The 57,671-nt window shown below is 56.3% G+C and carries 52 protein-coding genes and 1 tRNA gene (2 of these 53 cut by a window edge); 30 read left to right on the plus strand and 23 right to left on the minus strand.

Translation table 11 applies throughout. From position 1 onward, the window contains the following. Positions 1-639 carry the 5' portion of a site-specific integrase gene (locus tag DIT72_RS05400; RefSeq protein ID WP_135954143.1) on the minus strand. 390 nt of this gene lie to the left of the window's left edge, so 639 of the gene's 1,029 nt are visible here — the first part of the coding sequence; it begins with the start codon at positions 637-639; its stop codon lies beyond the left edge, outside the window. Between the two features lie 924 nt (positions 640-1,563). Here DIT72_RS05400 and DIT72_RS05405 point away from each other — a divergent pair. From DIT72_RS05405 to DIT72_RS05435, 7 genes are all read left to right on the plus strand, one after another. Further along, entirely contained in the window at positions 1,564-1,746 is a 183-nt protein-coding gene (locus tag DIT72_RS05405) for a FitA-like ribbon-helix-helix domain-containing protein (RefSeq protein WP_135954144.1), read from the plus strand. Between the two features lie 84 nt (positions 1,747-1,830). After that, positions 1,831-5,103 (plus strand): helicase-related protein, encoded by a 3,273-nt coding sequence (locus DIT72_RS05410; protein WP_135954145.1) that lies wholly within the window; start codon positions 1,831-1,833, stop codon positions 5,101-5,103. Further along, complete coding sequence (locus DIT72_RS05415) at positions 5,100-5,879, plus strand: DUF4391 domain-containing protein (RefSeq protein ID WP_135954146.1); 780 nt, start codon at positions 5,100-5,102, stop codon at positions 5,877-5,879. The genes DIT72_RS05410 and DIT72_RS05415 overlap by 4 nt, the downstream gene beginning before the upstream one ends. A gap of 13 nt (positions 5,880-5,892) precedes the next feature. Then, positions 5,893-7,788, plus strand: coding sequence for a site-specific DNA-methyltransferase (locus DIT72_RS05420; protein ID WP_135954147.1), 1,896 nt, complete (start codon positions 5,893-5,895; stop codon positions 7,786-7,788). 208 nt (positions 7,789-7,996) lie between these two features. After that, a complete protein-coding gene (locus DIT72_RS05425; RefSeq protein WP_135954148.1) occupies positions 7,997-11,104 on the plus strand; it encodes a type III restriction-modification system endonuclease in 3,108 nt (1,035 codons plus the stop codon). Positions 11,105-11,372: 268 nt separating this feature from the next. Then, positions 11,373-12,269 (plus strand): hypothetical protein, encoded by an 897-nt coding sequence (locus DIT72_RS05430; RefSeq protein ID WP_135954149.1) that lies wholly within the window; start codon positions 11,373-11,375, stop codon positions 12,267-12,269. Continuing rightward, complete coding sequence (locus tag DIT72_RS05435; protein WP_135954150.1) at positions 12,266-12,985, plus strand: hypothetical protein; 720 nt, start codon at positions 12,266-12,268, stop codon at positions 12,983-12,985. The genes DIT72_RS05430 and DIT72_RS05435 overlap by 4 nt, the downstream gene beginning before the upstream one ends. 208 nt (positions 12,986-13,193) lie before the next feature. On the opposite strand, the gene DIT72_RS05440 is transcribed toward DIT72_RS05435, so the two are convergent. Next, positions 13,194-13,406 (minus strand): helix-turn-helix transcriptional regulator, encoded by a 213-nt coding sequence (locus tag DIT72_RS05440; protein WP_135954151.1) that lies wholly within the window; start codon positions 13,404-13,406, stop codon positions 13,194-13,196. Between the two features lie 838 nt (positions 13,407-14,244). Continuing rightward, positions 14,245-14,730, minus strand: coding sequence for a DUF4113 domain-containing protein (locus tag DIT72_RS05445; RefSeq protein WP_228260733.1), 486 nt, complete (start codon positions 14,728-14,730; stop codon positions 14,245-14,247). Positions 14,731-15,001: 271 nt separating this feature from the next. Here DIT72_RS05445 and DIT72_RS05450 point away from each other — a divergent pair, with 271 nt between their 5' ends. From DIT72_RS05450 to DIT72_RS05460, 3 genes are all read left to right on the plus strand, one after another. After that, positions 15,002-15,559: a hypothetical protein gene (locus tag DIT72_RS05450; RefSeq protein ID WP_135954152.1), complete on the plus strand. Its 558-nt coding sequence runs from the start codon at positions 15,002-15,004 to the stop codon at positions 15,557-15,559. A 517-nt stretch (positions 15,560-16,076) separates the two neighbouring features. Next, entirely contained in the window at positions 16,077-16,316 is a 240-nt protein-coding gene (locus DIT72_RS05455) for a hypothetical protein (protein WP_135954153.1), read from the plus strand. 114 nt (positions 16,317-16,430) lie between these two features. Next, positions 16,431-17,072, plus strand: coding sequence for a hypothetical protein (locus DIT72_RS05460; protein ID WP_135954154.1), 642 nt, complete (start codon positions 16,431-16,433; stop codon positions 17,070-17,072). Positions 17,073-17,726: 654 nt separating this feature from the next. On the opposite strand, the gene DIT72_RS05465 is transcribed toward DIT72_RS05460, so the two are convergent. Next, positions 17,727-18,239 (minus strand): hypothetical protein, encoded by a 513-nt coding sequence (locus tag DIT72_RS05465; protein ID WP_135954155.1) that lies wholly within the window; start codon positions 18,237-18,239, stop codon positions 17,727-17,729. A 54-nt stretch (positions 18,240-18,293) separates the two neighbouring features. On the opposite strand from DIT72_RS05465, the gene DIT72_RS05470 reads away from it, so the two are divergent. Further along, a protein-coding gene (locus tag DIT72_RS05470; protein WP_135954156.1) for an IS3 family transposase occupies positions 18,294-19,456 on the plus strand; the annotation gives its coding sequence in 2 pieces (ribosomal slippage) (positions 18,294-18,549 and positions 18,549-19,456; 1,164 coding nt in all). A gap of 165 nt (positions 19,457-19,621) precedes the next feature. Here DIT72_RS05470 and DIT72_RS05475 read toward each other — a convergent pair. The 8 genes from DIT72_RS05475 to def form a co-directional block, all read right to left on the minus strand. After that, on the minus strand, positions 19,622-19,957 hold the full coding sequence (locus tag DIT72_RS05475; RefSeq protein WP_135954157.1) for a hypothetical protein: 336 nt from the start codon (positions 19,955-19,957) through the stop codon (positions 19,622-19,624). A 907-nt stretch (positions 19,958-20,864) separates the two neighbouring features. Continuing rightward, a tRNA-Pro gene (locus DIT72_RS05480) sits at positions 20,865-20,941 on the minus strand. A 59-nt stretch (positions 20,942-21,000) separates the two neighbouring features. After that, positions 21,001-23,082: a glycine--tRNA ligase subunit beta gene (gene glyS, locus DIT72_RS05485; protein ID WP_135954158.1), complete on the minus strand. Its 2,082-nt coding sequence runs from the start codon at positions 23,080-23,082 to the stop codon at positions 21,001-21,003. Between the two features lie 2 nt (positions 23,083-23,084). Continuing rightward, positions 23,085-24,104 carry a glycine--tRNA ligase subunit alpha gene (glyQ, locus tag DIT72_RS05490; protein WP_135954159.1) on the minus strand — a complete coding sequence of 340 codons (1,020 nt, stop codon included), beginning with the start codon at positions 24,102-24,104 and terminating at the stop codon, positions 23,085-23,087. 126 nt (positions 24,105-24,230) lie between these two features. Further along, on the minus strand, positions 24,231-25,634 hold the full coding sequence (gene trkA, locus DIT72_RS05495; RefSeq protein WP_135954160.1) for a Trk system potassium transporter TrkA: 1,404 nt from the start codon (positions 25,632-25,634) through the stop codon (positions 24,231-24,233). Then, positions 25,631-26,932 (minus strand): 16S rRNA (cytosine(967)-C(5))-methyltransferase RsmB, encoded by a 1,302-nt coding sequence (rsmB, locus tag DIT72_RS05500; RefSeq protein WP_135954161.1) that lies wholly within the window; start codon positions 26,930-26,932, stop codon positions 25,631-25,633. Before rsmB ends, trkA begins: the two co-directional genes overlap by 4 nt. Beyond that, positions 26,933-27,868 (minus strand): methionyl-tRNA formyltransferase, encoded by a 936-nt coding sequence (fmt, locus tag DIT72_RS05505; protein ID WP_135954162.1) that lies wholly within the window; start codon positions 27,866-27,868, stop codon positions 26,933-26,935. A gap of 78 nt (positions 27,869-27,946) precedes the next feature. Beyond that, a complete protein-coding gene (def, locus tag DIT72_RS05510; RefSeq protein ID WP_135954163.1) occupies positions 27,947-28,450 on the minus strand; it encodes a peptide deformylase in 504 nt (167 codons plus the stop codon). A 372-nt stretch (positions 28,451-28,822) separates the two neighbouring features. On the opposite strand from def, the gene DIT72_RS05515 reads away from it, so the two are divergent. The 8 genes from DIT72_RS05515 (at position 28,823) to DIT72_RS05550 (ending at position 35,648) form a co-directional block, all read left to right on the plus strand. Further along, positions 28,823-29,839 carry a LysM peptidoglycan-binding domain-containing protein gene (locus tag DIT72_RS05515; protein WP_135954164.1) on the plus strand — a complete coding sequence of 339 codons (1,017 nt, stop codon included), beginning with the start codon at positions 28,823-28,825 and terminating at the stop codon, positions 29,837-29,839. A 135-nt stretch (positions 29,840-29,974) separates the two neighbouring features. Continuing rightward, the gene (gene dprA, locus DIT72_RS05520) at positions 29,975-31,153 is read left to right on the plus strand and encodes a DNA-processing protein DprA (protein WP_169449982.1); all 1,179 of its coding nucleotides are present in this window, start codon (positions 29,975-29,977) and stop codon (positions 31,151-31,153) included. Positions 31,154-31,179: 26 nt separating this feature from the next. Continuing rightward, positions 31,180-31,755, plus strand: coding sequence for an L-threonylcarbamoyladenylate synthase (locus DIT72_RS05525; RefSeq protein WP_135954165.1), 576 nt, complete (start codon positions 31,180-31,182; stop codon positions 31,753-31,755). A gap of 8 nt (positions 31,756-31,763) precedes the next feature. Continuing rightward, entirely contained in the window at positions 31,764-32,690 is a 927-nt protein-coding gene (gene hemF / locus DIT72_RS05530; protein ID WP_135954166.1) for an oxygen-dependent coproporphyrinogen oxidase, read from the plus strand. Then, positions 32,683-33,510 (plus strand): shikimate dehydrogenase, encoded by an 828-nt coding sequence (gene aroE / locus DIT72_RS05535; protein WP_135954167.1) that lies wholly within the window; start codon positions 32,683-32,685, stop codon positions 33,508-33,510. The genes hemF and aroE overlap by 8 nt, the downstream gene beginning before the upstream one ends. 85 nt (positions 33,511-33,595) lie before the next feature. Next, complete coding sequence (locus tag DIT72_RS05540; protein ID WP_135954168.1) at positions 33,596-34,369, plus strand: motility protein A; 774 nt, start codon at positions 33,596-33,598, stop codon at positions 34,367-34,369. 3 nt (positions 34,370-34,372) lie between these two features. After that, positions 34,373-35,206 carry a flagellar motor protein MotB gene (locus tag DIT72_RS05545; protein ID WP_211578552.1) on the plus strand — a complete coding sequence of 278 codons (834 nt, stop codon included), beginning with the start codon at positions 34,373-34,375 and terminating at the stop codon, positions 35,204-35,206. Positions 35,207-35,330: 124 nt separating this feature from the next. Then, entirely contained in the window at positions 35,331-35,648 is a 318-nt protein-coding gene (locus DIT72_RS05550) for a PA4642 family protein (RefSeq protein WP_135954170.1), read from the plus strand. Positions 35,649-35,679: 31 nt separating this feature from the next. Here the strand turns inward: DIT72_RS05550 and DIT72_RS05555 are convergent, their stop codons facing one another. The 5 genes from DIT72_RS05555 to DIT72_RS05575 form a co-directional block, all read right to left on the minus strand. Next, the gene (locus DIT72_RS05555) at positions 35,680-36,135 is read right to left on the minus strand and encodes an Hsp20/alpha crystallin family protein (RefSeq protein WP_135954171.1); all 456 of its coding nucleotides are present in this window, start codon (positions 36,133-36,135) and stop codon (positions 35,680-35,682) included. Between the two features lie 132 nt (positions 36,136-36,267). Beyond that, positions 36,268-37,875, minus strand: coding sequence for an alkaline phosphatase family protein (locus DIT72_RS05560; RefSeq protein ID WP_135954172.1), 1,608 nt, complete (start codon positions 37,873-37,875; stop codon positions 36,268-36,270). Beyond that, complete coding sequence (mdoH, locus tag DIT72_RS05565; protein WP_135954173.1) at positions 37,781-39,985, minus strand: glucans biosynthesis glucosyltransferase MdoH; 2,205 nt, start codon at positions 39,983-39,985, stop codon at positions 37,781-37,783. The genes DIT72_RS05560 and mdoH overlap by 95 nt, the downstream gene beginning before the upstream one ends. After that, positions 39,975-40,232, minus strand: coding sequence for a hypothetical protein (locus DIT72_RS05570; RefSeq protein WP_135954174.1), 258 nt, complete (start codon positions 40,230-40,232; stop codon positions 39,975-39,977). Before DIT72_RS05570 ends, mdoH begins: the two co-directional genes overlap by 11 nt. Positions 40,233-40,308: 76 nt before the next feature. Then, positions 40,309-40,845, minus strand: a complete 537-nt coding sequence (locus DIT72_RS05575; protein ID WP_135954175.1) for a gamma carbonic anhydrase family protein — start codon at positions 40,843-40,845, stop codon at positions 40,309-40,311. Between the two features lie 204 nt (positions 40,846-41,049). Here DIT72_RS05575 and prlC point away from each other — a divergent pair, with 204 nt between their 5' ends. After that, a complete protein-coding gene (prlC, locus tag DIT72_RS05580; RefSeq protein ID WP_135954176.1) occupies positions 41,050-43,095 on the plus strand; it encodes an oligopeptidase A in 2,046 nt (681 codons plus the stop codon). A gap of 132 nt (positions 43,096-43,227) precedes the next feature. After that, positions 43,228-43,479 carry a YheV family putative zinc ribbon protein gene (locus DIT72_RS05585; protein WP_135954177.1) on the plus strand — a complete coding sequence of 84 codons (252 nt, stop codon included), beginning with the start codon at positions 43,228-43,230 and terminating at the stop codon, positions 43,477-43,479. A 347-nt stretch (positions 43,480-43,826) separates the two neighbouring features. On the opposite strand, the gene DIT72_RS05590 is transcribed toward DIT72_RS05585, so the two are convergent. The 5 genes from DIT72_RS05590 to DIT72_RS05610 all read right to left on the minus strand — a co-directional run bounded on the left by DIT72_RS05590 (position 43,827) and on the right by DIT72_RS05610 (position 48,207). Then, on the minus strand, positions 43,827-45,149 hold the full coding sequence (locus DIT72_RS05590; protein WP_135954178.1) for a Na+/H+ antiporter family protein: 1,323 nt from the start codon (positions 45,147-45,149) through the stop codon (positions 43,827-43,829). A gap of 112 nt (positions 45,150-45,261) precedes the next feature. After that, positions 45,262-45,492, minus strand: a complete 231-nt coding sequence (locus DIT72_RS05595; RefSeq protein WP_135954179.1) for a DUF1653 domain-containing protein — start codon at positions 45,490-45,492, stop codon at positions 45,262-45,264. Between the two features lie 135 nt (positions 45,493-45,627). After that, the gene (locus tag DIT72_RS05600) at positions 45,628-46,014 is read right to left on the minus strand and encodes a DoxX family protein (RefSeq protein ID WP_135954180.1); all 387 of its coding nucleotides are present in this window, start codon (positions 46,012-46,014) and stop codon (positions 45,628-45,630) included. 71 nt (positions 46,015-46,085) lie between these two features. Further along, complete coding sequence (locus tag DIT72_RS05605; protein ID WP_135954181.1) at positions 46,086-46,733, minus strand: hypothetical protein; 648 nt, start codon at positions 46,731-46,733, stop codon at positions 46,086-46,088. Positions 46,734-46,935: 202 nt separating this feature from the next. Further along, positions 46,936-48,207, minus strand: coding sequence for an MATE family efflux transporter (locus DIT72_RS05610; RefSeq protein ID WP_169449997.1), 1,272 nt, complete (start codon positions 48,205-48,207; stop codon positions 46,936-46,938). A 263-nt stretch (positions 48,208-48,470) separates the two neighbouring features. Here DIT72_RS05610 and coxB point away from each other — a divergent pair, with 263 nt between their 5' ends. The 3 genes from coxB to DIT72_RS05625 all read left to right on the plus strand — a co-directional run bounded on the left by coxB (position 48,471) and on the right by DIT72_RS05625 (position 52,232). Further along, positions 48,471-49,595 carry a cytochrome c oxidase subunit II gene (coxB, locus tag DIT72_RS05615; protein WP_135954183.1) on the plus strand — a complete coding sequence of 375 codons (1,125 nt, stop codon included), beginning with the start codon at positions 48,471-48,473 and terminating at the stop codon, positions 49,593-49,595. A 104-nt stretch (positions 49,596-49,699) separates the two neighbouring features. Continuing rightward, positions 49,700-51,286: a cytochrome c oxidase subunit I gene (gene ctaD / locus DIT72_RS05620; protein ID WP_135954184.1), complete on the plus strand. Its 1,587-nt coding sequence runs from the start codon at positions 49,700-49,702 to the stop codon at positions 51,284-51,286. 58 nt (positions 51,287-51,344) lie between these two features. After that, a complete protein-coding gene (locus tag DIT72_RS05625) occupies positions 51,345-52,232 on the plus strand; it encodes a cytochrome c oxidase subunit 3 (RefSeq protein ID WP_135954185.1) in 888 nt (295 codons plus the stop codon). A 9-nt stretch (positions 52,233-52,241) separates the two neighbouring features. On the opposite strand, the gene DIT72_RS05630 is transcribed toward DIT72_RS05625, so the two are convergent. Beyond that, a complete protein-coding gene (locus tag DIT72_RS05630) occupies positions 52,242-52,445 on the minus strand; it encodes a twin transmembrane helix small protein (protein ID WP_135954186.1) in 204 nt (67 codons plus the stop codon). A gap of 50 nt (positions 52,446-52,495) precedes the next feature. On the opposite strand from DIT72_RS05630, the gene DIT72_RS05635 reads away from it, so the two are divergent. From DIT72_RS05635 to hrpB, 6 genes are all read left to right on the plus strand, one after another. Then, positions 52,496-53,236, plus strand: a complete 741-nt coding sequence (locus DIT72_RS05635; RefSeq protein WP_135954187.1) for an SURF1 family protein — start codon at positions 52,496-52,498, stop codon at positions 53,234-53,236. Further along, the gene (locus DIT72_RS05640) at positions 53,223-53,867 is read left to right on the plus strand and encodes a hypothetical protein (protein ID WP_169449983.1); all 645 of its coding nucleotides are present in this window, start codon (positions 53,223-53,225) and stop codon (positions 53,865-53,867) included. The genes DIT72_RS05635 and DIT72_RS05640 overlap by 14 nt, the downstream gene beginning before the upstream one ends. A gap of 24 nt (positions 53,868-53,891) precedes the next feature. Then, positions 53,892-55,001, plus strand: a complete 1,110-nt coding sequence (locus tag DIT72_RS05645; RefSeq protein WP_135954188.1) for a COX15/CtaA family protein — start codon at positions 53,892-53,894, stop codon at positions 54,999-55,001. Continuing rightward, on the plus strand, positions 54,998-55,921 hold the full coding sequence (gene cyoE, locus DIT72_RS05650; protein ID WP_135954189.1) for a heme o synthase: 924 nt from the start codon (positions 54,998-55,000) through the stop codon (positions 55,919-55,921). The genes DIT72_RS05645 and cyoE overlap by 4 nt, the downstream gene beginning before the upstream one ends. Positions 55,922-55,943: 22 nt before the next feature. Next, a complete protein-coding gene (locus DIT72_RS05655; RefSeq protein WP_135954190.1) occupies positions 55,944-56,612 on the plus strand; it encodes an SCO family protein in 669 nt (222 codons plus the stop codon). A gap of 386 nt (positions 56,613-56,998) precedes the next feature. Then, positions 56,999-57,671, plus strand: partial view of an ATP-dependent helicase HrpB gene (gene hrpB, locus DIT72_RS05660; RefSeq protein ID WP_135954191.1) — the beginning only. 1,814 nt of this gene lie beyond the right edge of the window; only the first 673 of its 2,487 coding nucleotides appear in the window; its start codon is at positions 56,999-57,001; its stop codon lies beyond the right edge, outside the window.

Raw genomic sequence — 57,671 nt, forward strand, 5'->3', positions numbered from 1 at the left:
TTCGAGAATCGCGGCCTCCCCTGTGACCTCGATTTCCCGTTTTATACGGTCAAGATCCTGAAGAATGCACTCCCTTACCCGCATACCCCAGGCACGGGCCAACAGAATTAAAGCAGCGCCACGCCCAAATCCGGCAGCAATTGCCAGATTGGCTGCATACTTGGCGTCCACCACATCCGCCTGGATTTCTTTGGTCCGAACCGACTGCCTGCAAACACCCAGGATTTCTCTAGCCGATACTTTCAAGGCGTTATCACCACGGAATGCCCGCATTATGGTATTAACCGTGCTGATGGCATTGTGCGCGTATGCAACGGAGATTTGCTCATCCACATTCCCATCGGGCCAATCGTAGTCGCCATTCAATCTGGCTTTGATGTAAGCCCCGAATTGAAGGATGAATTCCCGGTCGATTTTCCTGGCATCGTTCATGCCGCGACGATTGCAATAGCGTACGAACACAGCCGAGCGGCGCTTGTGGGTCGCTCGCGTGTTGAAGTGGCTGTCGGTGCCGTAGTCCTGGTCCAACGCCTTATGAATAGCCTCGCTCAGTTTTTTGCCACAGTTGTAGTTTCGCCTGTAACTCGGCTTTTTCCGCTTGGCGGAGCGGCGACCTCGTTTGACAGATTTATTACTCATACCACCCTCCTTTCTGTTGAAAACTCATGAATACAGTGTGCGTGGCAAACCATGCGGAATCTGGGGCTAAGAGCCGGTTCCCACGCTGATGCTCCGCCCCGTAGTCCGCAGTAAGTGTGACTGTGCCAGGGTTCAGAAAGCCCTGACGGTGGGAGCATCCATCGTGCTGCTGTATCAGCACTGTTTCGTCTCAATTGCGAACCGTGAACACGAGATCGAGAATCGACAGCGTGTACGGGGAGCGGCATCTCGTAATCAGCGAGATATCACAATGGAGGTTTTGCCAAACGGCGGAGGGATGACCAGGTAGGTGAGCAGCCAACGATGATGCGCTGGAAACGTTCCCTGTTGCTCAATTGCGGAGTTAACGTAGACCTTTCCGGCAATTTTCGGTCATTGGTCAGGCCTGCAACATACTGATATTAGTATTTTTTCAAGCCTCTTTCCTATTTCCATCTCACTATGTAAACAGCAGCACTGCTGAGTGGTCAGTGGATCGGTTTTTGGTCGGGCGTCAGGTAAAAAACGCACATAGGAAGTAAGGTGGCGTTGCCACCATTTGTAGATAATGGATCGAGAATGATCCGTTGGAAGGGGTGATCACGCGGATCCTTTCTGAGTCCGGCAAAGCCGGGAACAATTGCTGATTGTTTTGAATGCCCAGCTAGCAACCCCCTATCTCAAAAATTATGAGCGGGAGGAATTGAATACAATTGTGACGAAACATCGCGCGCATCTCAACGCGAGAAAACACGAATTTTCCGCGTTAACTCCGGATTGCTGTGAAAATGTATCCAACAGCAAACAACTCTTTCAATCGCACCAAGCGTTCCCGCCTTCCCAATAGAAAGCCACTTGGCGTACTTGCCCACGCAAAAACAGCAACCTACACTGCATGCATTGTATGCATAGGAGGCCAACGCAATGGCGATGCTGACCGTTCGCAATCTACCCGATGAAGTCCATAAGGCTCTGCGTGTGAAAGCAGCCATCAACGGCCGCAGTATGGAAGCAGAAGCCCGAGCGATTCTGAAGAATGCTGTGCTGACTGGTGACCCGAGCCGACCTGCTGAGGCGGTCACCAGCGAAATGGTCAAAGCTCAGTAGCATTATGCTCGTCCGTCCAAAAAGACGGGCCTTCTAAGTAAAAAAACAATAAACCAGGCCGGCATGCCCATAGGAGGGCAGACTTTGGAAATGATCGACAACATCAACCGCCTGCTGGGTGACGATCTGAAAGAAACGATCACACCAGGTGCCCGCCTGAAAATCGCGGCTTCATGTTTCTCTATCTATGCATTCGAGGCACTCAAGGCCGAGCTGGCTGATGTGGAAAGCCTGCAGTTCGTGTTCACCGCGCCCACGTTTGTACCCACCGAAGTGACCGATCGCCTTAAAAAGGAGCGTCGGGAATTCTTTATCCCCAAATCTCAGCGTGAAAGCGGACTTTACGGCACCGAGTTTGAAATCCAGCTGCGAAACAAACTCACTCAGCGGGCGGTGGCGCGGGAGTGCGCTCAGTGGATACGCCAAAAAGCCAGGTTCCGCTCCAATAAAACGAAGGCCCCCATGCAGTCCTTTGTCCATGTGGCCGGGGGTGATAGCCGTGTCGCCTATATGCCGGTCAATGGTTTTACCGCTGTGGATCTGGGTTACCAGCAAGGCAACGCTGTCTCCAACTTCGTTACCCGCATGGACGAGCCGGCCCACGCTCAAATGTATCTGCAATTATTCGACCAAATCTGGAGCGACCCCGATAAGGTTGAAGATGTTACCAGCGCCATTTGCGACCACATTGAATCCGTCTACCAGGAAAATGGCCCGGAGCGCATCTACTTCATCATGCTCTACAACATCTTCCACGACTTCCTGGAGGACGTAGATGAGGACGTGTTGCCCAACGACCTCACGGGATACCGGGAAAGCCTGGTCTGGAACAAGCTGTTCAACTACCAGAAAGATGCCGCAACCGGGATTATCAACAAGCTGGAAACCTACAGCGGCTGCATCCTGGCCGACAGTGTGGGGCTCGGCAAAACCTTTACCGCATTGGCCGTCGTCAAATATTACGAGCTGCGCAACAAATCGGTATTGGTACTGTGCCCAAAGAAGCTCGCGGACAACTGGCGCAACTTCAACAGCAATCTCACAACGAACATCTTTGCCAAAGACCGCTTCAACTACGATGTGCTTTGCCACACCGACCTGTCGCGCACTGGCGGGGAATCCTTTGGCATTCCCCTGAACCGGGTCAACTGGGGCAACTACGACCTGGTCGTCATCGACGAGTCCCACAACTTCCGCAATAACGACGTTTATAAAGACCGGGAAACGCGATACCAGAAGCTGATGAACAAAGTCATCCGCGCCGGTGTAAAAACCAAAGTGCTGATGCTGTCAGCCACTCCGGTCAACAATCGCTTCAACGATCTGCGTAATCAACTGGCTTTGGCCTACGAGGGACAGTCGGAAACTCTCGGCAAACACCTAAAAACGCAAACCAGCGTAGAAGAGATCTTCCGACGGGCTCAAAAGGCCTTTAACGAGTGGTCGGCACTGCCACCAGAAGAGCGTACAGCGGCCTCAATCCTTCGGGCGCTGGATTTCGACTTTTTCGAGCTCCTGGATAGCGTCACTATTGCCCGGTCACGGAAGCACATCCAGACCTTCTACGACACCACGGATATCGGGCCATTTCCAGAACGGCGCAAGCCATTATCGTTCCATTGTCCGATTACTGAGCGCACGGATGTCGCCGACCTCAACCATATTTTCACCGAGCTATCCCTGCTCAAACTGGCCGTGTATGCGCCCATTAGCTACATCCTGCCAAGCCGCATCCGCAAATACGAAGAACTGTACGACACCCATGTTGAGGGTGGCAAAGGCAAGCTGCGTCAGGCTGATCGTGAACACAGCCTGCAGGCATTGATGACAACCAACCTGCTCAAGCGGTTGGAAAGCTCTGTGGCAGCCTTTCGATTAACGCTGGCATCCCTCAGAGCCAATATCACCCGGACCCTGGATGCCATAGAGGGGTTTGAGTCCAGTGGCCAGGCGATTCAAATTGGTGACTACCTGGATAACCCGGGCGGCTTTGATAGTGATGACGAAGATCTGAGCGGGCTGGACGAATTTACTGTCGGCAAAAAAGTGCAGATCAGCCTCGCCGACATGGATCTGCCTTCCTGGCGTCATGACCTGGATGCCGACCTACTCCTGATCGACGGGCTGCTGGAAGCCATGCGCAAAGTGACGCCGGCCGACGATGCCAAGCTCCAGCACCTGCTAAAACTGATCAATGGTAAGCTCGAAAATCCACTCAACCCCGGCAACCGCAAAGTTCTGATCTTCACCGCCTTTGCCGATACCGCCGACTACCTCTATGACAACCTGGCCCCCATGGCCCGGAAGTTGGGGCTTCACGTTGGCAAAGTGACCGGATCGGCCGCACCCAAGTCAACGCTGCACAAGGCTTACGATTTCCAGAGTCTGCTCACCCTGTTCTCGCCACGCTCCAAAGAAAAGGATATTGCGCTCCCGAACGAGCCGAGTGAGCTGGACATTCTGATTGGTACCGACTGCATTTCCGAAGGCCAGAACCTTCAGGACTGCGATTACCTGGTCAACTATGACATTCACTGGAACCCCGTGCGTATTATCCAGCGGTTTGGCCGGATCGACCGTATCGGTTCGCCCAACCAACAGATACAGCTGGTCAATTATTGGCCGGACATCAGCCTGGACGAGTACATCAACCTGAAGGAGCGGGTGGAAAACCGCATGGTGATTGCGGATGTAACCGCCACCGGTGACGACAACGTGCTTACTGCCAAGTCCAGTGAAATTGGTTACCGGAAAGAGCAGCTCAAACGCATGCAGGAGGAAGTGATCGAGCTGGAAGATGTCAAAGCCGGTGTGTCGATTACCGACCTGGGCCTCAATGACTTCCGCATGGACCTACTCAACTACGTGAAAGAGCACGGCGAGCTGGAAAACGTGCCCTTTGGTATGCACGCTCTCGTGCCAGCCCAACCGCAACTGGGCATAGAGCCCGGCGTCATCTTCGCCCTGAAAAACATCCACGACAGTGTCAACGTCAACCAGCAGAATCGCCTGCACCCCTATTACCTGGTGTATATTGCCGACGACGGTGACGTGGTAGCAGACCACACCGAAGTCAAGCGCTTGCTCGACCTGGTCCGAAGCAGCTGCAAAGGCAAAGTAGAACCGATTCCCGACCTGTGCCACAAGTTCAATGCACACACGGATGATGGGCGCAACATGAAGCGCTACTCAGATCTGCTCAGCCAGGCCATCCGCAGCATGATCGACGTTAAAGACGAAAAAGACATCGACAGCCTGTTCGGTGGTGGCCGCACCAGTGCGCTGACCAATACCATTAAAGGACTGGATGACTTCGAATTGATTGCCTTCCTGGTCATCGAAAGGCAAGGTGCATGACGCTAATTGCCTGGCCCAAGACGGCTGCCTTTAACCGGGTGGTGCCCAAGCGCAAGATATACGAACACGGCGCCGTTGGGAGCGCCCTGAAGGAGCGTTTTGTCCAGCAGGTGGAGCAGATTACCTGGGCCTACAAACTGGCCCCGGAGACGGTCAACCTGCCCGCCACTAAGACAGTCACTGAGATTCAGGTGTTTCGTGTCACGCTCAAGGGCGCCGAGCTGGATCGGGGTGTGCTCAAGGCCATTGACCGCGCAATCCCCTTCCCACTGATTTTCGAGTTGATACAAGGCACCCGTATTAAGGTCGCAGCAGCCTACAAGCAAAGCTCGCGTTCTCAGAAAAGCGAAGGCGATAGTAGCCGCTGGCGGATAGGGAACTATTTTGAAACCGACTGGCAGCCAGAACACACAACACGCCAACCCTTGCCAGTAGCATTGGATATGAGCAGCCTCTACGAGCAACTGCTGGGTCCGCTCGTGCAGGACGGGATTACACGCGTTAGAGAGCAGAGCACAGTTCCTGAAGCCAATCAGCCGCCGACCGCTATTTATTCAGTGACCGCGACAAGCGAACAAGCGGACAGAGTGACGCTGGAGCAGCGCATCGAACGGGCCGAAGCCATAGCCGCACAGCAGAAAGAGATACAGCGGATCAAAGCACGGATGGGCCGCGAGAAACAATTCAACAAGCGCGTAGCCATCAACGCCGAGCTGCGCGATGCCAAACAGAAGCTGGAGCGGCTGACGCAACGGCAAGGCGCTTCCCAAAGTTAGTGAGAGAGATGTAATGGACAAATTGAAAATGCACAGCCCCGACCTGGGTCAGGACAACATTGCCAAGATTCAGGAGCTGTTTCCTGGATGTGTGACCGAGGCACGGGATGAGGTAACTGGTAAGCCACGATTGGCAGTGAATTTTGATCAACTTAAGCAAGAACTAAGTGACCTTTTAATAGAAGATGGTGGACAAGAGCGCTACCTACTGAACTGGCCAGGAAAAAGAGAAGCTTTAATTGTCTCAAACGCTCCAATCGGCAAAACACTTCGGCCTGCTGAGGAGGAGAGTATAAATTTTGAAGCTACCCAAAATTTGTTTATAGAAAGCGATAATCTCGACGCATTGAAACTTCTCCTAGAGCCTTACCTTGGCAGAGTGAAACTGATTTATATTGACCCTCCATACAACACAGGAAATGACTTCGTATATGATGATCGGTTCGTCCAAGGGTCTCACCAATACTTGGAAGAGTCGCTCCAACGTGACTCGATTGGGAATCGGCTCTTAGCAAATACGTTGGCTAATGGCAGATTTCACTCTGATTGGTTATCAATGATTTATCCACGACTTCGTGTAGCAAAGAATCTGTTGTCAGAAGACGGTGTAATCGCAATAAGCATTGACGATGAAGAGGTGAATAATCTGAGACACCTCTGCGATGAAGTTTTTGGTCGTGAAAACTTTGTTGCCCAATTTGTTTGGAAATCCCGCATTAGCGAAGACACTAGAGCGATTACCGGAGTTTCTAGTGACCACGAATATATTGTCTGTTATGCCCGTAGTGATTCAGCAAGATTCAGAGGTTCTGAGAAAGATTTTGATAAATTTTCCAACGCTGACAATGATCCCCGTGGCCCATGGCGGTCGGCGGACTTGACTGGCCTTGCTACTAAAGACGCAAGACCAAATCTTCATTACGACCTTATCGATCCGAACTCCGGTATCAATTATGGCTGTCCGCCCAAAGGATGGCGCTATGAGCCCGCAACTATGGCCAAAAAAATTGAGGAAGGGCGTATTCTTTTTCCATCCAGCATTGGTGGTAGGCCTCGACACAAGCTATTCCTCAACGAAATGAAAAGTCTCTTTAAGAATATTTCATCTGTGCTGGGCGGCTTCAGCACTGCAGACGGCACCAGAGAATTGAACGCTCTGATGGGAGGGGTCGCTTTCACTTTTCCAAAACCATCCGCATTAATACAGCTGTTTATCGAGCAGTTAACAGAAAAAGACGACATCATTTTGGACTTTTTTGCAGGGTCTGGAACGACAGCGCAGTCTGTCTTCAAGCAGTGTGCAGCGGACGGAATGTCAAGAAAATTTATTTTAGCACAGGTCCCAGAAGAACTTGACCGCCCTAATTCTGTGCAGGGTGCTGCCGCTGAACTTTGCGATAAGCTCGGAGTGGCGCGAAATATTGCCGAGCTGTCAAAAGAGCGCATCCGCCGCGCTGGCCAGAAAATCCTTGAAGGTGACTGCCACCATGATTGGAATCGAGATGTTGGCTTCCGCGTCCTTAAGGTCGATACCTCGAACATGAAGGACATCTACTACCGTCCCGATGAGCTATCTCAAGGCGATCTGCTAGAAGCGGTGGATAACGTCAAATCCGACCGCACCCCAGAGGATCTTTTGTTCCAGGTACTGGTGGACTGGGGTGTAGACCTAACTCTGCCGATTCGTTGCGAAACCCTGCAAGAAAAGACCGTATTTTTCATCGATGACAATGCGCTGGTCGCTTGTTTCGACAGCGGTGTTACAGAGGATCTGGTCAAAGAGCTGGCCAAGCATGAGCCCTTGCGCGTGGTTTTCCGCGACAATGGGTTCGTCTCTGATGCGGTAAAGATCAACGTCGAGCAAATCTTCCGCCAGCTGTCACCCAGCACCGAAGTCAGAAGCCTCTAAGGACTCACGGAATGAAACAACCGACTGACTAAGTTAGGGCGACAAGGGCGCATTCTTGTTACCGGCTCACGAGGCAAGCCAGAGTGGACGCTTGCAGCAAGAGTGCGCACCGCTAAATTAAAAAGAACTCGTATAATCAAATACCTAATCCTTTCTGCAGCAATGACGAATTAACCCGTATGCAGAAAGAATGCAGAAAGAGAATGCCATGAAGCTGAAGTTCAAAACGCAGGCTTACCAAACTAATGCTGTTGAATCCGTGGTGGACTGCTTTGCTGGTCAACCCATGCGTGACGGCCTGGCCTACCGCATCGACCCCGGCCAGCAGGCCCAGGTTGGCGCATTCGACGCAGAGGGTTTCAAGAATGCTGACCTGGTGCTAAGCGAAGCCCAGATACTTGACAACATTCAGGCCGTTCAGCGTCGGCAGAATCTCCCGACGTCATCGTTACTGACGGACTTCACCACCTACGACTCCAAAAACAACCATGTACCGGCTAAGGCCGCCTACAAAAAAGATGCTCTGGCCGCTACACGCATCCACCTGGACGTGGAGATGGAGACCGGCACCGGCAAGACCTATTGCTACATTAAGACCATCTTCGAGATGAATAAGCGTTATGGCTGGAGCAAGTTCATCATCATGGTACCCTCGATTGCTATTCGTGAGGGCGTGTATAAGTCGCTACAGATCACCGCTGAGCATTTCACCGAAAGTTACGGTAAAAAGGCGCGGTTCTTCATCTATAACTCCAAGCGGCTGCATGAGCTGGAAAGTTTTTCTTCCGACGCCAGCATCAATGTGATGATTATGAACATCCAGGCTTTCAACGCCCGGGGTGCCGATAACAGACGTATTTATGACGAGCTCGATGACTTCCAGTCACGCAAACCCATCGATGTCATTGCTGCAAACCGGCCAATTCTGATTCTGGACGAGCCACAAAAGATGGAAGGTAGAGCCACCATGGAGGCTCTGCCCCAGTTCAAGCCGCTGGCCATTCTCCGCTACTCGGCGACCCATCGCACCCAGCACAACCGCATTCACCGTCTGGATGCCCTGGATGCCTACAACCAGAAACTGGTCAAAAAGATCGCGGTGCGCGGCATTCGAACACGCGGTCTGGCGGGCACCAACGCCTACCTATATCTGGAAGGTATCGACATCTCCAAGGATGCACCGGTTGCGCGCATAGAGCTTGAAGTAAAACTCAAATCCGGCGAGATCAAGCGTCAGCTCAGGCGTCTTCGGTTCAAAGATGACCTGTTTGCGGAATCTGGTGAACTGGATCAATACCGGGACGGCTTCACCATCAGCCAGATTGACGCTACCAACGACACCGTGGAGTTTACTAATGGGCTGGTGCTTACGGCTGGAGAGGCCAGCGGTGACGTTTCCGAAGGCGACATCCGTCGTATTCAGATCCGCGAGACCATCAAGGCTCACCTGGAACGGGAGAAACAGCTTTTTGCCCAGGGTATCAAGGTACTGTCGTTGTTTTTCATCGACGAGGTGGCCAAGTACCGTGACTACGATCAGGAAGATGACAATGGCGAGTACGCCCGCATCTTTGAGGAAGAGTACCACCTGCTGAAAAACGAATACCTGTCTGAACTTGCACTCGACAATAAGGCCTACCGCCAGTACCTGGAAGATATTGACCCAGCCAGCACTCACAACGGCTACTTCGCCATCGATAAAAAGACCAATCGCCTGAAAGATCCCGCTGTGGGGAAAAAGGCGGTTGATTCTGATGATGTGGACGCCTATGACCTGATCCTGAAAGACAAAGAGCGCCTGCTCTCCTTCCAGGAGCCTACGCGGTTCATCTTCTCGCACTCAGCGCTGCGTGAGGGCTGGGACAACCCCAACGTCTTTATCATGTGCATGCTAAAGCACAGTGACAACATGATTTCCCGGCGCCAAGAGGTGGGGCGCGGCCTACGTTTGTCAGTCGATAAGCACGGCGACCGCATGGACAACCCTGCCGTAGTTCATGACATTAACGTACTGACGGTCATCGCCAGCGAAAGCTACAAGGATTTCGTTACCGGGCTGCAGCAGGAAATCAGTGAAAATCTGAGTGCCCGGCCGCGTCAGGCAACTGAAGCCTATTTCACGGGCAAGCTATTGGCGACGGAGCAAGGCACTGTAGAAGTCACACCCGCCATGGCCAAGCAGATATACCGCTATCTGTTGAAGAACGACTACACTGACGATACAGACCAAGTTGTCGATACCTACCATGATGCGAAGGCACAAGGCGCCCTGGCGGAGTTACCCGAGGATCTGAAGCCATTCGGTGACCAGGTCTTTGCCTTGATCGACACCGTGTTCAGTGAAGGCCAGCTGCCCAAGATCGAGGATGGCCGCAAACCGAAGACTAACCCGCTCAATGCCAACTTCGACAAAAAGGAATTTCAGGCGCTTTGGCAGCACATCAACCGCAAGGCTGTGTATCGCGTCGACTTTGACTCCGATGAACTGGTGCGCAAGTGCATTGCAACGCTGGAAAAGGAACTGCGCGTAACGCCCCTGCAGTACACCGTACAGACAGGCATTCAGGAGGATGCGCTGACCGACGAGCAATTGCGCAGAGGCGACGGCTTCAAGGTTGAAAAGACAGCGACCGAATACGGCGACTCCATCCACTCAAGGGTCCGCTATGACCTGTTGGGCAAGGTGTCAGAAAATGCCCACCTGACTCGCGGAACCGCAGCCAGCATTCTGCAGGGCATCCAAGCCGCGGTGTTCAACCAGTTTCGCCAGAACCCGGAACACTTCATTGCCGAGGCATCACGGCTTATCACTGAACAAAAAGCCGCTATGGTGATTGAGCGACTGGCCTACGATGAAGTCGATGAACGCTACGATGTGGATATTTTCACCGCCAACCAGACCGGCCAGGACTTTTCCCGCGCCACGGCCAAACTGAAGAACCACGTCTACGACTATGCGATTACAGATTCGGATGTCGAGCGCCGCTTTGTGAATGAGTTGGATACGAGCAGTGAAGTCGTGGTTTACGCCAAGCTGCCGAGAGGCTTTCTGATTCCCACACCCGTCGGCGATTACAATCCGGACTGGGCGATTTCCTTCCAGGCTGACAACATCAAGCACATCTACTTTGTCGCTGAGACCAAAGGCTCGATGTCGTCCATGAAACTGCGGGAAATAGAAAAGACCAAGATCGAATGTGCGAGAAAGTTCTTTGATGAGATCAACCTGAAGGTCGCTCAGGATAAGGTGAAGTATGATGTCGTGACTAACTATGCGAAGCTTATGGACGTGGTGGGGGCGGCCACGACACAGTGACGAACAGGATAAAAAGTACAAGTTTTGCCCTTTTGGCTGGCTATATCACCATAGGGCAACACCGGTACTTGCTTCCCTCCGTTTGCGCTCGTTTGTTACTACGTAAAAAAATCAGTCAACCCACCGTGCGGCGACATATGATGAGGTAGACCCGGATGCTGCGACTCACCCTGCATGTGACGCAGTTTTAAGGGCCCGGCAATTGGCGCAGATTTACTCCTATCTGCATCTAATTTCTACAGACTGGCGAATTTGGACTCAACTCATAATGCAAATGGACAATCTGGAACTCTCCAAAAAGGTGTGTGGTCTCGCGGCCTCGGCTTATCTCGCAAATAAACACCGTGGGGGAAAGGCCGGAGGAGAAGGTGTTCAATACGAAAATTGGTTCGCGGTCTACAATGCTGCGAAGCTCGTGACGGATACAATCCAGAACGGACTGCCAGCGCCACTCCTATCGACGCAAACGATGGATTTCGTCGATGACTTTGTAATTCTCTGGAACGAAGATTCTTGTCATCAGCACTTCCAGCTCAAAAATACTGAAAACGTCTCTTGGAGCTCAGGTGACCATCCGATTGCCGATGATTTCCGGTATCAGAAGCTCTTGAACGAAGGAGCCGGCGTGGGCAAAACTTCAGCCACGCTCGTCTTACCCTGTCCTGAAAAAGCAGGAAGGCTCCAAAAATCAATGCCCGAAGATATTTCTAACTACTCGGCTGTGGAACAGTTCGCCTTTGGAGAGACTCTAAATCACCTCCTCCAGATTGAACCCAAGCTCCGCGATGCACTCGCGAGTCTGTGCGTTAACGCTGACCTCGACAAGATAGAAAGACTGGGATCTTTATTTGTCGGCGAATGGGTGAGTAACTGTGGTACCCCCTGTAACCTCATGGATCTTTGGGAAGGGGTTCTGCGGCACGAGCCAAATTACGTTAGATCGCTATCTAGAGTTGACATTCTTGAAAAATTTGAAGCGATACTGATGCAAATCGAGGGTTTCCACTATACTATGGGGCAAGGGTTTTTCGAGTGGAGTTATCTGGAGTCAGACTCTGGAGTACTTGAGTACTCGGTAGGCTCCGAGAAATTCTCTGAATTTCAAAGAATTATAGTCATGGAAGAACCGTCTACATTCGAAGAGTTAGAGAGGCACTTGATATGAGCCGGACACTGACCGAACTCGCTACCGCCTCCATTCAATCTTTATTGGATCGTCTAGCGGCCCCCGCAACGCCCCCTGCAGAATACAAACATATAATGTATCAGCTGGGCTTTGAGCATGGCAAAGCGCTCAGGGACAAGCTCGAAGGTAAATCTGTGGGCATCGCCTGTACAGTTGAAGACGCAGATTTTCTGGTACAGGGAATCATTGAAGGCTTGAGGGGTAGTGTTAGCTCGATTTCCGTAGCTTGCTTTTGGAACAAGCGTTTTCCTGGAGACGAAACCAGAAATATTCCCGATACAGCACCCATCCAGAGAAAGTACTCCGAACCTACAATAAAGTCGGTAGATAGTCTTATTGTTGCAAAATCAATCATTTCTGGCGCTTGTGTCGTAAAAACGAATCTTACGCACCTTATTCGTGAATCGAATCCATCTATGATTTATGTAGTTGCTCCGGTGATGTTTACAGACGCTAAGTCGAATCTTGAAAAGGAGTTCGCGAGCGATATTACTCGTCGCTTCGCATATTACTATTTTGCCCGAGATGATCAAAAATCTGCGGATAATAATGTCATACCAGGTATTGGTGGTAACGTGTACCAACGTTTGGGGTTTGAAGATCAGGATGATAAGAACCATTACACCCCGGAATTAGTGATCAACCGCCGCAGAGATCTTTCCTCCGGCAAGTCGACGCCTCTTTCCCACGCATAAACCTAGATGCGGCTAACATCAACTCTCGATTCTCAAGTCGCTGTGAATTCATTTTCAATGATGCTGTAGCCGCCCATGCGCCACGAATGTGGCGCTGAGTCTTCCGTCGTCCACATCTGGAGACGACATTCAGGCCGCAACTTTCCGTTAAGTAGAGAGGTTGCTGGGGCGAAGAGTCTAGTAGAGGTCTTCGCCCCAGGCACCATTATCACTCAGCAGGCATCTCCTCATTCATGCGAAGCACCGCCTGATCAAATTCTTCAATATCAGACCTTAGCCAACGAGTGGACCCTGAGCTCAGTTTTTTCCCGCGAGGGAATTTGCCTTCACGAATCCAGCGTCGGATAGTGCCGCGGGATACTGAGTAGTAGTTCCCCACCTCCGTATCCGTGAAGTACATTTGCAACGACGTATTTTTCATCTGCATCTCCATTTAGTTTTGAGTACGAGTTAATGCTAAGAGGATGCAAGCGGTCGTTGGGCGGTGTAATTGCTTGATTTAAGCAATAAGGCAGAAAATTGCGCCGGAAGCGGTCAAGTTGGGCTACGGCTCTCCGGGTTGTCATTGGCCAATTATTTTGACCCACCTTTGGCCGCTATCAGTGTTGAAGTCTGTTGATGCATCTTGACGTTGCCACTGACAGGTTATTAGTGGTGGGGACTTGTCAAAAAAATTGAGCGAGGATCCATTTTTAACTTATACGCACTTTTGTTTTTCATGGAACTTGCCAGGCTCCAATAAACCGCCTTCAAACAAGAGCTTAGCTGCTCAGGGGCTTGCTCTGATTCGTCAGATGGCTCATCCAAAGTGTTTATTGAGTTTCTCATGAACTTACTCGCTCGCTGGAGGCCTTTTCGCGCTGTCTGCTCTATAAACAAAAGCGAACGTTCGCGTCCAACCGCCCCATAAGGATGGAAGGTTCACTACTAACCAAGTATTGCGGCCTGTCCGTAAAAGATAAAACCCCGTGAAGCCAGGCTCCACGGGGCTTTATCATCGTTGCCCATAACGCAGGGCTGCGGGCGACCCCCGGAGAGGAGGCGGTGCGGTTTGGGCGCACCTTGACCCCGTGATCGACTGCCGGTGTTAACAGCTACCGCCGGCTGAGCTGCTCCTCGATTAACCCCGGAGCCAGGCTGCTTATTTGTTTGAGCACAGCGAGTGAATTCGTGCCGCTAAGCTGTTTGATGGTGGTCATCATTACACAAGTCTTCGGACATGCAACCCCAAAAGTTCCAACTTTTTGCAGTGGCTGGCTCTAGCACTTCACTTTCGGGATATCGGCCCAGCGAGGGGTGTACGCCGGGCTCAAATTTTCCCGACGCATCTGCCAGATCGTGTTCTTGTGAATTTGTCGGCCAAACTGAACAGTGTTCTTTCCGGCAATGCTGTCGATCTTGTCCAGCGTCCGCATCAGATTCTGATCTCTCTCATCGTCCTCGATCCTACTGAAGAAATCCGACTGGCAAGCGGCAGGCACTCGGAAATCGGAGAGCACGATCCCGGCCTTGTTGTACCTGTACCCGTCTCGCCAGAGCGCCTGGGCCAAGCCAGCCGCATGACCGCAGATCTCGTGTGTGTCCGCCGTGGGATAAGGCAGAGCAATGCCCCTCTGGTTGATGTAGTGCTCGCCAGAACGATACCGGCTTGTCGACATAAACGTGGCCAGATATCCGCACTCAAGGTTTTCCTTGCGGAGTTTCTCGGCGGCCCGCGTGGCGTGGTGCGATACGGCGGAGCGCATGGAATCGAGGGTCAGTCACAGGCGACCCGAAGAACTTCGAGCAGAGGATCTGCTTTTTCGCCGGGGCGACTGCCAGGATGTCCTCGTGGCAAGGAATCCCATTGAGCTCCCTTAATGTGCGTTCGACCACGACGCTGAAGTGCTTGCGAATCCACCTGGGGTCCGCGTCAGCTAACTGGAGACCGGCCTCTCCGGCAATCGCTTTGATCTTTTTGATTGTATGCTAGGTTGTCGGTAAGCGACTCAATTCAAGAATCCGGATGATGCCGTTATGTTAAAAACCCTGAAATCCCTGTTCTCCAAAAGCGATGAACTCAAGCCTGATGAGTACACCGTCTACACCGTCCACGAGGGAAAGGAGTACGTCAGCCATGACGGGCTGGGCCTTATGACGCCTGACCCTAACATCGGGTCTGGTTCAGACTCAGAGCCAACGGTGGAGTCTCCCGACTGGCAGGAGATCAGCCAGGCGGGAGGAATTTTCGAAGATTCAGATACTGAGTCAGTGACCGATGATGACAGCCTGTTCACAGACGACATGCTTGGTGATTACTCCAGCTCATTAGGCAATGACGGCGGTATCGCAAGCGGTAGCATCAACCCCGCGACCGGCCTGCCCATGGCCAACAGTATGATTGATGTCGGCGGTAACGTTTACGGAATGAGCGACGACAGTATGAGCCTAGGTTTACATGACAGCATGGGCACTGGCATGGACGACACCATGGGCTCCAGCATCGGCATGGATGACAGCATGGGTATCGGGACTGGGATGGATAGCGACTTTGGCATAGACAGCTTCGGCAACTCCGATGACGGTTTCTTGTAGCCTTTCCTAAATTCCGGCCTGCCGTTCAATCTTCGCCGCGTTCGGTACTTACGCCTTCAGCCAATGGATGTCTGGTTGGCGAATTGCTTGCAGCTCGCCAACTTTATGAGATCTTAGGGGCGGCTACTGAAACGCAGGCCACCTGTTAACGGATTGTATGCACCTCAAGCAGATGAGACTCCTTATGTGCCGGGCACAAGCGATGAAGCACCAGATGAGCGGTCAGCTTCAACGGATTATCACGCCGCGCTCGCCGCTGATTGATTTGCTGGAGAGCTCTGGGGCCCAGAGAGAGACTACGATTCCATGGCGTGCGCCTACGTCCGGTTTTTGGGTACCATTTCGGCGTCCAGTTTCATGCGCGCGAACAACGGCTGCGCTGGTTCAAGCCTGAGGCGCAAATGTTGGAAAACGAAAGCTAGCCTGCAGAGTCCCGAGACAAACGATTTAACCAACCACTCAGCGCGGATGACCTCAAGCCGTTCTGCGCTGATTTTCCCGGAAAAGGAGCGGACAAATGAGAGGAAGTTTTGAGTTTGAATGGTGGGATGTCGATCGGAAGGGGGACTCACGCGCACGCGAGGTGAAGCCACACCACAGAGCAACACTGGAGCGCACAGCCAGTCGTGTCGTTGCCGATCGTCTTCCCGATGGGCCGTTAGAAGGAAAGATGTATGAGGTCGTATCCGATACCGATAATGAGGGCGTTGACGGTGTTTATTATGAAGGTTATTGGCGAGTCGTTGCCAAAGACTGAACGGATTCTGGGCGTCTACGCAGGAAGCTGTGGAAGGCGGTCGGTCAAAACCTCTGCAGTTCCCCAGGAGGTTTGCGACACTCTTAGATTCAGAACAGGACAGGGAAGATTTGTATGGAATCCAACGAGTTGCTAGATAAAAACGGGACGTTCAAGGTGCCCTTCTTCCACGGTACCAGTTCCCTGTTTCTCCCTCATATTCATCGTCATGGCCTGGGTGGTTTGAATATGGTTCAGGAGAACGGCTGGGTCGAGGGGTACAGGGATCTCTATGATTTCGCCAGAAAAACAATTGGACACTTGGACGACTGGCCAAGGATTGAAATTGAGTACGGGCTTGTTGCCGAACAAGGGATCAGTCGTGACGGCAACCGTCATAATTACCGCCACGGTGAGACCTATGTCACGCCCGAAGAGCGAATGGCCGCGAAGTATGCGCTGGACGCGGGCTGTGAGCTGCTGTCTTATGCAAAGAATCTGATTCACATTCTTCAGATTAAGACCTACTCACTTGATTGCCTGAATGTCCTGCCTGAACAGCTTGTTGAAATCCTTGGTCAGCAGTACCGGCCGTTATTGGTGCAGATAGACGGTCTGAGCTTTCACGACATTGCCACGGAAAACGGCGACGACAAGTTGGAAACACTGGACCGATACCAAGAGATTCGCGGTACCGGCCAGGGCGCAGTTGATCTTACCAACTGGAAGCTGTTGAAGCCTGTACCGGTCCAGCAGTTGAGCGTCTGGCAGGCCTAAGTCTCAGACTCATCAATGAGACCCCTCACTGTCGAACCACGGGGTGCTGAGTACTCCTGGCCAAGAGTTTGCGGCTTGCGATCCAGAATTGCACGGTCAGGATTTACTTGATGCTGGAGCGGCCTTGGCAGCCAATCCTGCTGACTACCTTAATGATGTCTCAAACAACCTGAGGGCGATCTCTGCCCTCAATAATGCAGGATGGTAATTTGCAGCGACAACGAAACCCCGATTCGTTGGGATAAGTGGTTGTGCCATCCCTCTAAATTTTGGACCTACCCCCTAAGACATGACACACCGAGTCTCAAAAGAGGCTTTACCACTCGGATCTGAATATTCGCTTTGCGACCATCCCAACTCATGAACTTAAAGATACAGTGCGTGACGTTTGACATAACGCCTGAGAGGCGAACCAAAAACCACCTTTCAGCTCCACCAGACTCACCACCTGGAACTGGAACTAGCACAGCTTCGTGGCGGTAGCTGCTGCCCTTGCATCAAATTACGCCGGTGCACCTTCATTGAAACCACCGCCGATGATGCGGTGGACGAACCTGAGGTTCAGATTATCAGGTAGGTCAGGAACCAGTTTCGGTGGACTGCCGGGGAAGGAGACCAAGATACTACCAGCTTACAGTGGTCGGACACATTTCCTTAGATCGCCTTTTTGATTGAGTCAGCAAGCTGACTAATGAGATCGGTCTGGCACGTTTCAATGAATTGTCGAATTTGCTCTTGATTATCAAAATGCGGGCGACGTATCTCATGGGTAAGTGTTATCCGCTGAGAATCACGCTCTGTTTTCACATTGACATCGGCGTCACACTTAAACCCTCGCTCTCTGCCTACCATAAACAAACCGACAAATACGATGTCGTCAGCTACGTTTTTCTCGACAAAAAAGCCAACCCTAAGCACAGCGACATCCACACGGCCAGACTCGCCGTTTGCAACTATCGAGTTCTTAATTTTCGAGACAAATGACTCGTTGAGTGGTGGCTCAAAACCAGAGTGCGCTGGAGCCCACCCATTTACATAAATAATATCATTGACCCCGATTTTTGATTCGGTAGATAGGTTGTCGACAATCAATTTCTGGTATGGCACTTGATACGATTCAGTAGCTCGATCATGCAGAGGAATTGGTTGTACGGTGTAGTGGTTCAATGATTCCGGACACCAACGTAGGTGGTAATATCGCCACCATAAGCGAGGTGTCTGATGACCAGGAAACGACGATCTTTTACGCCGGAGTTCAAACAGGAAGCTGCCTGTCTGGTCCTTGACCAGGACTACAGTGTTGCCGAAGCCAGCCGCTCTTTGAATGTCGGCGAGAACGCCCTCAGGCGATGGGTAAAACAGCTTTCCGAAGAACGTGGTGGGGTTACACCTAAGTCCAAAGCGATGACCCCGGAGCAGCAGCGGATCCAGGAATTGGAAGCCCGTTGTGAGAGGCTGGAACGGGAAAAATCGATACTAAAAAAGGCTACCGCTCTCTTGATGTCGGACGAGATGAATCGTACGCGCTGATAGACCAGTTGAGTGAGCAGGAGCCGGTTGAGATGGTCTGTAAAGCGTTTGAAGTATCGCGGTCCAGCTATTACGACTATCGCCGCAGACGGTCTGTAGTGGACGCGGAACGAGTGGTTCTGCGAGCCGATGTGAACCGGATCTTTCACAAGAGCCGAAGCTCAGCGGGAAGCCGTATGATCACCACCATGCTTAATGATGAAGGCGTTGTGATCGGACGCTTCAAGGTTCGCCGCCTCATGAGTGAGCTGGGACTGATCTGCAAACAACCCGGTCCACACGCTTACAAGCAGGCCACTGTGGAAAGGCCAGACATTCCAAACCGGCTGAATCGTGAGTTTAGCGTCAGCCACCCAGACCAGGCGTGGTGCGGTGACATCACCTATGTGTGGGCTGGTCAGCGATGGAGCTATCTTGCGGTTGTTCTGGATCTCTATGCCCGCCGGGTAGTTGGCTGGGCGCTATCAGATCGGCCTGATGGTGAGTTGGTGGTAAAGGCACTGGATCATGCGTATGAGCAACGAGGAAAGCCGACTGGGGTCCTATTCCACTCCGACCAAGGCAGTCAGTATGCCAGTCGATTATTCCGTCAGAGGCTCTGGCGTTACCGCATGGAGCAAAGCATGAGTCGCCGGGGAAATTGCTGGGACAATGCCCCGATGGAACGGGTCTTCCGGAGCCTGAAGAGCGAATGGATACCTTCACTCGGCTACCGCTCGATTCCCGACGCAAGGAAAGACATTGGTGATTATCTGATGGACTATTACAACCGGCAGCGTCCTCATACATTCAATGACGGCATGCCACCGGTGGTTGCGGAAGAGAAACTTAAAATACTGTCCGGGATTAGTTGACCACTACACGGCGCAGGCAGCCAACATAGACGTTAGTGTTACCAGTGCAAAAATTCTTTTCATTATTTACCCTTTGGGAGTGGTGATGCCCAAAGCCCTCAGCATGCGCGACTTTGGAAAGAAGACGAAGACGCAAAAAAAGCCACCGCCGTGCTTGTTAGCGACTTAAAGCACTACATCCGAAATTGTCCGATACAAGGCTATTCGTTTTTCTTTGTCCTTCACTTTAAGTAAACGCTCGGCATCAGTTTTCGTAACCCATCCAATTGCTTTTCGAGCGCCTTGACTATTTCCCGGCCCGTAATCTCTCCATCCGGCAACACTCATTGCTCTGAGTCTGTCCAATGCATCCGCGAATGTATCAACATACACACCTGTCTCCTTCACTGGGTTTTCCCCAACTTTATAGCCCTCTCTTGCTTTCTGTTTGAGGTTGAAGGGCTCACAGCCGGTTTCTATTGTCGATACGGGAAACCGATCTTCCCTGGTTGATTTCAGCATTCTCACTCCTTGAAACAAGTTTAGGTGGTAACAGCAAGCGGACAGAGATCTCAGTGACGGCGATTTTGCGAAAATTTGACCGCTTCGTGATTACGGTTTTTCAAACAATACTGCAAAATCCAATAAAACAGTAAATCAAAAGCTTAGCCCACCGATCAAACCCTTGTCACATAATCATTTGATCTCTGTTATCTGATCTGTGCCATCAATAGAACTGGGACTTTGCCGGGGGACGTATAAAGTAAGTACTTGCATCCTGGGCTAGGGTGAGCGGGTTCATCCAGGGCTCTTTTCGAATACGTAAAATTCATCATCCCGACAACGAGCAATCGGATATATAACGGTCGTTTGTTGGACACTCCCACAAACCACTAGGAAGGCGGGCATTTTGGCTTGTTTGGTGTTCAACAATCACGCACAACAAACTAGGAGCAGAAAAGGTACCTTTTATGATCGGATCCTGGATTCGATCCCGAACTACGAGACATTAACCCTGCGTTGGTAGGCTGCTAACCATGGTTAGGGATTCGATTTTGAAGCGGCAGGGTGTCTAAATGCATGAAAAAGGTAGTTTGACCACAATGCCTGAAAAGAAATTTTGTCGTCCGTGTGACGCAAGGATTGGTGGCTGATCAAAATTATCGGCGAGTGACCATTGTCCACTGCGAGGCTCTACGAGGCAGGTTCAAGAGCGCAACAGGGCTGGGTTATAGGTTGTAGCTCATCTGCGTGATAAAATCAGGACCAACGGAAGCGAAAGCGTCCGAGTGCAGAGATACTGCATTTTAGAATGACTTTGAGTGAATCGATGTAGATGAGCGGCGCTGTTGGGTTTATGTACCCAATATGTACCCAGCCAGAAACGAAAAAGAGCCCATCCGAGGATGAGCTCTAAGTCGTTGAAATCTGGTCGGCGTGGCAGGATTCGAACCTGCGACCCCTTCGTCCCGAACGAAGTGCGCTACCAAGCTGCGCCACACGCCGATCAACGGCCGGTATTATACGGATTAAGTGGTGATTTACCAGCCCCTCCCGGATTTCCCTTAACCGGCGGTCGGCAGTACCGAGATATCCGCCACCCGCAGGAACAGGTTCCGCAGCAGGTTGAGCATGGCCAGGCGGTTGTTGCGCACGGCCTCGTCGTCGGCCATCACCATGACTTCGTCGAAGAAGTTATCCACCGGTTCCCGCAGGCTGGCCAGGGAACTCAGAGCGGTGGCGTAGTCGCCCTTCCCGAACAGGGGCAGAACCTTCTCTGCCTGCTGGCGGATATGCTCTGCCAGGGCTATTTCCGCTTTCTCCTGCAACAGGTCGGTATCGATGGTTTCACCAATGCTGTCGCCACCCTGCTTGGTGAGAATGTTGGACACCCGCTTGTTGGCGCCGGCCAGGGCCAGGGCTTCCGGCAGCTGACGGAAGGCTTCCACGGCTTTCACGCGGCGGTCAAAGTCCAGCGGGCGCGTGGGACGGCGGGCATGCACGGCCAGGTAGACCTCGGCACTGATGCCCTGCTCTTCATAGTGGGCGCGGAAGCGCTCCAGCATGTAGTCCACCACCGTATCGGCCACGCCGGTTTCGGTGATAGTACTGTGTTCTGCTTCTGCCCATTGGCATAGCGTCTGCAGGTCCAGCGGCAGTTCCCGCTCAATGATGATGCGCAGCACGCCGAGGGAGGCGCGGCGCAGGCCGAAGGGGTCGCGGGTGCCCGACGGTGGCTGGTTGATGCCGAACAGGCCCACCAGGGAATCAATGCGATCGGCAATCGCCACGGCGCAGCCGGTCAGGCTGGCGGGCAGGTCATCACCGGCAAAACGGGGCATGTACTGTTCGTTCAGGGCGCTGGCCACGTCTTCGTTTTCACCGTCGTTGGCGGCGTAGTAATGGCCCATGATGCCCTGAAGATCGGTGAACTCCAGCACCATTTCGGTGACCAGGTCGGTTTTGGCCAGCATGGCAGCGCGCTCGGCCAGCACCGGATCGCTGCCGATGGCATCGGCGATTTTCCTCGCCAGCGCGGCAACCCGTACAGACTTGTCATAGAGGCTGCCCAGCCTGTCCTGGAATACGATCGGCTTGAGCTGCTCGATGCGGTCTTCCAGCCTGATCCTGCGGTCGGTGTCGTAGAAGAAGGCAGCATCGGACAGGCGCGGGCGGATGACCTTTTCGTTGCCGGAGATCACCTGGCCCGGGTCCTTGCTTTCCAGGTTGGCGACGGTGATGAACAGCGGCAGCATCCTGCCGTCGGTAGAGATCACGTGGAAATACTTCTGGTGTTCCTTCATGGAGGAGATCAATGCCTCGGCGGGTACTTCCAGGAAGCGTTCCTCGAAGCGGCCCATCAGCGGTACCGGCCATTCGTTCAGTGCGGTGACTTCGTCCAGCAGATCTTCATCGATGACCGCCTGGCCACCGGCTTCGTGTCTGGCTATTGCCATTACGCCGTCGCGAATCTGTTCGCGGCGTTCGGCAAAATCGGCAATGACGTAGCCTTCCTGGCGCAGTACCACTTCGTAGTCACCGGGGGTGGGAACAATCAGCGACCGGGGGCAATGGAAACGGTGGCCATGGGTCTTGTTGCCCGGCGTCAGCCCCATGATCGGGGTTTCAATCACCTTATTGCCGAACAGCATGATGGCCCAGTGGACCGGCCGCACGAATTCGGTGCGGTGGGCTCCCCAGCGCATGCGTTTGGGAATGGGCAGGGCGGCGAGGGACTGGTCTACCAGTTCCGGCATCAGATCGACGGTGGGGCGGCCTTTTTCGATGGTGCGATAGACCACCCAGGCGCCCTTGTCGGTTTCCAGGGTGTCGAGCTGGTCAGGTGTTATTCCCAGGGAGGTGGCGAAACCTGTGAGCGCCCGGGTGGGGTTGCCGGAGTCGTCGAAGGCGGCCTTTACGGCCGGGCCGCGTTTTTCCACCGGTTTGTCGGGTTGTGCGTCTTCCAGGTCCCGTACCCGCACGGCGAGCCGGCGTGGTGCGGCAAAGGCTTCCACCTTGCCAAAGCGGATACCGGCCTCTTCCAGGCCCCTGGCAATGCCATGGCTAAAAGCGTCAGACAGCGGCTTGAGGGCCTTGGGGGGCAGTTCTTCGGTGCCCAGTTCGACCAGAAAATCCTGTGTTGCCATGATTATGCGTTCCCCTGTTCCTGCTGAGATTTTTTCGCTTTCCTGCCCTTCCTGGTTTTTTCTTCGGCGGCCTCGGCCGCTGCCAGTGCTTCCTTGCGCAGAGCCTCAGGCGCCAGCGGGAAGCGAAGCTTGCGGCGGCTGTCGAAGTAAGCCTGGGCAACAGAACGGGCCAGGGTGCGAACCCGCAGGATAAAACGCTGGCGCTCGGTCACGGAGATGGCGTGCCGGGCATCCAGCAGGTTGAAAGTGTGGGAGGCCTTGAGTACCTGCTCGTAGGCAGGCAATGCCAGGCCCGCTTCGATCAGGCGGGCGCTTTCACGCTCATGAACATCGAAGCTGTAAAACAGAAAGTCGGTATCGGCGTGCTCGAAGTTGTAAGTGGACATCTCCACTTCCTGCTGGTGGAACACGTCACCGTAGGTAACCACCCCATCCGGGCCTTCGGTCCATACCAGGTCGTAGACACTGTCGACGCCCTGAAGATACATGGCGATGCGTTCAAGCCCGTAGGTGAGTTCGCCGGTTACCGGGAAGCATTCCAGGCCACCGACCTGCTGGAAGTAGGTAAACTGGGTGACTTCCATGCCGTTGAGCCAGATTTCCCAGCCCAGGCCCCAGGCGCCGAGCGTGGGTGATTCCCAGTTGTCTTCGACAAAGCGGATGTCGTGCACCAGCGGGTCGAGCCCCAAGGCCTTCAGGGAATCCAGGTACAGCTCCTGGATGTTGTCCGGGGACGGCTTGAGCACTACCTGGAACTGGTAGTAATGCTGCAGACGGTTGGGGTTTTCGCCGTAGCGGCCGTCGGTGGGGCGGCGGCTGGGCTGAACATAGGCGGCGTTCCAGGTTTCCGGGCCGATGGAGCGCAGGAAGGTGGCGGGGTGGAAGGTGCCGGCCCCCACTTCCATATCCAGTGGCTGGAGTACCACGCAGCCGTGCTGCGCCCAGAAATTCTGCAGGGCCAGAATCAGGCCCTGGAAAGTTTTGATATCCGGGGTGTTTTCGGAAGTTGCCTTGTCTGTCACGACGTTTGCCTGCTGGTCAGTCTGTGTGTGGCGCCCGGGCATCTGGCCGGAGCACTCTGAAAAAAAAGGGATTATACGCCTGCGAATCGCGTATTTCTAAGTTCGGTTCAAAGGTCTGCTTTTGCACTAGAAGAAGGTCAGCCCCACCTGGAAAAGTTTTTCCACATCCCGTATCCGGGTTTTGTCCACCAGGAACAGGATTACATGGTCATCGGGCTGGATCCGCAGGTGATCATGGGCAATAAGCACTTCGTTGTGGCGGACGATGGCGCCGATCGTAGTGCCTTCCGGAAGATTGATCTCGTCGAGGCGTTTCCCCACCACCTTGGAGGACCGGTGGTCGCCGTGGGCAATGGCTTCGATTGCCTCGGCCGCACCCCTGCGCAGTGAGTGAACGTTTACTACGTCACCACGGCGCACGTGTGTGAGCAGGCTGCCGATGGTGGTTTGCTGGGGCGAGATTGCCACATCAATATCGCCACCCTGGATCAGGTCGACGTAATCCGGGTTGTTGATCAGGGTCAGTACCTTGCGGGCACCCAGGCGCTTTGCCAGGAGCGAGGCCATGATGTTGGCTTCATCATCGTTGGTGACGGCACAGAACACATCGGTATTCTCGATGTTTTCTTCCAGCAGGATGTCCTTGTTGGCAGCGTTGCCTTCAAGTACCACCGTCTTGCGAAGGTTTTCGGACAGCATCACGCAACGTTCGTGGTCGCGTTCCAGCAATTTCACCTGGAAGCGGGATTCCAGGGTGTGGGCAAGGCGTTGGCCGATGTTGCCGCCACCGCAGATGAAAATGCGCTTGTAAGGCTTCTCCAGTGGCTGCAGCTCACTCATCACCGAACGGATATGGTCCGAAGCGGCAATAAAGAACACCTCGTCGCCGTCCTCGATGACCGTGTCGCCGCGGGGCATGATGGCCCGCCCTTTTCTGAAAATGGCAGCAACCCGGGTCTCGATTTTCGGCATGTGAGTCCGCAGGTAGGACAGCTCGTGTCCCACCAGTGGTCCGCCTTCTGTGGCGCGGATGGCAACCAGCTGGGTCAGCCCCTTCGAGAATTCCAGCATCTGCAGAGCGCCGGGATATTCGATCAACCGGGTAATGTGTTTGGTGACCAGGTGTTCCGGGCTGATCAGAACGTCGAGGGGGAAGCCCCGCAGGCTGTCCAGGTCCTTTTTCTGGTCGCGCTGGTAGAACAGTTCCGGCTTTGCCAGGTAGGCATTGGCCCTGACCCGGCAGATGGTGGTGGGTGTTTTATACAGCAGCTTGGATACCTGGCAGGCCACCATGTTGACCTCATCGCTGTTGGTGACGGCGATGAGCATATCCGCATCTTCCGCGCCCGCCTGTCTCAACACGGTGGGAAAGGACGCCTTGCCCTGGACCGTGCGAATGTCGAGACGATCCTGAAGCTCCCGCAGGCGGGCACTGTCGCTGTCGATCACGGTAATGTCATTGGCTTCGTTGGCGAGGTTTTCTGCGAGTGTACCGCCCACCTGGCCGGCGCCGAGAATCAGGATTTTCATGGTTCAGGTTTCTCCAGCACGGCGTAAAAGAATCCATCGTGGCTTTCAGCAGCAGGTAGCAGCTGGCGGCCGGTATCCATGTCACGGCCCCAGGGTACATCCGGTTTGACCAGAGCTGCGTCGTTCTGCTGCTTCAGGAATCGACGGATTATACGGTGGTTTTCCTGCGGGAACACGGAACAGGTGGCATAGACCAGACGCCCGCCCGGGGCAAGCACCTGCCACATGGCCTCCAGCAGGCCCAGCTGGATATCGGCCAATGGCACAATATCGGATTCCCGCCGCAACAGCTTGATATCCGGATGCCGGCGGATCACACCGGTGGCGCTGCAGGGAACATCCAGCAGGATGCGGTCAAACGGCCGCCGGTCCCACCACCGGTCGATATCTGCTGCATCTGCCTGTTCGAGTGTGGCTGTCAGGTCCAGCCGGTCCAGGTTTTCCTGCACCCGGGGCAGCCGATCAGCGGACTCATCGATAGCCACCACTTCCGCCAGTTCCGCGCAGCTTTCAAGGATAGCGCAGGTTTTGCCACCGGGCGCGGCACAGGCATCCAGCACCCGTTGGCCGGGGGCCAGATCCATCAGGGCGGTACAGAGCTGGGCGGCTTCGTCCTGGACGCTGACCGCGCCATCGGCGAACCAGGGCAGGTGGTCCACCGGCACAGGTGAGGCAAGCTGAATGCCATAGGGTGCGAACAGGGTGGCGGCAGCGTCGATACCGGCGTCGGCGAGAAGCTGAAGATAGTCATCACGGATAAAACGGCGGGCATTGACCCGCAGGGTCATGGGCGCCTGGGCGTTGTTGGCCTCAAGAATGGCCCGCCAGTCACCGGGCCAGTTGTGGCGCAATTTTTCCAGCATCCAGCGGGGATGGCTGAAGCGGGCACTGTCGTCGGGCCAGTCCGGCTCCCCTTCCCGTTCCGCTGCTCTTAACACACCGTTAACCAGGCCCGTCAGATGGGGTTTGTCGAGGGCGCGGCAGGCTTCCACGGTTTCATTAAGCACCGCGTAGGTGGCCTGTTGGCTGAAGCGAAGCTGGAACAGGGCCACCAGCATCAGATGGTGCACAATCCGGTCCGGTTTACGCAGTGGCTTGTTCAGGCGCGCCTGGAGTTCGGCATCGAGCCGGTGAAACCAGCGGCAGGTGCCGTAACACAGGGCCTGGAGTTGCGGGCGTTCGTTGTCGGCGACGTCATCAAGGGCCAGGGGCAGGCACTGGGTCAGTGACTGGCCATTTTCCACGGATTGCAGAACCCGGGCGGCCACGGCGCGCATCGGCTGGCCCCGGTCGTTCATTCAGTGCAGCTCCTGGCCGGGCATCAGTATTTCCCTGCCGCCGTTGATCAGGTCGTTGGCCGATTGCGGGCGCGAGCCGGGCAGTTGCAACCGGGTAATTCTCAGGGACTCCAGACCACAGGCAATGTCGATGCCTTTGCGGCTGCGGCGGATAACGGTGCCAGGGTGTCTGTCACTGGTGTCTTCCAGAACCCCGGCCTGGTGAATGCGGATGCGCAGGTCGTCGAGATCGGTGTAGGTGCCCGGCCAGGGATTGAAGGCACGTATCAGCCTGCCAATCGTGGGTGCGTCCAGGGTCCAGTCGATATGGCCTTCTTCCTTACTGAGCTTGCTGGCGTAACAGGCCTGCGCTTCGTCCTGGACTTCGCCCCGCAGTTCGCCTTTTTCCAGGTGCTCCAGCGCCTTTACAATGGCCTCACCACCCAACTCCGCCAGGCGGTCATGGAGGCTGCCACCGGTGTCGTCTTCCTCAATCGGGGTAATGGCCTTCAGTAACATCTCACCGGTGTCCAGGCCGGCATCCATCTGCATGATGGTGATGCCGGTCTCGCGATCACCGGCGGCGATCGCGCGCTGGATCGGAGCGGCGCCGCGCCAGCGGGGTAACAGCGAAGCGTGGATGTTCAGGCAGCCATGGCGCGGGATATCCAGAACCGCCTGGGGCAGGATCAGCCCGTAGGCCGCCACGATCATGACGTCTGCCTCCAGTGCCTGCAGTTCTTCCCGGGCTTCGGCGTTTTTCAGGGACCGGGGCTGGAATACCGGAATACCGGCGTCCAGGGCCACCTGTTTGACCGGGCCGGCTGTCAGCTTGCGGCCACGGCCGGCGGGCCGGTCGGGCTGGGAGTAGACACCAACCACCTGGTGGCGGGTTGCAAGCAATGCCTTGAGTGCAGTGGCTGCAAAATCGGGAGTGCCGGCAAAAACAAGTCGCAAGGGCTATCGTTCCATGGTCTGTCGAATACGAAAAGACCGGGTATGCACCCGGTCCCCATTTACTCTGTCCTGGCGGTCTCAGGCACTTTTCTTGTGGAGCTTTTCCAGTTTCTTGCGAATCCGGGTGCGCTTCAGTGAGCTCAGGTAGTCCACAAACAGCTTGCCGTTGAGGTGGTCCATTTCATGCTGGATACAGACTGCCAGCAGGCCGCGGGCTTCCAGTTCAAACGGTTTGCCGTCGCGATCGATGGCCCTGATCCGGCAGTGTTCAATCCGCGCGACTTCTTCATAGAAGCCCGGCACGGAGAGGCAGCCTTCCTGCATCTCTTCAGGCTCGCCATCGAGGACTTCCACCTCCGGGTTGATGAATACCCGCGGCTCGCTCCTGTCATCGGACAGGTCCATCACAATGATCTGCCTGTGCACGTTGACCTGGCTGGCTGCAAGGCCAATGCCGGGCGCATCGTACATGGTCTCGAACATGTCGTCGATCAGCTTGCGGGTCTCGTCGGTCACCTCATCCACCGGCCTGGCAATGGTGCGTAAGCGGGGATCAGGGTATTCGAGAATATCTAGTATCATGGCGCTCGTACTTTTGGTGTCTGTATCTGATTTCCACCGTTATCTTTTGTAACGGTGTGAAAACTGTGTCCGAAATGCGACAGCGTACTGCGCATTTTCCGATCCCGTGACTATTATGATCGGGATGAAAGAGCCGATTTCAACAGTTTATCGTCTTTCACAAAAGTATTATCCCTCAATTCGCTCATTGAGTACAAACTGATCAGTTGATAGCTAAAAGCTTTTGACAGTGACGTAGAATTTACTGGAAGAACAAAAGATAACATCACAATTTACGAGACATCTTCTATAGTAGTGGTATAAAAGGCCCATACCGGCTCATACCAAGAACAGAATCCAACGATTCAAGGCACGCGATCAAGGACTTAAACAATGAGGAAACTGCTGTACGCTCTGGCAGCAAGCATGTTGCTGCTAACTTCCTGGGCCCATGCCGCCCCGGATCTGAGGTCCGATCATCCCGAGCGTTACACTGTCGTGAAGGGTGACACCCTGTGGGATATTTCGGCACGTTTTCTGAACAATCCCTGGTACTGGCCTGAAATCTGGCATGTGAATCCTCAGGTAGAGAATCCTCACCTCATCTATCCTGGTGACGAGTTGGCGCTGGTCTATATCGACGGCCAGCCGCGCGTCACCAAGGTGTCCAGTGACCGTGTGGTCAAGCTGTCGCCCAAGGTAAGGTCCGAGCCCATCGATACACCGATTCCCGCCATACCCCTGGATGCAATCAGCAGTTTCCTGTCAGACACCCGAATTGTTGATGCGGACAAGCTCAACGGCGCGCCCTACGTGCTTGAAGGCGAGGATGGACGCATCATTACCGGAGCTGGTGATCGTGTCTATGCCCGTGGCGAAAAACCTGCGAATAACGTGGGTATTTTCCGCCGCAGCAAGGAGTTCCGGGATCCGGAAACCGGGGAATTCCTTGGTCTTGAGGCCCGCAGCATCGCCAGTGGCGAGATTATTGCAGAAAACAGCGACGTGCTGACTCTCAGTCTCAGGAAGTCCAGCGAGGAGGTGCGAATCGGCGACCGCCTGCTGGTCAGCGAAGACCGTCGTATCACCACAAGTTTTGTACCCAGCCCGCCGGATGATGATATTGAGGGCCGGATGATCTCCGTCGAGGGTGGTGTCAACCAGATCGGCCAGTACGATGTGGTTGCCATTAACCGCGGGGAACGTGAAGGCCTGGAACAGGGTAATGTCATGGCGGTTCTCAAGAACGGTAACCTGGTGCGCGATCCGGTGACCAACGAGACCATCGAGCTGCCCTCCGAGCGTGCCGGTCTGCTGATGATCTTCCAGACTTACGAGAAAATGAGCTATGGTCTGGTTCTGCAGGCTACGCGCCCGTTGTCGGTGGGGGACAGGGTGACCAACCCCTGACGAGTTGACCATTGATGTCAGGACGATGTTGAAAAGGAGCCGCCTCGCCGGCTCCTTTTTTGTGGCATAATCCGGGCCGGTCCCGCCAGGAAGGCGGGCTCCGTCACCAGTATCTGATCCATGGAAGGATGTGCCATGCCCGCAACGATTCCCGCCCAGTCAAATCCGGGCCTGTTCCGGTCGGAAACCGGCTTCTGGTTACTGCTGTCCTGTCTGCCGAAATTCGGTGTCCGCCGCCAGCAGGCGATAACTGAGCATTTTGGGGATTTCCACGGGTTACTGACCCGTAATGCCGCCACCCTGAAAGCGATCGGTCTGGCAGCAGAAACCATCGAGGCCCTGGAAGCCTGGCGTCGCCAGGATCGCCACCATCCGGTGGTTGCCGCTGCTGTCGCCATCTACAGGGATTGCCTCAGGACCGGAACGGTTATCCTGACCATGGCGGATGCGGATTACCCTGATCCTTTGAGGCATATCCAGGATCCACCACTGGTGCTTTACCTGCGTGGTGACCGGACGCTTCTGGGGCGGGAACAGATCGGTATCGTCGGCAGCCGCAATGCGACCAGGGCCGGGCTGGAACATGCCCGCTCCTTCGCTGCAGCGCTGGGCAGGAAAGGGCTGCTGGTGACCAGCGGGCTGGCTCTGGGTGTCGATGGTGCCGCCCACTCCGGCGCACTGGATGCCGGCTTTGCGACCGTGGCCGTCATCGGCAATGGCGTTGACCGACCCTACCCCTATCGCCATCGCACGCTCAGCGCACGCATCGCTGCGGAAGGTGTCATTGTCTCTGAGTACCCGCCAGGCACCTCTGCCAAAGCCGGTCATTTTCCCCGCCGAAACCGGATTATCAGCGGCCTCAGTCGGGGCATCCTGGTAGTGGAGGCAGGCCTGAAAAGTGGCTCGCTGATTACCGCCCGTCTTGCGCTGGAACAGGGCCGGGAGGTCTTTGCCATTCCCGGCTCGGTACACAATCCCCTGGCGCGGGGATGCCATGAGCTGATCCGGCAGGGCGCAAAGCTGGTGGAAACGGTGGATGACATCTGTGACGAGCTGGGCACCTGGTGGAGTGCGCAGGGCCCAGGGGAAGGGCCCGACATGGCTACGGAGAAGCAACCGGAAAACGCGATAATGACAGGATTGGACGCCCGGGAAATCGCGGTGCTGGAGGCTTTAGGGTATGATCCGCAATCAACCGATGACTTATGTTCAGTGACAGGCCTCCCCGCCGACCAGCTGATGCAGTCGCTGCTGCTTCTGGAGCTCCAGGGGCTGGTGGATGCTGCCCCCGGAGGGTTTCAGCGGATTGCCTGACCTGTATTCAGTGACCTGACGATCCCATGAAAAAACCACAGCAACCCCTGACTGACTGGCACCTTCATTGTGCCCGCCGCACCCTTCTTGGTGGTGGCGTTATTGCTTACCCGACCGAAGCGGTCTGGGGCCTGGGCTGCGACCCCTGGAACCCGGAAGCCGTTGAGCGGATTCTTGAACTCAAACAGCGCCCGGTCGAAAAAGGCGTGATTCTTGTGGCTGCCTCTGTCGATCAGGTACGTTTCCTGCTGGACCCGTTGCCTCAGGAGTTACAGGACAAAGCCATATCCTACTGGCCCGGCCCGGTGACCTGCCTGTTACCGGATGTGCTGAAGCAGATCCCGGATCAGGTAAGAGGACAGCACAGTTCCATCGCGGTGCGCGTCAGTGATCACCCGGTGGTGCGTGCTTTATGCGAAACTGCGGGCTTTCCGTTGGTGTCTACCTCCTGCAACCCCGCCGGCCGTCAGCCGGCACGAACTTCTTGGCAGGTGCGTCGGTACTTCGAGGGGCAACTGGACTGGCTGGTGCCGGGAAAGTTGGGCGGTAATCGCCAGCCCAGCCGTATCATTGATATCGTAAGCGGAAAACAACTTCGTTAGGAGAGCCCATGCCACAGCAACCCGACAGCAATGCCGTCAAACAGTACCTGCTTGGACTGCAGGAGCATATCTGCCAGCGGCTGGCGGCGGTTGATGGCAGGGGCGGTTTTGCAACCGATACCTGGGACCGGCCCGAGGGTGGCGGTGGTGTCAGCCGGGTTATCACCGACGGCGACGTTTTCGAGAAAGGGGGTGTCAATTTCTCCCACGTCATGGGTGACACCATGCCGGCCTCGGCCACCGCGCACCGGCCCCATCTGGCGGGTGCGCCCTGGCAGGCCATGGGTGTGTCCCTGGTGCTGCATCCCTTCAATCCCTACGTGCCCACGTCCCATGCCAATGTACGGTTTTTCGTGGCGACACCGGAAAATGCCGAGCCGGTGTACTGGTTTGGCGGCGGATATGACCTCACACCCTATTACGGCTTTGATGAGGATTGCGTGCACTGGCATCGGGTTGCAAAGGCGGCCTGCGATCCGTTCGGAAAGCAGATGTATCGTGATTACAAGCACTGGTGCGACGATTACTTCTACCTCAGGCACCGGGATGAGCCCCGGGGCGTGGGCGGGCTGTTTTTCGATGACCACAATAGCGGGGATTTTGGCCGCGATTTCGCACTGATGCAGTCTGTGGGCGACAGTTTTATCGAGGCCTACGAACCGATTGTGCAGCGCCGCAAGTCTCTTGACTGGGGCGACCGTGAGCGCCATTTCCAGCTCTATCGGCGGGGCCGTTACGTGGAATTCAATCTGGTCTACGACCGCGGCACGCTGTTTGGCCTGCAGTCCGGCGGCCGTACCGAATCCATCCTGATGTCGTTACCCCCACTGGTACGCTGGGAATACAGCTATGTGCCGGAGCCGGGCTCGGAAGAGGCGCGCCTGACGGAGCATTTTCTCACCGGACGTGACTGGCTGGAGACTGCCAATGAATAATGATCTGTACGCGGTGGTGGGCAACCCCATCAGCCATAGCAAATCCCCCCGTATCCACAGCCTGTTTGCCAGCCAGACTGGTGAACAGCTTGAATACACCGCCATTCAGGCCCCGGAGAATGATTTTGCCGGCACCGTCACCGGCTTCTTCCAGCGTGGCGGCAAGGGACTGAACGTAACCGTACCCTTCAAGGAGCAGGCCTGGAAGCTGGCGGACCGGCGCACCGAACGGGCGCAACTGGCCGGTGCTGCCAATACCCTGTATCAGGATAGTGAAGGCCTGCTGATCGCGGATAACACGGATGGCAAGGGTCTGGTGACAGACCTGACGGCGAACCACGGCATTGGCCTGACGGGCAGGCGAATCCTTGTGCTCGGTGCCGGCGGAGCCGTACGCGGCGTGCTGGGGCCGGTACTGGCGGAAAAGCCGGCGGCCATTGTCATAGCCAATCGTACAGTGGCGAAGGCTGAAGCGCTGGTGACACTGTTTGAACCGGTTGCGGGGCAAACCCGACTGGAGGCGTGCGGATTCGAGCAGCCCACGGAGCCCTTCGACCTTATTATCAACGGCACCAGTGCCAGCCTGCAGCACGACCTGCCACCGGTGTCCGCAAATGTGATCGGTGCCGACACGGTTATCTACGACATGATGTATTCTCTGCAGACCACGACGTTCAATCAGTGGGCACTGGATCAGGGGGCCACAAGGGTATTTGACGGCCTGGGCATGCTGGTCGAGCAGGCGGCGGAGTCGTTCCGGTTATGGCGCGGTATCCGTCCCGAAACCCGGCCGGTGATCGACGAATTGCGAAACGACTGAGCCCGATGCGGGTGTGTGGGCTATGCTCAGCAGGTGCATACGGGCTCCCAGGCTCTCTCTAAAGGTTCCGGATTAAAGGTCGCTGATGGATATTCTCACCCTTGTCGGGCTGGTGGCAGGCGTACTGATTGTTCTGCTCGCCATGCTGGCCAATGCCTCGATACTCACCTTTTTCAACCTGCCCGGGCTGGCGATCGTGCTGGGTGGCACCTTTGCCGTTACCCTGATCAAGTTTCGTCTGCCGTCCGTGATGAGCGCGTTCCGGCTGGCGTTTGCAGCGGCTTTTACCGAGCGGGTGGAGCGGCCAGCAGAGCTCATCCGGGAAGTAGGCACTCTGGCCCTGGTGGTGCGCAAAGAAGGCATTCTGGGCCTGGAAAACCACGCCACGGATAACGAATTCCTGCGTAAGGCTATTAACCTGTGTGTAGACGGGCATCCGCCGGAGCTGGTTGAGGAAGCGCTGTCCCAGGAAACCCAGCAGACAGCCGAGCGCTACGAGGTCTCGGAAAGGGTGTTTCGTGGTATCGGTGAATCCGCTCCGGCCATCGGCATGCTGGGTACGCTGGTGGGGCTGGTACAGATGCTCAATACCCTTGATGACCCCTCCTCTATCGGCCCCGCCATGGCCATTGCCCTGCTGACCACGCTTTACGGTGCCTTTATTGCCCAGCTGATTGCCCTGCCCCTGGCAGACAAGCTCCAGCTCAAGGCGGAGGACGAGGCGCGTAACCAGTTGCTGATTACCACGTCCATACGCAACATCATGCGCGGCGAAAATCCCCGGGTAATGACCGAGTTGCTGTCTTCCTTTGTGACCCCTGACCAGCGCACCAACCTTGCGCCGGAGCGGGAGGCGTAGATTTTGATCGTGCGCCAGCCGGCCAGAAAGAAAAAACAGGCCCGGGGCTCCCCGGCCTGGATTGTCACTTTTGCCGACCTGGCCACGCTGTTGCTGACGTTCTTTATCCTGTTGCTGTCCTTCGCGGAAATGGATATTGAAAAATACCGCGCCATGGCCAATTCCATGGCGGTTGCCTTTGGCAGCAACCAGGTACTTGGCGATGATATCGGCGGCTCACCCCTGACACTGATCGAGTCGGATACGGTGTCGCTGCCGGAGCCTCTGGATACGGATACCGATGAACCCGTGTTTATTGACGAGCGTGCGGAATCCGGTGCGCCCACCCGAATTCCCGCCGGCGTGATCGAGCTGACCAGCCGCATGATCCGGGAGCTGGAGGCGGAAGTCGCCTCGGATGCACTGAATGTCAATTACGATGAGAATCAGGTGGTCATCCGCTTTTCCGAGGAAGCCACCTTCCGTTCCGGCGAAGCGTCCATCAAGCCGGAGATGCTTCCCATCATCGACAGGGTTGTGGAGGTGCTGTCTGGCTGTACCGGTGATGTGCTGGTGGCCGGTTACACGGACGACCGCCCCATATCCAGTGGCCGCTACCGCTCCAACTGGGACCTGTCCGCCGCCCGCGCGGTTTCCGTGGTTCACGAACTGGTGTTGAACCGTCAGGTGCCGGCGGAACGGGTTGTGGCGGCGGGAAGGGCCGAAACCAATCCGCTGGCGCCTAACGACAGTGAGGAGAACCGTGCAAAAAACCGGCGAGTGGAGATCGCTATCCGCGACCCGCAGTGTGCTGACAGTCTGGCTACCGGTGAACTGCCTGTGGAAATTGTCCCGTAACGGTGCCTTATGCTTGCGGGGCAGCTTCTCATAGTCAATTCAACTAACTTCCCCGCGTCAGGATCTTTATACTGTGCGGTCCTAAGCGAATTCATTTGCCGAAAACAACAGGGCCATAGACATTATGAGCGGACCAGACAAGCCGAAAGTCATAGGTGAGGAGTGGAGTGATGAGCGGGTAAAGGGTTTTCTGGCGATTACTCCCTACGACAGCCGCATCAATGCCGACTTCAATGCCCTGATCAAGGCCTACCAGGCCATGATTGCCGAGGATTTCGAGCGTTTTGTCGGTTTCTTTGTCGAAGCGGGGCGGGATATCAATGCAGTGGACGAAAACGGTGAGACCATACTCGATCTGATTTCCCGGCATCGTCGCAGCACCGCCTATGCGGAAATACTCAAAAAGGCCGGAGCAAAAACGACGGCAGAGGCCGGGAACTGAGCCCGGCTCTGCCGTTACCGGTTTCGCCGGTTCACTGCACGTCTACCTCAATGGCTTTGGGTTCAGCCGGTTCGACTTTGGTCAGTGTCAGGGACAGGACACCATCCTTGAAATTGGCCCGAATGCTGTCTTCGTCCACGTTTTCCGGCAGGGTAAACCGACGCAGGAAGCTGCCATAAAAACGCTCAACGCGATGGTGCTTTTTGTCGTCGGTTTCTTCCTCGTGCTTGCGTTCACCCTGAATGCTCAGAACGCCGTCCTGCACAGTGACTTTCACATCGTCCTTTGACATGCCCGGAAGTTCGGCTTCGATGTTGAAGGCCTCCGGGGTTTCCTTGATATCCACTGCCGGCGTCCAGTCACTGCTGCTGAACAGGTCTTTACCTTCCCGTTCACTGTTGCCGCGTGCCAGGCCGAACAGCCGGTTATAACGATTCATCAGGTCATCAAGTTCATTGACCGGATTCCAGCGGGTTATGTTAGCCATACGAGACTCCTCCTGGAGAACTGAATTAACAGGTTTGTGTCAACTTCAATCGCGGAACAGCTCCATGCCGGTGGCGCCACCCGGATGGGTTTTTGGTGGACATCCGCTCTCTCTGACTGTGGGATCACCTGTTCAGTTTTCAATGGTCCCGGTGACGGAAATTTCCGCAACATCAAGCGGTGCACCAAACTGTTGCTGGAGGAAGGGCCGGAAGCGGGCCATGGTCGGGCCTTCCCGGTCTTGTCCGGGTTGCACGCCCCAACCGAAGCCGGGCAATGTGATGTTGTCGATGAACGGTGCGAGCAGCTCCGGATCGGCACTGATGATGTGCACGATGACATCCCGGCTGGCATTCCCGCCGGTGATCAGTGGCGCTGCCTGGTGGTCACCAAGCAGCACCAGCAGAGTCCGGTTGTCGACATGACGGGTCGCGTATCCGGTAGCCACGTTGAGGGCGTAATCCAGCGCACGGGTGTAGTGTTCTCTCACTCGCTCCGTATCCCGCCACAGGCTGGCCGGGGCTTCGCCGCTGTCTTTCCATTGATTGAATATTTCGCCGTCGCCGATGGCGTCCCAGTCATTCAGAACCGGCAGCACCGGTACCCATGGAGCATGACTGCTTATCAGTGCGAGTTCGGCAAACAGCGGTGTGCTGGCCTGATCCCGGATCCGGCGCTGGAACCAGGACCAGGTGTACTGGTCCGGCATGGTGACCCAGTTAAGCGCGGGGCCCCGGTAGTCCATGGTGGAGGAGTCGTAGATCCGGTTATAGCCAAACGCCCTACCTTCGGGCCAGGCGCGGGTGATCGCAGGCATCACGGCCACCGTGTGATGGCCGGTTGTGTCCATGTCATCAATCAGTGTGGGGAAGTCGCTCGCCAGGAAGATCTCGTAGTCCAGCTGGGTTTTGATCCATTGCCCACTGAGCAGGGTGGTGTGCGCCAGCCAGGACTGGCCACCCTGAACCGGTGAGCGGAGACGCCCGGTTACAATGTGCAGGCCTGCATCCGCCAACGCCTGCCCCATCTGATCCAGGCGGGCGCCAATCACTGGCCGGTAACGGGCATCGGTGACTGCTGAAATCCCGTAGGATTCGATAAAGCCCAGGATGACGTCGGTATTCGCCAGCCCTGTCAGGGGTGAGATCTGACCGGCACCGGGATTGTCTTCAAGGTGCTGCCGGAAAGCCTGCGTTGACTGGTGGGTATCTGCCGCCAGCTGAATCTGCGCTGCTGTCAGACGGGCGGCACTCAGTCCGACAGTGGACTGGGGTAGCCATGATACGGCGACCGCGATTATGCCTGCCACTGTCACCAGCTGGCCTGCTCTGGCCGGAGTTCCGCCGCCAAGCTGTGACAACAGCCTGGCAACATAGCCGCCAAGGACGGCAAAGACGATGGCCAGCGCGAGGATGATCAGCAGTGCCAGGCCGAGGCCCAGATTGCTCTTCATCAGGTCAAATACCGAGCCTGCAGTGCCCAGTTCCAGGTAGAGATTGAATGGCCGCCCGATGCTCTGGCGGACCAGCACATCGCTCAGGGCAAAGAAGGCCAGAACCGCGTACAGGGCGCCAATGGCCCCGGCAAGCAAGCGTTTGCCCCGCCCCCGTGGCCAAAGCGCAAAAAGGCCGGCCAGTAGCAGCGCATCAGCCGCAATCCACGGTATCCAGGGATAGCGTGGAAGCAGCAGCGCCACGAACAGGGCGTTGAGCAGGAGCGTGGTGGCGATCAGTCGTTTCAAGTCGTTCTCCGAGGGACAACCGGGTGTAATCGATCAGTGACGCAATCCTGCTCCCCCAATAGCTGTCCCTGTCAGCTTGCCAGGCAGCGGTATGAAGACTCGCGAGTGCCTGACGGTCCCGGCATAGCAGGTTGAGTTGCCGATGCTCCAGTTGGTCGGGGCCATGTTCGAGACAATGCCGGATAAGCGCTGCCGTCGTCTGTTTTTCGGGCCGGACTCTGGCCAGCTGTCTGTGCACTGCATTCATGGTGGGCAACAGTATGGCCTGTTGCACGTTCGACAGGCCAATACCTCCCGGTAGAAGCGGCATGCCGGCGCCTGCCTCCTGAATCATCTGCAGCGGCTCGCGGCTCTCCGGTGTTGCCAGTAAACCGGCGTTATCAACAGCAGATCCTGAGGACTTTGTCCCCAGTACCACTGACGTCTGCGCAGCCACCAGCAGGGGCAGGATAACGGGAAGTGACCACAGCGCCAGCAGTGGCGAGCCGATCCAGCCGGCGACGCCGCACCAGCCCAGTGCCAGTACGATTCCGGTCCGATGTTCATCGAGAGCCCGGCCCCACCCGGTTTCCTCCTGGCGGTTCTGCCCTGCCCAATGCACAGGAACATTGGTCAGCGCACAGACGACCGAACGGCTGTGGGCCAGCATTTTTATCGGGGCAAGCAGCAGGGAAACGACAGTTTCCAGCAGTGTGCTGGCTATCAGCCGGAGCCTGCCGCCAAACAGTGCGGATTGCCCGGTCACCAGAATATCGCCGATCGCGAGAAGTCGCGGCAGAAACAGCAGGCCCAGAGTGCTCAGGCCAAGCCCGACAGCCAGAGCTGCGCCACCAGCAAATGGCAGCGGTGCCGTGGTTTCCGGTTGTGGCGCATGACCGGCAGTGATCATGGTCAATATTACGAACAGCAGCCATAGCGGGGATGCCAGATAGGACATGATGCCGTTCACCAGGGCCATGCGATGGGTAAAACGAAGCGCGGGTGTGGTCATCAGTAACCATAGGTGCTGGAGATTGCCCCGCGTCCAGCGGTGATCACGGATCAGCTCGTCCTCCAGGGTTGGAGGAGACTCCTCGTAGCTTTGTGCCAGTGACGGTTCCAGCCATACTTCATAACCGGCCCTTCCCATATAGGCAGCCTCTACGAAATCGTGGCTGATGACCGGCCCCCCGAAAAGACCCGGCCCGGTCAGCTTGCGCAGGCCGCAGTGTTTCATGAACGCATCGACGCGGATGATGGCATTGTGGCCCCAGTAGACGGCATCTCCCATCTGGATGGCAGCGAGGCCGGAAGCAAACAGGGGGGAATAGACGCGACTGGCAAACTGTTGCAGGCGGGCAAACAGGGTTTCAGCGCCAACAATGATGGGGCTGGTCTGGACAATGCCCACTGCGGGCTCCCGCTCCATGAGCCGCACCAGCCGGACCAGGGTTTCTCCGCCCGCCAGGCTGTCGGCATCCAGCACAATCATGTAACGATAACGACGGCCCCAGCGACGCAGGAAATCTGCAATATTACCGCTTTTGTAGTTCAGACTGACGGTGCGCCGGCGATAGAACAGCCGGCCCTCCGCTTTCAGTTCCCGGCATAACGCCTGCCATGCCGCCTGCTCTGCCAGCCAGACTTCGGGGTCGCGGGTATCGGACAGGATATAGAAATCAAAGTGTTTTAAGCGCCCCTGGCGCTGCAGTTCCCGATAGACTTCCCGTAGTCCCGACAGGGTCCGCTCCACCGGCTCGTTGCAGATGGGAACGACGATAGCGGTAGGTGCAAGAGCAGTTTTGCAGAGCGATTCCTCAGTGTGACGTCTGGCCAGGCTGTATCTGTCTCCGCCCAGTCGCCGGATCACAAAGCCAAAAACAGCCGTCCAGCAACCCACGGCGATCCAGCCGTGGAGCAGGGTAAACAGGCCGATCAGCAGAAGGTTGGGCAGGTACCCGCTTTCGAGCGGCATTATCGAGGCCAGCGCAACAGTGGCGACAGCAGTCTGGCCGATCACCAGAGCCGCCAGTAGCGAACGCCGGAAGCAGGCCGCCGGACGCCAGCGTACGGCTGGCCGATCCCGCCCGGCGTCCGCGGCCTCGTCTTGGTGAGGCTGGCTAGCGGGCATTGGGCCAGTAGCCCATACTTTGCCGCTGCATCCGGGGTGCGGAGCGCGGCGTATCAGAGGCAGGAATATCGACATAGGCCGGCGCCAGTTCCAGGGCACGACCAACGTCATTCCCCCTGCCTTCTGACGCGACTGCGGATACCAGCGCCCTTGCCTGCCGCTGAAGGTCCGCAGACGGTTCGATGCCGCAGGCTGACAGATACGCAAGAACCCGTTCAAACAATGGTTGATGCAGTGGTGCTTTCATGACAGTGCCCCTGGTCAAAAGGTGAACATCAAAGGCAGATACGCTGGCACCGGCGGTTTCAGATCAGACCGCCGGATTAAATCCCGCTCAGGTATTCGTCCTTGAGCTTCACGTAATTACTGGCAGTGTAGCGGAAAAAGCTTTTCTCATTATCTGTAAGCGCCCGCGCCTGACGGCAGGGCGAACCCACGTACAGATGACCGGATTCCAGGGTTTTTCCCGGCGGCACCAGGCATCCGGCAGCGACAATCACCTCGTCTTCCACCACGGCGCCATCCATGATGATGCAACCCATGCCCACCAGTACCCGGCTGCCAACGGTACAGCCGTGCAACAGTGCCTTGTGGCCGATGGTAACGTCGTCACCAATGGTCAGCGGGCAGCCGCCGGGGTTGAAGTCGCTGGCGTGGGTGATGTGCAGCACCGACCCATCCTGGATGCTGCAGCGGTCACCGATGCGGATTTTGTGCATATCACCCCGCACCACCGTCATTGGCCAGATTGAAACATCGTCACCGGTGACGACATCTCCAATCACCACCGCACTGGGATCAATCCAGGCGCGTTGTCCGAATTGTGGCGTGTTACCCTTGTGTGTTCGTACATTCGACATTACATATACCCATATAGCGTTTACCCGAAAGCTCGGGGCACCTGTGGGGAGACCTTTCCAAAACTGTGCGGAGCCATGGATGGCGGAGCTCAAGCGCCACATGGATGTGCTTGAGCGTGTTTTGGAAAGGTCTCCCCACAGGTGCCTGACTCCGATGCCCAAATGTTAAGCTACCTGACAAATTAATAGCTGAGAAGGGGACTTATGAACAACCCGTTACTGACCGACGACCTGTTGCCAAGGTTTGACCATGTTCGCACCGAACACATGGAACCGGCAATCGACCAGATTCTCAGCGAAAATCGCATGAAGATCTCGCAAATAGCGCAGCAGGACGATCCCACGTGGGCAACCCTGGCGCAACCGATGCAGGCCACCGAGGACCGCCTCGAGCGTGCTTGGTCGGTGATTTCTCATCTGAACGGGGTGATGAACAATGATGATCTGCGCAAGGTGTACAAGAACTGCCTGGAAAAGCTCACCGAATACAGCACCGAGCTGAGCCAGAACGCAGAACTCTGCGAGGCCTACAAGAAGCTGGCGGCCAGTGACGAGTTTGGCGAACTGAACGAAGCCCAGCGCAAGTCGGTGGAAAATACGCTACGGGATTTCCATCTCGGTGGTGTCGATCTGCCGGCGGAGAAGAAAAAGCAGTACGCGGATCTTTCCATGGAGCTGTCGGAACTGTCCAACCGCTTCAGTGACAACGTACTGGATGCCACCCAGCACTGGTTCAAGCACATCACCGACGTGGAAGACCTGGCGGGCGTTCCCGAGTCTGCGCTTGAGGGTGCAAAACAGGCAGCGCAACAGAAGGATCTTGACGGCTATGTTATTACTCTGGACTTCCCCAGCTTCTATCCGGTACTGACCTATTGCGACAATCGCGAGCTGCGTCGTGAAGTCTATGAGGCATTCGCTACCCGGGCCTCCGACATGGGGCCCGATGCCGGTACCTGGGATAACACACCAGTGATGGCAGAGATTCTCAAGCGCCGTCACGCCATGGCAAAACTGCTTGGCTTCAACAACTACGCCGAGCGCTCCCTGGCTGCCAAAATGGCGCGCAGCGTCGACGAGGTGCTGGACTTCCTGAACCAGCTGGCGGCCAAGTCCAGGCCCATGGCCGAGCGGGAATTTGCCGAACTGAAGGCGTTTGCCAAAGACACCCACGATATCGAAGACCTGCAAGCCTGGGACATTGGCTACTACGGCGAGAAGCTGCGACACGACCGCTACGACATTTCCCCGGAAACCCTGCGCCCCTGGTTCCCCGTCGACAAAGTGGTGCCCGGACTGTTTGCCGTTGCCGAGAAACTGTTCGACGTTCAGATTGAAGCGAAACCCGAGGTGGAAACCTGGCATCCGGACGCCACGGCGTACTGCATCAGCCGTAACGGCGAGCCTCTGGCCTGGTTCTATCTTGACCTGTTCGCCCGCCAGGGCAAGCGTGGTGGCGCCTGGATGGCGGACTGCCGGGTACGTTGGCGCAACCTGCGCGGCCAGCTCCAGTTACCGGTGGCCTTCCTGACCTGTAACTTCACACCGCCGGTGAACGGCAAACCGTCGTTGCTGACCCACGACGAGGTGACCACCCTGTTCCACGAATTCGGCCATGGCCTGCATCACATGCTGACCCAGGTGGATGTGCTGGACGTGTCCGGTATCAACGGCGTGGCCTGGGACGCGGTGGAACTGCCGTCCCAGTTCCTGGAAAACTGGTGCTGGAACCCGGATTCCCTGGCCCTGATCGCTTCCCATTACGAAACCGGCGAGCCGTTGCCGGAGGATCTGCTGCAAAAGATGCTGGCGGCCAGGAACTTCCAGTCCGGCATGGCCATGGTGCGGCAACTGGAGTTCTCGCTGTTCGACTTCCGCCTGCACGCGGAATTTACCGACGAAGCACCCACCAACCCGCTGGAGATGCATCGCAAGGTGCGTAGCGAGATAGCAGTAGTGGAAGCACCGACGTTCAACCGCTTCCCCAACAGCTTCTCCCACATTTTCTCCGGCGGCTACGCCGCAGGCTATTACAGCTACAAGTGGGCCGAAGTACTGGCGGCGGATGCCTTCTCTCTGTTCGAAGAGCGCGGCATCTTCGACCCGGAAACCGGCAAGGCGTTTTTGCAGAACATCTTGGAAAAAGGCGGCTCGCAAGAGCCCATGGAGTTGTTCAAGGCATTCCGCGGGCGCGAGCCGGCAGTGGATGCATTGTTGAAGCAGAACGGCATTACGGATGAGGCTGCGTGAGTTGAATGGAAACCGGGTTTGTCGGATTACGGCCTGTGGCCTAATCCGACCTACGAAAGGCTCGAGTTCACGGTAGGTCGGATCAGGCGAAGCCGTAATCCGACAATCAAAGTCCTACAGGCGGAGTAACCCATGCCTACCCCAAAACGCTTCATCGCCGGCGCTGTCTGCCCCCGCTGTGCGGAGATGGACAAAATCATGATGTTCACCACCGACGACGATGACCAGGTCCGCGAATGCGTGGCCTGCGGTTTCACCGACGCGGTGTCCGACACGCCGCCAGCTCCGGCCAACCCGGAACTGCAAACCCGCGTCAACAAGCGCAGCAACGAGGACGACCACACCGTCAAGCAGGTGGTGTTCTTTTCTTCCGGGGACGACTGACTCTGGAGATTGCCCTCTTTTTGTAGCCTGCTGGTTGGGGGGCCTGGAGGGCGTCGTGGTGCTTTCTTCTGGGAAAAAGAACTCGCTTGCGCTCAGACACCTTTTTCCCGGCAGAAAGCACCCCAACACCCTCCGGTTTAAACCACAGGGATATCGCGGTAAGGAACAATCAAATAATGTGTCCCTGGCGCTATCTTTGGAGTTAGTTCGTGAGGGGGCAGGGGGATTTTTACTCGCCAGAAATGGGTGTCTGAGCGCAGCGAGTTCCATTTCAAGAGCAAAAACTCCCCCTGCCCCCTCGCAGCCCCCAATCCACGCAGGCTATGAACAGCAGGCAACTCCGAGCCTCAAAGAACCATAGCCGCCACCCAGCCAAAGCCCAGCAACGGCAGGTTGTAGTGCAGGAACGTCGGCACCACCGTGTCCCAGATGTGGTTGTGCTGGCCGTCGACGTTGAGGCCGGCAGTTGGGCCGAGGGTTGAATCGGAAGCCGGGGAACCGGCATCGCCCAGGGCGCCGGCGGTGCCTACCAGGGCCACGATCGCCAGGGGACTGAATCCCAGCTCCAGGGCCAGGGGTACGTACAGGGCTGCAATGATGGGGATGGTGGAAAACGACGAGCCGATACCCATGGTGATCAGCAGGCCCACCACCAGCATCAGCAATGCCGCCAGCGCCTTGTTGTCGCCGATGGTGGCAACCGAACCCTGCACCAGGGTGGCGATCTCGCCGGTTTCACGCATCACTTCGGCAAAACCGGAAGCGGCGATGATGATGAAGCCGATCATCGCCAGCATTTTCATGCCTTCGGTGAACAGGTCATCGGCCTCTTTCCATTTCACTACGCCGGACAGGTTGAACAGGACAAAGCCCGCCAGTGCACCGAGAATCATCGAACCCAGCCACAGCTGCACCACGAAGGCCGCCACAATGGCCACCAGAGCCATCAGCAGTGTGCCGCGGTTATATTTCACATCCACCCGTTCGGTACGGGCGATAGCGTCCAGGTTGTAGTGCCGGTCGCCGCGATAGCTGAAGAACACCGCCACCAGCAGGCCACAGAGCATGCCCAGGGCCGGCAGGGCCATGGCAGACATGACGTTGAGGCCGGTGGCATCGATGCCGTTCTCATCCACGTTTGCCAGCAGGATTTCATTAAGGTAGATGCCGCCAAATCCCACGGGCAGGAACATGTACGGGGTAATCAGGCCGAAGGTCAGTACACAGGCGACCAGGCGGCGGTCCATGTTCAGTCTGGCCATGACGTACAGCAGTGGCGGCACCACCAGCGGGATGAAGGCGATGTGGATTGGCAGGATGTTCTGGGACGACATGGCGATCGCCAGCAGCAGGCCGATGATCAGCAAACGGATACCGCCTGCGGCCTTGCCGTCATCCTGCCGACCCACCAGGGCCAGCGCTTTATCCGCCAGGGCGTGGGCGAGGCCGGATTTGCCGATGGCGACAGCGAATGCGCCGAGGGTGGCGTAGGCCAGGGCGACGGTGGCGCCACCTCCGAGGCCTTCGTTAAACGCGGCAATGGTAGCGTCCAGTGACAGGCCGCTGATCAGGCCGCCGGCGACGGCGCCGATGATAAGGGCAACAACAACATGGATGCGGCATAAACTCAGGACGAGCATGATCGCTACCGCAGCAACAACGGCATTCATGGCAGACTCCGGGACATCAGAAATGGCTTTTAGCGCCCTGCAGCAGGGGGCCGTTCAGGAAAGCGCGCTAATGTGCCGGAAATGGATGCTGCAGTCAAAGCCGGGATTGCCGTTACTCGTCGCCCACGTAGACAAAACGCGGAACCTGTTCGCCGGCCATTTCCACGGTTTCACGGAACATCGCCAGTGGTCTTACCCACAGGCTGTAATCACCGTAGAGGCAGCGGTAGACCACCATCTGCTCTTCGGTTTCGCTGTGCCGGGCCACACCGATGACGTCGTAGTCCATGCCCTTGTAGTGGCGGTATCGGCCAGGACGGAGTTCCGGTTTCTTGTCGGGCATTGTATGCTTCTCCAGAAATAGCCGATGACCACGTGTCTGTGCGGGGCGTTGTAGCGATTGATTGCTGGCTTTGTCAGTCTAGTTAGTTTTCGGGTTCCGGGACAGCGGCACCCTGACGGTTACCGCTTTTCAGCCTCAGTTCTTCAGCTTGTAACGACCTGGCCCGAGAAATATCACGGCAACCGCGATAAACAGGAAGAAACCCTGCAACTCCAGTGCCCAGCCTCCATTGTTTCCCAGAGCCATCAGCTCATGGCTGTGCACCAGTGCTATAGCGACCAGCATGTTGAAGGCAATGAGCAATGCACCAATGCGGGTCTGGTAGCCAAGGATGACCATCAGCGGCGCCAGTAACTCGCCGATCAGTACACCCCATGCGAAGAATGCCGGTATATTGTGGCTGGCCAGTTCCCCTTCTATGAAGCCGACGCCATGGAAAAGCTTGGCAACACCGTGAAACAGCAACAGGCCACCAAGAGTGAGGCGAACAATCAGTTTTCCAAGGTCTGCATTTTCCAGCAACGTCTTTCTCCCGTTGGGTAAGGATCACGGATAAGCGCGCAAGCTTAAACGGTTTCCGGCCAGACTCAAAGTTACAGGCCTGTTCCCAGGGAGAGACGTATGTGATTACGGACCAGCAGGTTTTCCCAGTAGTGTTTCATCCAGTCCCATGCAGCGTTCCTTGTCTGCTCCACGAATGGATCCAGATTCAGTTCGTAATAATCCGGCGTACCGGCAATCTGCAGGACGGTAACCGTGATTGAATGATCCAGTTCATTGGCGAAGGGTTCGCCGATCAGTTGATGGGCAAGCAGGTTGGCTCTGGTTGCCTCTACATCCACCAGTTCGCCGGCACGGGTTGAGCGATTGTTTTCGTACATCTCCTCCATCAGACGATGGCAGAGGTAGGCGCGGATGAGCAGCCCGTCAAGGCCATCGTAACGCACCAGCAGTACGGAGGGCTGGGTGAAATAGCCGATGGCGGCGTTTACGAAGGGTGCAAAAAGCTCTGCCTTGCCGGCTTCCCTGGCGCAGGCTTCCACACACTCGATCAGCCGCGGGGCCATTTCAATGTACTCGACAGCAAACTGAAACAGGCAGGTGGCAGGCTGATAGCCCTCGATCGTGATTGTGGCAGGCAATGACGCCGCCCTCTCCCGCATCTGCTCGAGAAAGGTGCCGGAGCGGGCTTCCTGCCTGCGTGCCTGGTCAATAATGTCGAGAACAACCTTTGGAGTCATTTCAGGAGATGCCGGTCTCTGAACGGATTGGGGTCGCAAGGCGCCTCCCCTTATACACGTGGGGTCATCAGGATCACTGGGAAGCGGCTGGCCACCGCAACATGCCTGCTTTTCCCACAAGTGTAGACGAGTTTTGGCAGGCTGCTGTGGCGTCCACATTAAAACCTGAGCAGGCTGCTGGCGAACTGGTTGCGCCGGGCGCTTACTGTTCCGAAAACCAGCGATCATGTCGCGAATGGCTCACAAAAAGCAGTCCCATGGTGATCGCCCGTGCCAGCATCAGGCAGATCAGGGAGAACCAGAGTCCGTGGTTGCCCCAGCCTGTGGTCAGCCACCACACCGGCAGAAACACCACCAGAGCGGAGAACAGCATGGTGTTCTGCATGTCCCGGGTACGGGTGGCGCCAATGAAAACGCCGTCCAGCAGAAAGCCCCACACCGAAGCCAGTGGCAGCATCCACAGCCAGGGCAAATAGACCCGGGCGGTGGTGCGCACTTCTTCTATGCCTGTCAGCAGGCTGATCATGAAGCCTCCACCAAGTACAAATGCCACCGTAAACAGTATCGACCCCCACAAGGACCAGCGGAAAGCCACCCGGAACACCTGACCGAACTGCTGGCGGCTGTTTTTCCCTACAGCTTCGCCAATCAGTGCCTCGGCGGCATTGGCAAAGCCATCCAGGCCATTGGATATTACCAGCAGAAAAGTAATCAGTACCGCGTTGGCCGCCAGTATGGTGTCGCCCTGCCGTGCTCCCTGGGCGGTAAAAAACGCCAGTACCAGAAGCAGGGCGATCGTACGCACCATGATGTAACGGTTGACCTGCAGTATTCTCAGGTAGTCGCTCAGCTGGCCGAACAGTTTACGGCTGAAGCCCTGGCCGGCCGGCATCCGCAGCAGCACCATACGGAAGCCGATGGCCGCTGCTGAATATTCGGCCATAACCGTAGCCATGGCGACACCGCGGCTATTCCAGCCGAAGCCGGTGACAAACAGTATGTCCAGAATAATGTTGAGCCCGTTAGCCGCGATCAGCATGACCATCGGTCCCCTGGGCAGCTGGGTGCCGATCAGCCAGCCTACCAGGGTGTACTGGCAGAGCACCGCCGGGGCACTCCAGATCCGGATGCTGGCGTATTCCGCGGCAAGCGTTGCAACCCGTTCACTGGGGTTCATCAGCTCCAGACCCAGGCGGATCAGGGGCTGGTGGAGCAGAATCAGCAACAGCCCGATTCCGCTAGCGAGCAATATTGAGCGCAGTAACAGCGCAATCTGCGCGAATTCATCGCGTTTTCCCCAGGCCTGGGCTGCAAGGCCCGTTGTACCCATGCGCATGAAGCCGAAGGTCCAGTACAGAATGCTGAACAGGTTTGCGCCGACGGCAACGGCACCCAGGTATTCCGGCGTGTTGAGATGACCGAGCACCGCGGTATCCACCAGTCCCAGAAGCGGCACAGTGAGGTTTGTAAGCATCAGGGGCCAGGCCAGCGCCCAGAGCCGACGGTCGGTGGTGGCCAGTTGCGGGGACGATTCCACGAGGTTGGAAAAAGTTCCTTCTTTTGATGGATTAATGGCTACCGGACTTTCGCATTTTTTTGATCTGTGTCTATACTAGATTCTGAAATATCCATAGCAGACTTCCACTCTGACTCGAATGGTGTGTGCGAGCACCGTCCGTAATAGAGGGATTAGACGCAAAATCCGACAAGAATAACACTCTGTGGAGACACAGTATTATGCGCGTGCACGCTAAGCGGGCAGGTGTCCTGTTGGGCGGACTTATGGCACCAGCGTTGTCCACTGCGGACTGGACGCTGAACATGAGTCCCGGGGTCACCGGTACCAGTAACGATATTTTCAGCCTTCACATGACCATTCTCTGGATCTGCGTCGTTATTGGCGTTGTGGTCTTCGGGATCATGTTCTGGTCAATTTTTGCCCACCGCAAGTCCCCGGACCGTAAGCCGGCCAACTTCCACGAAAATACGCTCGTCGAAATCCTCTGGACCATCATACCGCTGGTGATTCTTGTGGTGATGGCCATTCCGGCCACCGCTACCCTTGTTGATATGTACGACACCACTGAAGCCGATGTCGATATCAAGGTTACCGGCTACCAGTGGCGCTGGAAATACGACTATATCAATGATGATTTTGGATACTTCTCCAACATCAGTACCAGCGACGATGAGATCTATAACCGCACCGAAAAGTCCGAGAACTACCTCCTCGATGTCGACAACCCGATGGTGGTTCCCGTGGGCGCCAAGGTTCGCCTGCTGCTTACCGCGAACGATGTTATCCACTCGTGGTGGGTACCCGAGTTCGGCATTAAAAAGGATGCCATTCCCGGCTTTATTAACGAGGCCTGGACCAGGGTCGATGAGCCCGGTATTTATCGGGGCCAGTGCACCGAGCTATGCGGCGTGAAACACGGCTTTATGCCGGTCGTGGTAAAAGCGGTTCCGCAGGACGAATACGATGACTGGGTGGCCGAGCAGAAAGAAGCCGCCCAGCGTGAGCGCGAACTGACCCAGAAAGACTGGACCATGGAAGAGCTGATGGAGCGTGGCGAGAAGGCCTATGCCAGTGCCTGTGCATCCTGTCACCAGGCAGACGGCAGCGGCTCGCCTCCGGCGTTCCCGGCACTCAAGGGAAGTCAGATTGCCCTGGAGGATATGGATGCGCACCTGGATGTGGTAGTGAACGGTGTGTCCGGAACCGCGATGCAGGCCTTCGGGGACCAGCTTAGCGAGGTGGATCTGGCGGCTGTTATTACCTATGAGCGTAATGCCTGGGGTAACGACACCGGTGAAATGGTGACGCCGAAAGAAGTGTTTGAATACAAGAATCAGGAATGATTAACCGGGTGGCCGTCGACGTGTGTTTTCTGGCCACCCCTTCCAATTTCGCCAGACTAATGACATCACCAGCCAGAACAACAAGGCGGTAACGGGGGTTTTTCATGAGTGCGGTTGCAGATACCCACGCCCAGGACGATCATCACCACGGCCCTGCCAAGGGCATTACGCGGTGGTTGTTGACGACCAATCACAAGGATATCGGGTCCATGTACCTGATATTCAGTTTCACCATGTTCCTGCTTGGCGGGGCCATGGCCATGGTTATCCGGGCGGAGCTGTTCCAGCCCGGCCTGCAGATTGTGGAGCCGGAATTCTTTAACCAGATGACCACCATGCACGGTCTGATCATGGTGTTCGGTGCGGTCATGCCGGCCTTTGTCGGCCTGGCCAACTGGATGATTCCGCTGATGATAGGCGCCCCGGATATGGCGCTGCCACGGATGAACAACTGGAGTTTCTGGCTGCTGCCCTGTGCCTTCCTGATTCTGGTGTCCACCCTGTTCATGCAGGGCGGTGCCCCCAACTTCGGCTGGACTTTCTACGCGCCGCTTTCGACCACCTATGGTCCGCCAAGCACCACCTTCTTCATATTCGCCGTTCACATCATGGGTGTGTCGTCGATCATGGGTGCCATTAACGTCATAGCGACCATTCTGAACATGCGGGCGCCAGGCATGACGCTGATGAAAATGCCCCTGTTCGTATGGACCTGGCTGATTACCGCTTTCCTGTTGATCGCAGTAATGCCGGTACTGGCGGGCGTGGTTACCATGATGCTGATGGACATCAACTTCGGCACCAGCTTCTTTGATGCCTCCGGTGGCGGTGACCCTGTGCTTTTCCAGCACCTGTTCTGGTTCTTCGGGCATCCCGAGGTTTACATCATGATTCTGCCGGCATTCGGTGCCATCTCCCATATTATCCCGGCATTCTCGCGCAAACGGTTGTTCGGCTATGCCTCCATGGTTTACGCGGTGGGTGCTATTGCTCTGCTGTCGTTCGTGGTCTGGGCCCACCACATGTTTACCGTGGGTATTCCTATCGCCGGCCAGCTGTTCTTCATGTACGCAACCATGCTGATTGCGGTGCCCACCGGGGTGAAGGTGTTCAACTGGGTGGCCACCATGTTCCGTGGGTCGTTAACGTTCGAGGCGCCGATGCTGTTTGCGGTGGCCTTCGTCATCCTGTTCACCATCGGTGGTTTCTCCGGGCTGATGCTGGCCATTGCACCCGCTGATTTCCAGTACCATGACACCTATTTCGTGGTTGCCCACTTCCATTATGTATTGGTACCGGGCGCTATCTTCGGCATCTTTGCTTCGGCTTACTTCTGGCTGCCCAAGTGGACAGGGCACATGTACGACGAAACCCTGGCCAAGACCCATTTCTGGCTGTCCTTTGTTGGCATGAACCTGGCGTTCTTCCCGATGCACTTCCTCGGGCTGGCGGGTATGCCGCGACGCATTCCTGATTACGCACTGCAGTTTGCCGACTTCAACATGGTATCCAGTATCGGTGCCTTCATGTTCGGCGCCACCCAGATTCTGTTCCTGGTCATTGTGGTCAAGTGTGTGAGGGGCGGTGAAAAGGCGTCTGCCAAGCCCTGGGATGGTGCAGAGGGTCTGGAGTGGACGGTACCTTCTCCGGCGCCCTATCACACTTTCTCGACACCGCCGGAAGTGAAGTGAAGCTGGGCCTGACTGGCAATTACAATAAACGATAACGGATAAGCCATCGGAGATTGTCATGGCGGAAAACCAGACGTACTACGTTCCAGAACAGAGCAAGTGGCCGATTGTGGCCACCGTCGGCCTGGGGGTCACCCTCTACGGAACCGCCTCTATCATGGTGAACAGCAACCAGGGTGAAAGTACCACCGGCTCCTGGCTGATGTTCCTTGTTGGTGCCGCCATCATGGTCTACATGCTGTTCGGATGGTTCGGCGCTGTTATCAGGGAGGGCCGGGCGGGGCTGTACAGCCCGCAGATGGATCGCTCTTTCCGCTGGGGCATGAGCTGGTTCATTTTTTCGGAAGTGATGTTCTTCGCGGCCTTTTTCGGAGCCCTGTTCTATACCCGGGTGTTCGCCCTGCCCTGGCTTGGTGGCGAGGGCGATCGTGGTACCTCCAACATGCTTTGGGAAGGCTTCCAGGCCACATGGCCACTGATCAACACGCCCAATCCAGAGGCCTATCCGCCGCCGGAAGGCACTATCGGCCCCTGGGGCCTGCCACTGATCAACACCATTTTGCTGGTTACGTCGTCGATTACGGTGACGGTTGCCCACCATGCACTGAAGGAAGACAATCGCAAGAAGGTCAAGACCTGGCTGGCCGCAACCATCGCGTTGGCCCTGGTTTTCGTGTGTGTCCAGGGATACGAATACGTCCACGCTTATCGGGACCTGAATCTGACCCTTGAGTCAGGCATATACGGCAGTACCTTTTTCATGCTGACCGGCTTCCACGGCGCCCATGTGATCCTGGGAACCCTGATGCTGATCATTATGCTTGTGCGCATCAATAAGGGACACTTCACGGCCGATAACCACTTCGGGTTCGAAGCGACGGCGTGGTACTGGCACTTCGTGGATGTCGTCTGGCTCGGATTGTTTGTCTTCGTTTATGTAATCTGATTTCACAGGTCAGGGGGTCGGGTTCAGTGTCAGGCCCCCTTGCCAAAGTGAAATCAGGATAACAGCCAGCAGCATAACGCTCAGAGCAACCCGCAATGCCAGGGAATTCAGGACACGGTTCGTTTTCCCGCCATCCCTGATCAGGAAAAACAATCCGCTGAACAGGCTCACCACAACCGCCAGCATAAGTACGACAATGAGAATTTTCAGCATGAACAATCCTGTTACCGGGAAGATGGGTCAGAAAACCACTATAGCAGAGCATGTCTGAACCAGCCGATCAATCCCGTCGGAAGTGGCATTTTGACTGGCGACTTGCGCTATTCGCCGGGCTGTTTCTTCCCCTGCTGACCGGTCTGGGTGTGTGGCAACTGGAGCGGGCTCAGGAGAAAAAGGCACAGTTGGCCCAGTGGCAGCAGGAAGCAGGTGGCCTGGACTGGGCGGAGCAACAGGCCTCGGGCCTGGAGGCTGGCGAGCCGGTCACTGTTTCCGGCCGCTATGGCGAAGCGTCATGGTTGCTGGATAACCGGACCAGGGACGGTGCCCCAGGCTATGAAGTACTGACCCTGTTCTTTCCGGACGAAGGACTTCCGGTGGTGGTGAACCGTGGTTGGCTACAGGCCCCGAGAAGCCGGGACGAATTGCCGGAAATCAGCCGGCCGGAGGGCGAGGTCCGTCTGCAGGGACGCCTGAGCGAATTCCCGGAGCCACCGGTACTCAAGGATGTTTCCCGGGGCAATGGTGACTGGCCCAGACGCACACAGTCCCTGTCGCACCAGCAGGCAAAGGACGTTCAGGATGACGTGGCCGGATTCGTGCTCAGGCTCTCTGGCCCTGAACAGCCCGGAGCCTATCGCGCAGACTGGGCTCCGGACATGATGGGACCACAGACTCATTACGGGTACGCTTTGCAATGGTTTTCACTGGCCGCAGCACTGGTTATATTGACCGTGGTAGCGAGTTATCGCAAAACAGGAGCCAACGACGACAATGACAACGGCTGAGAAAATGGACCAGAACGACCAGGAAGATGCGGTTTCCCCGGAGAAGGTCCGGCGCGGCAGGCGTACAGCACTGTTGCTCTTTGCCATCGGCTTTGGTCCGATGATTTTTGCAACGATCATGTACTACACCGGCTGGCTGAACCCGACCGGGCACAGCAATAATGGCGAATTGATACAGCCGCCAGCGCCGGTAGGCCAGATGCAGATGGAAGGCGCGGACGGTGAACCTCTTGCGGACCGGTTTGGCCCTGAGGCGTCCGATCCGGAATGGATGATGATGGTGGTATCCGGCGACTGCACGGCGAATTGTGAAGAACTTCTGTATCGCGCCCGCCAGGTCAATATTGCCCTTGGCAAGAACGCCAACCGCGTCAACCGTTCTGCCTGGCTCGGTTCTGTGCCAGAGGACCTGTCTGCGCGCTGGGACGAGGAATACCGCTCAATGGAACGCCTCAGCATTGCCGGCGACGAATCCCCCCGGTGGCCACCCGGCATCAGCCCCGATCAGGAGCCCCGTATTCTGCTGGTAGATCCCTTTGGTAACGTCATCCTGCATTACGGTACCGAACACACTGGCAAGGACATGCTGAAAGACCTCAAGCACCTGTTGAAACTGTCACAGATTGGTTAATCATTATTGCCGGGAGATCCAGCGTTGAACGAGATTCTCAACAACACATCCCGCCACGCCCGGATACTTGCGCGATGGTCCCTGCTGGCAAGCCTGCTGGCGGTAGTGGTGATCATGCTGGGTGCCTGGACGCGGCTGGTGGATGCGGGTCTTGGTTGTCCCGACTGGCCCGGCTGCTATGGATTTCTGACCGTACCCCAGGACGAAGCGCGGATGGCCATCGCCAACGCAAGGTTCCCGGACACACCGGTGGATGTGGCGAAAGGCTGGCCGGAGATGATTCATCGCTACGCTGCCGGTGCCCTCGGGCTGGTGGTCTTTGGCCTGGCGGCGTTCGCTTACCGCCATCGTCAGGAAGGGCTGCCTTACCGGTTGCCCCTGTTTATCGCCGTCTTTATCGTGCTCCAGGGTGCGTTCGGCATGTGGACGGTGACCCTGAAGCTCTGGCCCCAGGTGGTGGCATTACACCTGCTGGGTGGCTTTACCACGCTAAGCATGCTGGTACTGCTGACCCTGCGTCTGCGTGGAAAGCAACAGCAGGCTGCTGCCGGGCCTGCAGAGCCAGTGCCTTTGCAGCGAAACCGCTTCCGGCCCTGGCTTTACGGTGGCCTGTTACTGGTTGTGATGCAGATCGCCCTCGGTGCCTGGACAGCGGCCAACTACGCAGCTGTGGCCTGTACCGACCTGCCTACCTGCCAGGGTGAATGGTGGCCTGCCGACATGGATTTTGCCCACGGTTTTGATGTCACCCAGCACGTGGGCCCCAACTACCTGGGGGGGCAGCTGACGGCGGACGGGCGGGTCGCCATTCATTTCAGCCACCGTGTAGGAGCAGTGATTGTGCTTGCGTACTTTACGGTATTTCTGTCATTACTATGGCGCAGAGCCAGGCACAGCCCCATGGCGCGGCATGTCCAGCTGGTAGCTATAGTGTTGGCGGCACAGATCGCATTGGGTCTGGCGAACGTGATATTTCATATTCCCCTGTCGGTAGCAGTGGCGCACAATGCCATGGGTGCGGGCTTGCTGCTGACAGTGATCAACCTGCTCTGGCGTTTTCACCGGCAGGGCCTGCCGCAGCCAGCGGCGGACGCGACACATACAACAACAATTGAACGAGAGGTGACGGCATGAGCGAGCGTGTTGAGGCACTGCCGGCGCAGGGCACGAGCAGCGGATCCGATTCTGCGGGTATTTCCTGGCGTGATTTTCTGGAGCTGACCAAGCCCAGGGTAGTGGCGATGATGATTCTCACCTCGGTCATCGGCATGTTGCTGGCCACTCCGGGGGTGCCGGGCTGGCAAGTTCTGCTTTATGGCAACCTTGGTATTGCACTGCTGGCGGGCGCCGCTGCCGTGGTCAACCACGTGGTGGATCAGAAAATCGATACGGTCATGGCCCGCACCCGCAAGCGGCCCGTTGCCACCGGAAAGATCTCTCCCCCTGACGCATTGATGTTTGCGACGGTGCTGGCTGGATCAGGCATGGTGGTTCTGGTGTGGCAGGTCAATGCCCTCACTGCCTGGCTCACGCTGGCTTCACTGGTAGGCTATGCCGGCGTATATACCCTGTTTCTGAAGCGCATGACGCCCCAGAACATCGTGATTGGTGGCCTGGCCGGGGCCATGCCTCCCTTGCTCGGCTGGACAGCGGTGACCGGGCAGATTGAAGGACATGGCCTTCTGCTGGTATTGATTATTTTTGCGTGGACCCCGCCGCATTTCTGGGCGCTGGCGATCCACCGAAAGGAAGAATATGCCAAGGCGGGCATACCCATGCTGCCAGTCACCCACGGCAACAAGTACACCGAACTGCATATACTGCTGTACACGCTGATGTTGCTGGCCGTCAGCCTGTTGCCCTTTGTCACCGGCATGTCCGGCCTGATCTATCTGGTGGGTGCTCTGGCCCTCGGCCTGCGCTTCCTGCAATATGCCGTGCGCCTGCTCAGGGGCGATGATCGTCGGGTAGCACTGAATACCTTCAAATACTCCATCACCTATCTGATGGCACTTTTTGTGGTGTTACTTGTCGATCACTTTGTGTTTTTCTGATCGCTGATTTACCGGAGATTTCATGGACCGTTCGATTCGCCTGACACTGATCATTCTGTTGTTGGTGGTAGTGCTGGTCTTCGGGTTGGTGGTCGGAAGGCAGGTATTGCTGGTGGGCAACGAAGAGCCCTCTCCCGCTCCCGAGCTCAGTGAGATCAATGCCTACGTGTATGACGACGGCCGCGAACTTGCCGAGTTCGAGCTGGTCAATGAACAGGGTGAAACCGTTACCCGGGAAAGCCTGCAGGGGCAATGGACCTTCGCCTTTGTGGGTTACACCAACTGCCCGGACATATGCCCTGCTGCCATGGCCAACCTCCGCAGAACCGGCAACCTGCTCCCGGATGACCTGCCACAGCCGCAATTCCTGCTGATCACGGCTGATCCCGAACACGATACGCCGGAGCGGCTGAGGGACTACGTCAGCTTCTTCGGCGACAACTTCCACGGTTACACCGGCGACCTGGAAACCCTCAGGGAAGTTGCCAAAAGCCTCAATGCTGCCTTCAGCCACAGGGAAGTGGAAGGTGAGCTGATGGTGGATCACAGTGGCCACTTTGCCCTGATCAATCCGGAAGGCGAAATGGCGGCGGTACTGCAACCGCCCCACAATCCGGAAGATCTGGTCAAGGCCTACCGCGAGATCTACGAATGGACCCGCGCCAACCATCCACGGGCTTCCCGGTCCTGAGCCGTTATTTGGTTGGGTTTTGCTCAGGACTGATCGTTTCGGTGCAGGAGCGGGGTGGTGGGGTATTTTTCCGCCAGGAATGGGTGTCTGAGCGAAGCGAGTTCCACTCCCAAGGAAAAAAACCCCACCCACCCCCACATAAATAACTGGCAGTTATCTCTTCCAATAGGACTAGTATTGCTCCGTGCAATACTGGGTCAGACCGTAGTACGCTTTCGCGAAACCTTCGAGTTGCTTAAGGGTGTGGGGGTGATTGTTTTTCAAACAGAAAATGGTGTCTGAGCGAAGCGAGTTCATTTTCCACTTGAAAAATAATCACCCCCACGCCCCTCCCCCAACCCGACCAGTCCTGTCACAAGCCAAAAGTAAACAAAAAAGCAGAACCAATGCTCCCAATCAACCAGATAATCCCGGACCTACTAAAAACCCTGGAATCCGAAACAACGGTCCTGCTCCAGGCCCCACCGGGTGCCGGTAAGACCACCAGGGTCCCGCTGGCGTTACTGGATGCACCGTGGCGGCAAGGCCGCAGGATTCTGATGCTGGAACCGAGAAGGCTGGCGGCCAGGTCTGCGGCACGGTACATGGCCGGGCAGATGGGGGAGAAGCCGGGACAGACGGTAGGGTATCGAACGCGGTTGGATACACGGGTGACCGCTGCTACCGTGATTGAAGTGGTCACCGAAGGCATTCTTACACGCCTGATCCAGAATGATCCGGCTCTGGAAGACTACGCCGCGGTTATTTTCGACGAATTTCATGAGCGTTCGCTGCAAGCCGATCTGGGCCTGGCACTGGTACGCGAGTCACGACAGGCCTTGCGGGAGGATCTGCGGGTGATCGTGATGTCGGCAACCCTGGATACCGCACCGATTGCCCGCTTGCTGGGTGACGTGCCGGTGCTGACCAGTGAGGGGCGGACGTTTCCGGTGGAGGTGGTTTACCGGCCGATGCCCCGCAATGGCCGGGTAGTGGATCAGGTGGTGTCGGTGATTTCCGAAGCATTGGCGCAGCAGACCGGGTCACTGTTGGTTTTCCTGCCCGGGGCTGGCGAGATCC

Origin of the sequence: Marinobacter orientalis (assembly GCF_004792665.1) — a bacterium.
GTDB classification, from domain to species: Bacteria; Pseudomonadota; Gammaproteobacteria; order Pseudomonadales; family Oleiphilaceae; genus Marinobacter; species Marinobacter orientalis.

What these genes read in the sequence shown, in the direction of transcription:
- DIT72_RS05405 (WP_135954144.1), top strand. Translation starts at nt 1,564, where the DNA reads ATGGCGATGCTGACCGTTCGCAATCTACCCGATGAAGTCCATAAGGCT.
- DIT72_RS05415 (WP_135954146.1), top strand. Translation starts at nt 5,100, where the DNA reads ATGACGCTAATTGCCTGGCCCAAGACGGCTGCCTTTAACCGGGTGGTG.
- DIT72_RS05420 (WP_135954147.1), top strand. Translation starts at nt 5,893, where the DNA reads ATGGACAAATTGAAAATGCACAGCCCCGACCTGGGTCAGGACAACATT.
- DIT72_RS05425 (WP_135954148.1), top strand. Translation starts at nt 7,997, where the DNA reads ATGAAGCTGAAGTTCAAAACGCAGGCTTACCAAACTAATGCTGTTGAA.
- DIT72_RS05430 (WP_135954149.1), top strand. Translation starts at nt 11,373, where the DNA reads ATGCAAATGGACAATCTGGAACTCTCCAAAAAGGTGTGTGGTCTCGCG.
- DIT72_RS05435 (WP_135954150.1), top strand. Translation starts at nt 12,266, where the DNA reads ATGAGCCGGACACTGACCGAACTCGCTACCGCCTCCATTCAATCTTTA.
- DIT72_RS05440 (WP_135954151.1), bottom strand. Translation starts at nt 13,406, where the DNA reads ATGAAAAATACGTCGTTGCAAATGTACTTCACGGATACGGAGGTGGGG.
- DIT72_RS05445 (WP_228260733.1), bottom strand. Translation starts at nt 14,730, where the DNA reads ATGCGCTCCGCCGTATCGCACCACGCCACGCGGGCCGCCGAGAAACTC.
- DIT72_RS05450 (WP_135954152.1), top strand. Translation starts at nt 15,002, where the DNA reads ATGTTAAAAACCCTGAAATCCCTGTTCTCCAAAAGCGATGAACTCAAG.
- DIT72_RS05455 (WP_135954153.1), top strand. Translation starts at nt 16,077, where the DNA reads ATGAGAGGAAGTTTTGAGTTTGAATGGTGGGATGTCGATCGGAAGGGG.
- DIT72_RS05460 (WP_135954154.1), top strand. Translation starts at nt 16,431, where the DNA reads ATGGAATCCAACGAGTTGCTAGATAAAAACGGGACGTTCAAGGTGCCC.
- DIT72_RS05475 (WP_135954157.1), bottom strand. Translation starts at nt 19,957, where the DNA reads ATGCTGAAATCAACCAGGGAAGATCGGTTTCCCGTATCGACAATAGAA.
- glyS (WP_135954158.1), bottom strand. Translation starts at nt 23,082, where the DNA reads ATGGCAACACAGGATTTTCTGGTCGAACTGGGCACCGAAGAACTGCCC.
- trkA (WP_135954160.1), bottom strand. Translation starts at nt 25,634, where the DNA reads ATGAAAATCCTGATTCTCGGCGCCGGCCAGGTGGGCGGTACACTCGCA.
- rsmB (WP_135954161.1), bottom strand. Translation starts at nt 26,932, where the DNA reads ATGAACGACCGGGGCCAGCCGATGCGCGCCGTGGCCGCCCGGGTTCTG.
- def (WP_135954163.1), bottom strand. Translation starts at nt 28,450, where the DNA reads ATGATACTAGATATTCTCGAATACCCTGATCCCCGCTTACGCACCATT.
- DIT72_RS05515 (WP_135954164.1), top strand. Translation starts at nt 28,823, where the DNA reads ATGAGGAAACTGCTGTACGCTCTGGCAGCAAGCATGTTGCTGCTAACT.
- dprA (WP_169449982.1), top strand. Translation starts at nt 29,975, where the DNA reads ATGCCCGCAACGATTCCCGCCCAGTCAAATCCGGGCCTGTTCCGGTCG.
- DIT72_RS05525 (WP_135954165.1), top strand. Translation starts at nt 31,180, where the DNA reads ATGAAAAAACCACAGCAACCCCTGACTGACTGGCACCTTCATTGTGCC.
- hemF (WP_135954166.1), top strand. Translation starts at nt 31,764, where the DNA reads ATGCCACAGCAACCCGACAGCAATGCCGTCAAACAGTACCTGCTTGGA.
- aroE (WP_135954167.1), top strand. Translation starts at nt 32,683, where the DNA reads ATGAATAATGATCTGTACGCGGTGGTGGGCAACCCCATCAGCCATAGC.
- DIT72_RS05540 (WP_135954168.1), top strand. Translation starts at nt 33,596, where the DNA reads ATGGATATTCTCACCCTTGTCGGGCTGGTGGCAGGCGTACTGATTGTT.
- DIT72_RS05550 (WP_135954170.1), top strand. Translation starts at nt 35,331, where the DNA reads ATGAGCGGACCAGACAAGCCGAAAGTCATAGGTGAGGAGTGGAGTGAT.
- DIT72_RS05555 (WP_135954171.1), bottom strand. Translation starts at nt 36,135, where the DNA reads ATGGCTAACATAACCCGCTGGAATCCGGTCAATGAACTTGATGACCTG.
- mdoH (WP_135954173.1), bottom strand. Translation starts at nt 39,985, where the DNA reads ATGCCCGCTAGCCAGCCTCACCAAGACGAGGCCGCGGACGCCGGGCGG.
- DIT72_RS05570 (WP_135954174.1), bottom strand. Translation starts at nt 40,232, where the DNA reads ATGAAAGCACCACTGCATCAACCATTGTTTGAACGGGTTCTTGCGTAT.
- DIT72_RS05575 (WP_135954175.1), bottom strand. Translation starts at nt 40,845, where the DNA reads ATGTCGAATGTACGAACACACAAGGGTAACACGCCACAATTCGGACAA.
- prlC (WP_135954176.1), top strand. Translation starts at nt 41,050, where the DNA reads ATGAACAACCCGTTACTGACCGACGACCTGTTGCCAAGGTTTGACCAT.
- DIT72_RS05585 (WP_135954177.1), top strand. Translation starts at nt 43,228, where the DNA reads ATGCCTACCCCAAAACGCTTCATCGCCGGCGCTGTCTGCCCCCGCTGT.
- DIT72_RS05590 (WP_135954178.1), bottom strand. Translation starts at nt 45,149, where the DNA reads ATGAATGCCGTTGTTGCTGCGGTAGCGATCATGCTCGTCCTGAGTTTA.
- DIT72_RS05595 (WP_135954179.1), bottom strand. Translation starts at nt 45,492, where the DNA reads ATGCCCGACAAGAAACCGGAACTCCGTCCTGGCCGATACCGCCACTAC.
- DIT72_RS05605 (WP_135954181.1), bottom strand. Translation starts at nt 46,733, where the DNA reads ATGACTCCAAAGGTTGTTCTCGACATTATTGACCAGGCACGCAGGCAG.
- DIT72_RS05610 (WP_169449997.1), bottom strand. Translation starts at nt 48,207, where the DNA reads ATGCTTACAAACCTCACTGTGCCGCTTCTGGGACTGGTGGATACCGCG.
- coxB (WP_135954183.1), top strand. Translation starts at nt 48,471, where the DNA reads ATGCGCGTGCACGCTAAGCGGGCAGGTGTCCTGTTGGGCGGACTTATG.
- ctaD (WP_135954184.1), top strand. Translation starts at nt 49,700, where the DNA reads ATGAGTGCGGTTGCAGATACCCACGCCCAGGACGATCATCACCACGGC.
- DIT72_RS05625 (WP_135954185.1), top strand. Translation starts at nt 51,345, where the DNA reads ATGGCGGAAAACCAGACGTACTACGTTCCAGAACAGAGCAAGTGGCCG.
- DIT72_RS05630 (WP_135954186.1), bottom strand. Translation starts at nt 52,445, where the DNA reads ATGCTGAAAATTCTCATTGTCGTACTTATGCTGGCGGTTGTGGTGAGC.
- DIT72_RS05635 (WP_135954187.1), top strand. Translation starts at nt 52,496, where the DNA reads ATGTCTGAACCAGCCGATCAATCCCGTCGGAAGTGGCATTTTGACTGG.
- DIT72_RS05640 (WP_169449983.1), top strand. Translation starts at nt 53,223, where the DNA reads ATGACAACGGCTGAGAAAATGGACCAGAACGACCAGGAAGATGCGGTT.
- cyoE (WP_135954189.1), top strand. Translation starts at nt 54,998, where the DNA reads ATGAGCGAGCGTGTTGAGGCACTGCCGGCGCAGGGCACGAGCAGCGGA.
- DIT72_RS05655 (WP_135954190.1), top strand. Translation starts at nt 55,944, where the DNA reads ATGGACCGTTCGATTCGCCTGACACTGATCATTCTGTTGTTGGTGGTA.